A 54,140-nucleotide genomic window follows, 5' to 3' on the forward strand; every position below is an offset into this window, starting at 1 on the left:
CCGGTTCCTCCTGTCGTCCCGGTTCCTCCTGTTGCTCCTGTCGCTCCTGATGGACCGGTTACTCCCGAGGCTCCCGGCTCTCCTGTTGCACCGGTTGCTCCTGTTGCACCTATGGATACGTTTTGTCTGTTCACTTTAATACTTACTTTTTGTTCAACCTTTTGATCACATTGACAATCTATCTGTTTACATTTCCTGCATTTTTTTTGTTTATGTTTATTATCCTTGTCCTTACCCAATTTTTATTACACCCCTTTTTCATACATAAGACTAGTATACGAATTCAGGAATAAATGGGATTGGACGCATACAATGACTATTAAGATTTATTTAATCATCTTTTCTGTTGGTAGCTATATGAGGGCCACTGACTACCTCCCTATTATTGTATCGCTAACATTAGATGAATCTTCATGAATCAAGTTCAAAAGCTCGCCGTTCCAACTAAGTAAAAAACATGTATACCACATCAAGAACATGAAATTGGCACGAAAAATAAAAGCATATTATACAACTTAAAGGAATGTCAAAAGTGGTGTCTTCCTTTTAAATTGAATTTGAATAGATAAGAAAGCAATGAAGGAAATCATGGGATTCAAAAACAAAACATCCATCCAAGAAGTCGCGATAATTCCATAATAGCTTAGTGAAAAGATACTTATTATGACAATGTTAAGGAGAAATAAACTACTACTAAGGACAGTTTTTTTCTCACTGGTCTGCTTTCCTTTTAAAACCTACTGTAAAGAAGGAAATAGAAAAAGGTTCAGTGGCTAAACTTCAACAGATTCCAAATACATATTACCCAGGAAACTTTGCAATCCCCTACCACCCCTGCCAAATGGATTATTTTTCAAAAAATATTGTGTCTAACTTGTGAACAAGAATAAAATAGCTTAATATATATAATATAAAGAGGGAGGAATTTCCATGATTAAGCAACCGTCAAAAGTAAGCGTTTTCAATTATGGTTTTGCTTTAGGTGTCTCGGAAGTATTCTTTTTAACAAGCTTTTACCTCAGCATCCTTGATGTATCTTACTTCGCTGTCGCTTTACCGTTTTCCGCTGTATTTCTATTAGTCTCCTTGTACTTTTTTATCCGTACAGATAAAGTCGCAAAGACTTTATACAAACAACGGGTAGAAAGGGAAGCTGTCTATTCGTTTTATCACAAGTCTTTCGGAATCTTCTTAATCATTATTGCTGCATTGATTTGTATAGCACTTGCTTATTTACCTTTCATCCAACAAGGAGGACATTTCTACATCCTTTATTGCGTACCGATGGCCATCTTATGCCTGGTTCCTTGCATTACATCGTATAAAGGGATGAAATTGTCCAAACTTAACATCGACAAGGCTTCACCTCATATTGATATGAACTAATGATGATTTCAATTTCAGTTAGCATCACTTTAAAAAAGATAAGTGGATGGGTACTGTTCTTCTGCAAACCATTTTATGAGCAGGCCCATCTCCTAAATCTGGAAGCTCAATCTTCTTCATATCCCTCATTCGTACCGTTTCGCTGCTTTTCAAATCCCCTTGGCTTCTTACCATCCCTTTTAGAATTTATCCTGTGAATTTCTTATCTTTTTTTGTGTTCACTATATACGGGGCTTTCCTAAACGCATGTCCACTTTTTTTGTTTTTTCCGTTTCACTTACATATTCAAAGAAGCCCAACCAATTACCCCAGGGATCGCTAAACGTTCCCCACTTCACTGGAACCTCCTCTCTTGAATAAATCTCAAAAAATTCGACCCCAAGTTCTTGTATGACTCTTTCTCGCTCTTTTTCCATACCAACTACCCCTATGCGTAACGGCCCGCTCCCTTCTGATGGCCTTCCTTCCGCTACCTGCAGCCAACTCCCTGGAACGAGTTCCCACTCCACGAAACCTTCATGAGGAATAAAATCAGGTTTACGTTTCAAAAAAGACTCATACCAATGGCGTCCTTCTTCTATATTAGAAACCCGAATTTGTACCGTCATCTCATATATCATTGATTTGCCTCCTGGAATAATTATTATCTATTTGTTTTTCATGTCATTTACCTCCCTAGCTTATTAAGCCTTTCCCCCCCTTTATACTTAAGGTACAGATCCTCTCCATTCCAGTAATGATTGGTTTTGCACGCTTTATTAATGTCTGTGTTGCTTCAAGTGCTAGAGAGTCTTGATGGGCTTTTTCGTTGCTCCATACTTCATGCACATATACAGTGTGTGGTTCGCCTTCCGAAACACTTACGAGATATATTTCGCATTTCTCTAGATTCCTCATCGATTCCGCTGCTTCCAACAAAATATCCACCATGTTATCCCTTTCCCCTTCTTGCACGATAAACTTGCCAAACAATCCGAATTTGCTCATATGATCCTCTCCATTTCCCATGGTATTCTACTTTATTCTTCTACAGCCAAGTACCATTTCCCTTTACATTAAATGGATTTTTCACTTGTTACATTCCTTCTATTTTTAAACAAAAAAATAGCATGACCATAGCCTATCTCGAAAAGGAGATTGCTTTGATCATGCTTATTTTTATTATGATGATTGTTTTTCTTTTTGCACGAACTTATCTTCTGCAGGCCAAGCACGCTTAATGAATAATGTTAAGATTAGCGCGACTCCAGCGATGAAGGTCGATACAAGGAAGGAGAAGTTAATGCCATCTAACATGGCTTGCATTCCCACTTGTTCCGTCATTTTAGCCATCGCATCAGCTGTTGGCTGGCTTGTTAGTTTGCTCATTGCCTCAGTCATTAAATCTTTACCAACCGATTCGGCCCGGTTAGACATGACCGTAACAAGCAACGCTGTTCCGATTGCACCTGAAACTTGGTTCAGTGTGTTATTCATCGCTGTACCATGTGGATTCATACGTGCTGGCAACGAGTTTAGACCATTTGTCATGATTGGCATCATCGCCATGGACATCCCGAACATCCGTACAGAATATAAAACCATGATATTAGCATACGTTGTTTCCATCGTTAACTGGCTAAAGTAATAGGTAGTAACCACCGTGATTAACAAGCCTAGAGCTGCAAGAACACGCGCTCCGAACTTATCAAATAGCTTACCGGTAATAGGCGACATAAGGGCCATGATAATCGCCCCAGGAAGCATCAACAGGCCTGAATCGAACGGTGAAATGCCACGAAGCGTTTGAATATACATCGGCATTAAGATCATGGCTGAGAACAATGCCATGTTCAGGACAATGGAAATAGTAGCAGATAATGCAAACATCGGATGTGCAAAGATCCTGAATTCAAGCATCGGTGTTTCCATTTTTAGCTGGCGCACAATGAACAGAACCAGTGAAACGGCACCGACGGCCAAAGTTCCGTAAACCCAAGGACTATCCCAGCCTTTACTGCCTGCTGAGCTGAATCCGTAAAGCAAACCGCCGAAACCTAAACTAGAAAGAATGACAGAAAGAATATCTATTCTAATATTTAATTTTTCCTTCTTATCTTTCAGTTTAAAGAAACCGAGGATAAGAACGAGTAGAGCAAGTGGAGTGATAACATGGAAAAGCATTCTCCAGTCATAGTGTTCCACAATCCAACCTGATAGCGTTGGTCCGATAGCAGGGGCAAACATCATGACTAAACCGAATAACCCCATTGCCGATCCACGCTTTTCAACAGGGAATGACGTTAAAAGAACGTTCATTAATAAAGGCATCATGATGGCTGAACCAGCAGCCTGAACCATACGAGCCGCTAATAACAGTGGGAATACATGTGCTACACCTGCAACAATGGTTCCGATTGAAAATAGGAACATCGCTGTCAAGAACAGGTTCCGTACCGAGTATTTTCTTATTAAGAAGGCTGTTGTAGGAATCATGATTCCGTTCACCAGCATATATCCTGTTGCCAACCATTGGACGGTTGCTGTCTCGATTTCAAGGTCTTTTGATATAGATGGTAGCGCAATATTCAAAAGAGTTGAGTTAAGTATCGATATGAATGCCGCAATCATTAAGATGGCTAATATGCCATAAGGGGGCTTTTTTTCTATTGTCTGAGTAGTACTCACTTTATATCTATTCCTCCATTCAAACTATTGGTTCATTTTCTTATACGGTAAGTCTAACTTTCTGCATAAAATATATAATATACTCCTCGTTCATATTTTGCAATAAAAATTTATTACGGTATTATTGGGTTTGTGCCAGTATTGAAAATAGTATACGATTACATTTATACAGGCATTATAATGGAAATAAGGGTGATCATATGAATGAACGCAAGCAGAATGTCATCGATACAGCTCATAAGTTGTTTATCGAAAAAGGCTATCAAGCGACTTCCATCCAAGATATATTAGACGGCAGTGGCATTTCCAAAGGTACATTTTATAATTATTTCCCCTCTAAGGGTGAATTATTTATGGCCATTTTCAGCTCCTTCTATAAAAAGATCCGCTTCGAACGTGAAGAACTATTAATTGGACAAGATGTAGCGGATATTGAAATATTCATTAAACAGCTAGAGATACAAATGATGGTGAATAAACAAAGTAAATTACTCATATTAATTGAGGAAGTCCGTGTATCCAACGACGAGGAATTAAAGGAATTCATCAAACGCATCCAATTATTAAGTATCCGTTGGATGTTAGGTCGTTTTATCGATATCTTTGGGGAAAGTAAAAAACCTTATTTATTGGATAGCACCATTCTCTTTAACGGCATGATGGCTCATATGAGTTATTTTAGTTTTCATGCCAAAGATGTCGCAGTGTCGGAAATTAAAATCATCCGCTACTGCATGAATCGAATTGTCGATTTAGTTAACGGAGTCGCTGAAAGCAAAGAGCAAATCCTTGATCCAGAATTAATCGATATATGGCTGCCAACCTTTAAAAACAATATGCACCAATGTCATAATGACTTGATGAAATCCACCTTGGCCCTTAAAAAGGCTACACACCGGTCCCTCTCTTGCCGTGAAGATCAATCAAAAGCAAATGAGCTAATTGACTTCATTCAAGAAGAGCTGATGCAATCCAGTAAGCCACGGATATTCTTGATAGAAAGCTTATTACAGGTTATCAAGACCCAATATGCCTCCAATGTCGAACAAGACATGGAACTATTCGAAGAAAACGTCAACACCTGTCTAAAGCTGTTGGAAAAAGAAATATAGAGGCTAAGATAAATAAGTACCCCCCTTCACTTTTTTAAATGAATCGGAACTTTTTTCCTTTTAGAACGTAGAGTTATTTAATATGAATAAGGGGGTGGGCAATTGCTAAAGTTATTCATGATTATCGGTGTGGTAGGAATATGCCTCTCAGGAATATTAATAGGTGCCTGGACTACCGGACCTGAGCAAAGAGCTAATTTCCATTCAGAAACAAGTGAACATCGACAGTTCAGAACAAGAATTTCATTATATGCCGGTTTTATAGGAATACTTTCCTTAGGCATTGCCGGGTTGATATGGTACTTCTAACAGAAAACCAAATAATAAGAAGGTCGCCATAGGTGACCTTCTTTTTTGTTTCATTGCGCCCATTTCTCATCATCGGAGATCTGTTCTTTTTTCTTCAAATCAAAGGATTCGTACTCATCATGAAAACAAAAATAAGAAGGCAATTCAATCGCTTCACCATTCGCTTTTTCCCAACACTCTGCAAACCACTTTGTGATGGCTTGCTTCTCTAATGTATCCAGCCCTTCAGCGTTCTGATCGTAAAAATCCCAAAAGTCATCTATTTCGTTCCCTAAGACGATGGAAAATGGTACATCTTCTACAATTCCCACACTACCTGAAAACATGCTAGAATCCTTTCCCTCATAAAATACCTCATTAGCTACTCGATCCATGGAAAACATCGTGATGGATAAATAAAAATCATTCCGTTCAGCCACAAAATCCAAGAGCTCCACTTCCGAATAAAAGTTGTAGGTTTGTACCTCTTTAAGCTTTGCGATTAGCGCATCCGAATTCGCCTCAAGGTTACCTTCTACGGACTTTATATAGTCGGCAACTGTATAACTTGTCTGAACTTCATTCTCCGTTTCTTCTATAATATTGTCTGCAGTATCGTCTGCCCCTGGCTTAGTATCGTTGTCTAGGTTACAACCACCCAACAAAACAGCACCCAATAATACGATCATGAACTTTTTCAAAATTTCCCCTCTTCTCTTAGTTGGCCCATTATCCAATCAGGATTTCCAATATAACAATAAATTACTATTTTACCATAAAGAAAACGATATAAAGAGATAAACTCTTGTAACCCTAGCATTATCACGCAAGGCTCATGATAACTCAAAAAAACACAACCTAGTAAAATTTAACTATCCACCTCAATGTTTTTCAGTAATAAATACCCATTTATTAAGTTTTTTTCCACGTGTTACCATATAGATACCGTGACTATTATCACCATACCTATAAGCATAAGGGGCTGAAAATATTGTCCTATCTAACCGATTTACTATCCGAATTAACCTTGAAGAAGCAACAGGTCGAAAAGTTAAAAACCTGCAAGCATGAATTAGACAGTCTACAAGGAGAATTCCTTCAGAACGAAAGAGTGGTAACGAACCCAGCGCTCTCTTCCCAAACATGGTATGGAACCTTAGCCACTGATTTTACGGAAGTTCGTGAAGACCTAGAATCAGCCTATAAAGATTTATCTCAATCTCAGTTGAATGCAGCGATAACGGCCATCGAAAATAAAATAATGAGCCTTCAATCAGAAATCACTTCATTAGAAACCAGGATTACGGCTGAAATCGAACGACTGGCTAGAGAAGAAGAAAGACGAAGACAAGAAAAGCTACGAAAGGATTGAATGGATTGAGTCAAGAAATAAAAGTGAATGGTGAAGATATAAAAACAGCCCTCTCGAAAATGGACCGTACAATGGAATCCTTCAAATCGAAATTACTAGACAATTTCGCAACCGGAAATGAATTAGACGTTGTAAAAAAAATCAAGGAACTAAACCATCAATTAGAAAAGATTGGCCAAACCTATAAAGAAATCTTAAAAGCTAATAACCAATCCGTACGAACGGCCATACAAGAGCTAGAACAGGTTGACCAACAGCTTTCAACTTCTATAAACGCACATTAGAACATGGAGGATACAATGAGGACACTTCATTCTCAATCTTTACATAGTGGAATAGATGGATTACTAAGCAAAGTAAACGCCCAAAGGAAACAGGCGAATGAATTGGAGAAGGTTATTCTTGAATTTTCCAATCTCGATGATTCCTTAAAAGGAAAAGGTGGTTCAGCGATACGCGCCTTTTATCAAGATTGGCATATCCCTTTCCTTTCATTCTATGACTCTTCTCTTAAAAACTATGAAGCAGTCCTGACGGCTCTTAAAGAAGCTTCCACTGAATTGGAGTCTGATTCAAACGGTTTTATCCGCCAAAGCTTTCTTGAAGGCGAACTCACGACAGGCTTAAAAAATGCACAAAACGTAACCATTGATTTAGTGGATGAAACCAACACCACCCTGGATCAGATACGTGATATCGTTGCCATCGAAAAGCTCAATGACCAGACATTTCTCACCCACTATCAAAGGGCTAATTCTAGAATAAAGAAAACGGTTGATCATTTAGGTGCGTTTGATACAAGCCAAACAAAAGAACTAGCATCCGTAGAGGATGACATACAATTGATAAACAAATATCTTAATGAAATTCAAGGTATGTTCAGTAGCGGAAGCTTCAGCATTCAAAACTATGATGTGAATCAATTAAAGGATAAGCCGGCATTTTCAGAGATAGAGAATCAAGTAGCTTCAGAAGGTAAGATGACATTTGGACAAATGCTTACTTCTCCTTTTGCCTATATAAACGAGAAAATGAGTTTTGGTGATAATGTCTTAGTAGGATATCAAGCGGCTTCCTCTATATCTACCATGTATTTGTCAAAAAAATTAAGTATTCATTACTTTGGTAGTAAACCGACACTGTGGCAAAAACTAAAAGGAAACTATGAGTTTTCTGTAAAGGCAGATCCATCTTGGACATCAAAAGGAAAACATAGCTCGAAAGTTTCGAAATGGCTCTTGGACTTTTCCAGATCCACACCTACTAATCCAGTGATGCAGAAACTACAGAAATTTGCTGCTTCTTACACAAGTCCTTCCCATATGTTAAAACATCTGGCCGGTTTCCCGAAAAACTTCGAACGATCAACCGGTAAAGACTTAGTTAAGGGAACAACTGAAAGAATAAAAACAAACGGTACAACAGGTCTCTTGAGTAAAGCAGCAGGAGTTAAAGGGTTAACAGCTGTAGCAAATAAAATACCAGTTGCAGGAACTGTGATATCAGCAGTTTCTAATATGAGTGAGTTTACAAATCCAGCAAATTCAAATAAATCTACCTCTGAAAAGACAGGTAGAACCTTATTTGGAATAACGGCAGATATGGTTGCAATTGGAGCTGGAGCAGAAATTGGAGCCACGATAGGCAGTATTGGTGGTCCTGTAGGTATAGTTGTAGGCGGTGCAGTAGGAGGCTTAGTAGGCGGTGTAGTAAGCTCTACGTTCGGTGATCAAATCAAAGACGCTGGTGGAGAAGTTGGGAAAATAGCTGATAAATTAATTACTAAAACTAGAGAAAAAGTCGATGAAATTGGCAGTAATCTAAAAAAATCAGTTGCAAGTTGGTTTAATTAAGTCCTTATTAAATCTCTTTATTTAAATCTTTTATAATACAATATTTAAATATCGAAAAGATGACTTAAAAGCAATAAAGTTTCCTCCATAAAGCACGATTTAATAATGTTTCGAAAAGAGGAAGATAATGACACATGACATCATTGAAGGTATAAGACTTTTATTATTATGTATACTTATAACGCAATTTGCTTACAGTCTCTCCATTTTTTTATTAGAAAGAGCGATGATTAATTTTTACACGATAGGGACTTACGAAGAACCTTCTACCCTTTTTCAAAAATCCATTAATTTTATAATGTTCATTTTAACCGGAATAGGATACAACATTTACATTAAAATCAGCAAATACAATTGGTTTGTTCGGAAGTTTTTATTTTTAATCGCCCTAATTTCACAAGGAATTGCTTCTATTATTATTTTTCTCATCATTTATGGGACGTTGAAAGCTATTTTTCTATAAGTTTGTATGTCTTGAAGAATAATATACTTACAAAATGGTTTTAGGAGAGTTTGAAATGAGAAAGCATATTAAAAATTTCATAGCGAACATAGCAACAATCATACTTTTTCTCATAGCGTGTTATTTTCTTTACACTGGCTTTTTAAAATTGTGAAATTTGTATAGTAAAACCTTGCAATAATAGGTATGAGAATTTTAATAGGAAATTTCTATTCCTAATAGCTCTTGTTTTACAAGGAATTGCTCTGTAATTATTTATTACACCATGTATGGGACGTTAAAAACTATTTTTCTATAACTTAGAAAGAGGAATATCATGGTAGATGATATAATTCAAGGCATCAGGATTTTTATAACATGTATACTCTCAACACAATTTGCATTTGGCTGTTCTATTTTCTTATTCGAAAGTGCGATGATCAACTATTATGCTATGGGAACTTATGAAAAACCCAGTACTCCGTATCAAAAATTCGTGAATTTTTTCATGTTCACTTTAATTGGTACTGGATTTCACATTTATCTAAAACTCAAGAAATACAATTGGTTTGTTAGGAAACTTCTATTCCTACTAGCTCTTATTTTACAAGGCATTGCTTCCGTAATTATCTTTAAAATCATTTATGGGACGTTGAAAGCTATTTTTCTATAAGGGTTACATTCCATTTTTTGAAAGAGGACAATAATGACATACAGTACAATCGAATGGATAGGAATTTTATTACTATATCTCCTCTCAATCCAATGGGGATCTAGCTTTGTAATCTTCTTATTCGAAAACACCATAATCAACTACTATTATCATTTAGGAACGTATGAGAAACCTAGTAACCTTTATGAGAAAACCGTGAACTTTTGCATGTATGCCATGATGGGTGCAGGCTTTTATATTTATCTCAGACTACGTAAATACAATTGGTTTGTTCGAAAATTTTTCTTCCTTATTGCTCTATTTATCCAAGCTGTTGCTTCTGTGATTATATATAAAATCCTATATGGGATAGTGAAAGCTATCTTTATATAACTTATCAAAAAGCGGATACATACCCATAATTCTTAAAAGGACGTGACATAATGAATCATTTGTTAACCTGTACGACTGAAGAGTTAGCCTTGATGGTGAGTGTTGCAGGACATCATGAGATTGCAAAAGGGATTGCCGAAACGGCTATTGGGGATAAGTCCGAAAAAGAGTGGTTGGCCATTCTTGAAGTGACGAAAAACCAATTGATCATGAAAAACATATGGAGTGAGGAGCAAGAATCTCGGGAAGAAGTACCATTAACGCAGGAAACTCAGCGTTTCATCGAAAAGTATATTGGCTCAAAACGAATGATTCGCTGCTCCAATTTCCCTCAAAAGTCCGTATTAATGCTTCATCACTTTGAAGAGGATGAATGGCTTTTCCATTTGATCGATCGAGATATCATTCATGAATTCGCGATTATCCCCTCTTCTGAAATCCAATTGATTATTAGAGAATATTATGGAATCTCCTTTGACAAATATGAAGGTGAGGAAGCTTTCTCACTGACCGAGCAAGCATTTGATTGGTTAAGTAATCCTAAAAAAGTTGATAAAGTACGCAAGAAGTCCAAGTTTACCCAGCAAGAAGAAGACAGTTTCTACTTATTCTCGGATGACCTGCGCACTTACGAATGGACTTTGTTTAATATCTCTAATTTTAGTATAACGAGTTATGAAGAAGAAACATATTTAGAGAACATTCTATTCTTTTTACCTTCCAATCGCGGAATATGGCTTGCAGAATATACGGAAGATCCAAAAACCCCTGTACATATCCATTTAGCCAGCCATGATGAATGGGAAGCCACATTAACTGGCATAGGTGACTTGGCTGCCTATCAGGGACAAACAATATAATGGAAGTTAATAGATTTATAAAGCGAAGGGCCCTTTCATTGAGAATGGCCTTTCGTTTTGAAAAGAGGCAGATTTTGTGGACGACATCATTCAAGGTATAAGAATTTTATTATTATGTATTCTTTCAGGACAACTAATGTATGGATTCTTAATTGTCTTGTTCGAAGAAACCATGACCAACTTCTATGCTTTAGGTATTTATGAGCCGCCCAATAATCTTTTTCAAAAAATAACGAATCTCTTCATGTTGGTAACGATTGGCTCGGGCTATCATATTTATCTTAAACTTAGAAAATACAGTTGGCTTATTCGAAAATTTTTATTCCTGATTGCTCTGTTTATACAGGCAATCGCTTTCGTTATTATTTATAAAACCATTTACGGAGTTTTGAAAGTTATATTTCTATAAGTGATTACCTTCATTTTTTGAAAGAGGACAGTATGACAAACAGTATAATTGAAAGTATAAGAATTCTATTAACCGGTTTCCTTTTAACGCAACTTTCGTATGGTTTCACCATTTTTTTATTGGAAAGTACAATGACAAACTTTTATGCTCTGGCGATTTATGAGAACCCTCGTAACCGTTATCAAAAGTTCGTTAATTTTTTCATTTTCCTTCTCGTTGGTTCCGGTTACTATATTTATCTAAGACTCAGAAAATACAATTGGTTTGTTAGAAAATTTCTATTCCTAATAGCTCTTGTTTTACAAGGCATTGCTTCCCTTATCATATATTACGCCATTTACGGGAGCTTGAAAGCCATCTTTCATACATAGATTTTCGTGTAATTTAAAAGGTTGCCGGAAAATTCCGGCAACCTCTTGTATACTATTTTGTGAAAATCCCTATAAGTTCATTAAGCCCAAGATAGGCAAACATGATGAGGCAAGCTGTTAATACCACATTAGGGACGGATTTATTCCGATACTCTTTATCTACCTTTTTTGAGTTTAATAATAGCAACAAGGAGATCGCCAGAAATGGCATGAATAATGCACCTAATGCTCCATAAATGATGATTAACTCGACAGGTTTTCCGAAATAAAACAGCATCATCGGAGGAAAAGTCAGCCAGGCTAGGTAAGCACGATAAGCAGGTTCTGTTTCGGATACAGCCTGTTTGCCTGCTGTTTTTTTCTTTCGTACCGTTTTAATAAAATCAGCAAAAAGGTACGGGACCCCGTTCCAAACGCCAAGTAAAGAAGAGAAAGCCGCGGACCAAAAAGCAACTAAGAATAACCAGCGCATCGGCGTTCCAAACTCCGCGCCAAGCATTTCAGCGAGTTTGATGAGGCCTTCATCATCGCGGATACTTACCCCTGTACCCATGAGGAACTGGGCACCGATTACCAATGCGGCCAATGTGAAGATGGCCGTTAAAGTATAGGCGACCTTCGTATCCGTCCGCATCATGGAAATCCAACCCTTCCCACTCCACTCTTTTTCACTTAACCAATATCCATAGGAAGCCATCGTGATCGTGCCACCAACTCCACCAATCAAACCGAGCATTAACAAAAAGGAACCTTCGGGGACTCGGGGGACAAACCCAACTGCGAACTCCCCTAAATTAGGCAAGAAGAGAAGTGCTGTACCGATAATCGTTACAAACATCACCCCGATCAATACCGTCATGACACGTTCAAACAGAAGATAGCGGCCGGTCCATACGAGACCGAACCCTGCAACTGAATGGATAATGGCCCAAGCCCAAAGAGGCATGATGGGAAACATGGCGTGCATGGCCAATGCGGAAGTCGATGCTGCAGCCGCTCCATAAATAAAGCCCCAAATGACTGAATAGACTCCAAAATAACCCGTTGCCCATTTCCCCAATGAATGCCAACCGTCAATCATCGTTTGTCCGGTTGCCAAATACCAACGTCCCACTCCTTCATTCAAAAAGTATTTCAAAATCGCACCAACGATGATGGCCCATACAAACGTCATCCCAAACGATGTTCCGATGACGATGGATGTAATCAAATCGGCAGTTCCAACACCTGTCGCAGCAACAACTATCCCAGGACCAACCTGCCTAAGCTTTTCTCTCATGGTAGTCGGTGGGAGTTTGATTTGTGCATGGTTAAGCTCTGTCTTCATATAAAACCTCCTAGAATAAATTTTCTGAAACCAAGCCTTTAAATGTAACCCCTTACATTCTTAAAGATATATAATGAATAAAAGTAGTTCACGTTTCTCCAAACCGTTTCACTATCCGTACGAAGTGTACACATAGTGAAACATATAACAATCATAGTTTTCTTTAGAATAGTTGTCAACACAGTTATTTAATTTTTCTTAAAACATATACTATTTTGATTTTTTCAGGAGGTCGTTCATTATGGATCAAACCACGAGTCATTCGGACTATTTTGTACACTCGGTGGCCAAAGGATTTGAAGTGTTACAAGCATTCGATTCTAGCTCAATTAGCCTTTCACTTCGGGAGCTTTCTGAACGGACAGGCATTAATAAAGCGACAGTCAGGCGTTTTGCTTTAACCCTTGTCGATCTTGGATACTTGAAGATCATCCAGGAAAAAAGATTTCAGCTCAGTCCAAAGATTTTAGATTTTGCTCTTCACTTTTTACAATCATTGAATTTACCTGATCTCACCCAACCCATCTTGGAAACCATTTCTGCCACTGTTCAAGAATCTACCACCCTGGCCATTCTTGATGGAAATGAGATTGTCTATGTATCTAGAGTGAATGCAGCAAATCGGATTGTCGGAGCTAACTTGTCGGTCGGTTCAAGATTACCATATTATGCAACCTCATTAGGTAAAGCCCTTGTTGCTTGGCTACCAGAAAACGAGAGGAAGGAAATATGGAAAAGCACGAAAATCGAACCCTTTACTCAACAAACGATTACCACTTTCGATACATTCGAAGAAGACCTTGCCAAGAGTAGAATGCGCGGGTTTACAATAGCAGACGAAGAACTCGAACAAGGGCTATGCTCCATATCCATGCCCATTATCAACCATCAAGGTGCAACCATTGCCGCAATTAATATTTCCACCCAGGTAAGCCGGACAGATAAGAAGAAATTAATCGAAATCTACTTACCAGTCCTTCAAGAAGGAGTCAAAAAAATAAATCAACAAACCGGAATTAAAAAGTAAAAATCCACACCCTATTAAAGTGTGGATTTTCATCATCTATTTCATTTAACAAAGACTCTTCAATTCATTGGTTAATCTGATAAATTCTTTTTTATCACGGATTTCCAACGAATGATCGATTTCTTTTTCGATTTGATTTTTCCGGTAATCATTGAGAGCCTTGATAAGTACCATTTCTGCCAACGTCTCCATCATCTCGGGTTCTAGTGGTGTTATAGGCAATTGCTTCTCCATTCGAAACCAACTCCTTCACCTTTTTTCTATTATATTGGACAACTTGAAAATTAGTATTCATTCTTTAGGTTTTCTAAAAATGAACCGTTTCCCTCTCCCTTCTCTTACTCTCAGGATTAACTCGATTGGACTTTTCTATACATGAAAATACGAAAATAATCCTACCCTTCTATTAAATAATAGAGAGAGTAGGATTTTATATAATTTCTAAACATAAGAGTTAACCAAGTTGACTCACTTATCACGCCGCTCCTCCTTTAATCTCCCGTTTCAATTTCCTCCAACCGGAATAGATATCCAAACACGACATCAATAAAATCAACCATAGGAAAGGATTATCAAAACCGATGCCCGAAGAAGACTGTCCCCCCAGTATGGTCAGAAAAGCTAATAATGAGAGTAAATAAATGAGGGAATACACTTGCCACTGAAGGTCCGCCTTTAGATTCATATCATTTAATCCCTTAAAAGAAAAACTGATTAAATAGATGACTAAAAACAGCCAAAGTAAAATGCCTTCTGGAATCGCCCGTGCAAGCGATAGATCCGGGAAATGATCAAACACAATAATTGGCGTGAAAATGACAAGTATCATGAGTTGTAAAATCCTCATTATACACCTCACTTTTTGGCTTATTCATCCTGCCACTATCAACGATCCATTTTCTTATGAATCGAACGCAGTTCATCTTCAATCCGATTGAGTCTACTGTCTATATTAGATGGATGATTCCTCTTATCCGAATTCTTAAGTAACTTCCTGATAAACGCAGTAAAAGAGACAAAGAACAAAATGGTAAGTGCAAATAAGATAATCAACAAAATGATACCTGGTACCCCGATATTACTCATGAGAAACAACTCCCTTCACCACCCATTTTATACCAAGTTGATGATAAAATCATACCAAATTCACGCTTAATAGTAGGAATTCAACATTTAGCCTCATTAATTCAACATTCAGCTTTATTAATTCAACATTCGTAGCAATAATTCAACATTCACGCCAAATTCAAAGCCGATAGCAAGTTTGCTACCGGCCTTCTATCACTCTTTTAATAATCTCCGCAATACCTTGCCTGAGCTTGTAGCTGGCAAGCTGTCCCGGAATTCGACGTGGCGGGGAGATTTATAGGACGCCATCTTATTTCTTGACCAATTGACGATATCATCCTCGCTGATTTTCACTTTGTACTCTGGTTTCAATACGATGAAGGCTTTCACGCTTTCACCCCTATCACCATCCGGAACACCCACTGCGGCAACTTGTAAAATCGCTTCATGGTCTTTCATCAACACTTCCACATCTTCCGGAAAAATACTGTATCCGGAGGATTTGATCATCTCTTTCGTTCGCCCCATGAAGTACAGATACCCTTCTTCATCCATCATCCCGATATCACCGGTATAAACCCAGCCATTTTTTAATGTTTCGGCCGTCGCATCCGGCCTGTTCAAATATCCTTTGAATACGCCCGGGTTTTTCAATACGATTTCTCCTCGTTTACCCGGTTGCAGATCTTCGCCTGTTTCCAAATCGACAATGCACATCTTGGTATCAAATGTAGGAATGCCGCATGTGCCGTGTTTGATTTTATCGATTGGCATGAATGTATCGCATGTATGGGTTTCACTTAAACCATATGACGCTTCATATAACAAACATCCATTAGTCAAATTCCCCCATGCTTCTGCTAGTTTTTCATCGACAGGAATGCCAAAGCTTGTCGCGAAATTCAATTCGAGTGAAGTTAAATCTCTTTCCTCGATACCGGGAGTATTCAAGATGGCAACATTCATAGGAGCCACCGTATACAGTTTATTCACTTTGTACATTTCGATGGCGCTGATTGCGGCCTCTGGCTCAAACCTTGTCAAAGCCACACACATACATGCACTATATATAGGAATATTGACACCCATCACCATCCCTGCAATATGGCAAAATGGAGCGACCGCTAGCATTTTGTCGCTGTGTGTGATGAAAGAACTTTGAGCAGTCGCTGCCGCTTTGAACAATGCATTCCCATATGTAAGCATCGCCGCTTTCGGTCTCCCCGTCGTTCCCGAAGTGAAGACCATCAGGCCCACATCTTCCCATATATTCACTTCTTCCACTTCTTTTAGAACTTCATTTGTATAGAGAATTTCAAGAAGATCAAAAGTTTGCCCCATGGTCACTTTCTTCTCCAGCAGCTCAGTTGGTAGCGGTAAAGAAGGCTCTTCTGAAAGAAAGTCCGCGTAATGCGTGGTGATGATGAATTGTAAGGATAGGGCCTTACTTTTCACCTTTTCAATGGTAGGACATAACTCCTGCCCAGCAATGACCGCCTTTATCTCCGCTTCATTCATTAAATATTCAAGTTCCGTTTCTTTATACATCGGATTTAATGGAACGACCGTTGCGCCAAGCATTTGAATGGCATAATGACCGATCAGATATTGAGGACAGTTCTGCATGAACAAGGCGATTCGATCTCCCTTACACACACCTTGGTTCCTAAGAAACTGCGCAAGCCGACCGGTGTCATCATACAGCTGCTTCCAAGTCAGATTGTTCCCATAGTACACATATGCTGCTTCTTCAGGACGTTCCCTCGCATTATCCATCAAGTACTCATGAAGCGGCTTTTCACCTAATCGGTAATCCAAAGTTTCTAAAACACCTGTTGGCCAGCTTTTCTTTGTCATTGATTTCAAGATTCATTCCTCCTGTTAAAAGAATCATAAATACTTGGGAACGTTTTCATTACTAAGTGAGGGGAAAATGTTGAGATGCAGAGAAGATCCGTGATGTGGAAGTGCAGTATTTTTTAGAATATTCTTAAAACCATTATATTTCATCTTCCTTTTAAATTCTATTAAGACCATTACTATCTGTAAAAAAATAGCATCTGATAAACAAAATGCTTGTGACCTTAAAATATGATCATGCCCACCAAGCGACCAAATCCGTAACCAACCAATATAATTAAGAAACCACCTATAATATAATAAGACGCCCTCATAAACTGGTCTTGTTCATTTATTTTCGCAAGTAGATTTTCCATTAGCTTATTCATAGTAAATCCCCCTATGCCCTCAACACTTTTTTTGCTCAATTTTTTATTTCTCCGAGCAGTTTTTCAAGATTTCCATAATCTCTATTCTACTTCTTAAAAAAGAATGATTGGAAAAATTTTATAAAATAAGTTTATCATAACTTGTATTCGGATTTAGTGTGAAATGATAAATAATCACTAAAAAACACCGTGAATGCTTTCATCCACGGTGCTTCCCTTTATCCTTTGAACTGGCTTTGGAATCCCTCTCGCAAACGTTCCGGCAGCTCGATTATGGTTTCGTTCAGTGTATCCAGCTTTGTTTCGATACGATGAAGCAAATACAGGGTTACGATGATAGGAAATCCGATATCGCTGACAAACGGCAGGATTTGGTCCACTTTGTTCACCTCGCTTCTTATAGTTCCTTACGAAAGAGCAGGCTCACCGCTTCTGGACTTGTCCTCCATGGATGAACCTGCAAAACCTTAATGGAATTCGACCGCGCAGCCGGAGAATTCGACCACTGTGACGATTAATTCAACCACGCAGTCAGTTAATTCGACCATTAGGCCCAATAATTCGACCTCCGGCAATTTTTACAGTACTTTCACTTCCTCGACATTGCGCTCGACCACGCGTGCTCCCTTAATGCTAACGAAATCTCCTGACGAAGTCGTGAATACATTTTGCGCGATGATTTGTACCATTACTTGTTTCACTTGCTCTATATCAACCGGTTCTTTTGGGTTATCCACGGAGATTGTCGAGGACTTCCCTTCTCCTGTTACGAAAATCATTTCCAATGCTTTAGCCATTTTTTCTCACCTCCTTTTTCATCAAAAAAATGATTAACCGATGATAGCACTCGTATCCACGCGGGTGACTTCACCCATTGGATAATTCTGCACGCTCGCAATTGCCTTCGCCGTCGCTGAAAGTTGATCGGCCAGTGCATCCGACTTAATGTTAGAGAATGATTTTCGTTTAAAGATGATCTCCCCTTTTTCATTGAGGCCCGTTTTGAAATCCAGCCGTAACGTCGTCGATAACTTGATTTGGTTTGCCATGTCGCTCACCTCCTTTCACACTCTATATAAACTTTTTCGAGGAAAAAGTAGCATGGCAGGAAAAGTTTTTCATAATAGAGTAGAATTCAAGTAAAATAAAGGTAAGCACATCGAAGAAGCTCAATGAGGGTAAAGGAAAATGAAGAGCTTCTACGGTTAGGAGGAAAGTACATGAATCCAATCATATTATTTGATGGGGAATGTAACTTTTGTGATTCGAGTGTCCAGTTCATCATGAAGCGCGATCCGAAGGGACTGTTTCGTTTTGCCTCCCTTCAGAGCCCAACTGGTCAAGAGTTGCAAAAGAAATATGGGGTACCTGAGGATATCGATAGTATCGTTTTAATCGAAAAAGGTAAGTCCTATTATAAATCGGCTGCAGCATTGAGGATTTGCCGTCATTTGAAAGGGGCGTGGAAACTGTTTTATGGATTCACCATCGTTCCCCGCTTCATTCGGAATGCCGCCTATGATATCATTGCCAAAAACCGTTATAAGTGGTTCGGAAAAAAAGAAGAAAGTTGTATGTTACCTTCACCTAGTATTAGGAAACGTTTTTTATAAATAAAAAAAGACGGGAAGCAGTCAGCTTTTCCGTCTTTTTCGTTTAATTGTCAACTGAACTTAGTCAGCCTATATATGCCTCCTATGTATGAATATCCTAAGAAAATTTCCCCAATAAAGTTACTCGTGTATTATGGAATATAATTCCTACTGGCCGAAATATTTGATACACTTATGAAAACGTACTATTCAAGGGGGAAAACAGTTGAAACAAGCTCTACTGATCATTGATGCCCAACAGGAATTAATAGAAGGTAATAGTGAAGAACAAGAGGTTTTTGAGAAGGAAAGAATCATTGCTAATATCAATACTGTCATTGAAAAGGCGCTGACGGAAGGTGCCTCCATTATTTTCATTAGAGATGTGGATGTTGCGAATGGAGATGGACCCGGTTTTCAGGTTCATAAGGATATCATGGTGCCTCCCACTGCCGTCCTATTTGATAAAGCCGCTACCAATTCGTTCTATGGTACGCCATTAAACGGCTACTTGAAAGAAAACGACATCGAGCATCTTGTAATTATGGGATGTAAGACGGAACATTGCATCGACACGGCCGTAAGAACCGCAACGATTAATCATTATGATGTAACGTTAGTTGGAGATGGACATACTACCTCCGATTCGAAAATCTTATCTGCCGAACAAATCATCCTTCACCACAATGAAACACTTCATGGACATTATAATGTAGACCATTTTTCAATAGTTAGATATACAAATGAAGATTTGTTTAGGCCATCACACCATACATACCGATAATGTAGATTGATAGGAAAGGCAATGATAGCATGCAAGGATATCCGGAAGAAAAGGATTTACGTTCATTATTTGAATGTGAGCCCACCCTGCTTGATTCCACTGAGAAGGATGTTCCATTTTTCTATAACGAAGCTACCTTTCAGTTTTCTAATCAGGAAGAAGATTTCATCGTGATCATTTCTCCAGCTTATAGGAGAGTGAAAATCCAAGTAACACACCGTCCTTCTACTGAAGTGACAACACTCCTGGACTTAAAACGGGTTGATCATTTTGAGATCATTGCCGATACAAGAAATCACTCAAGTGTACTTCTAAGGAGTGTGGATGACGATTACACACAAACGATTGAGATCGATTTTAAGCCGATGTTTAAACTGATGATTAAAGACCATTCAACAAATTAACAGCTTTCTTATAAGGATGAAGGAAAGCGATTTTACTTTATCGTCTTTTTAATGAGCATTTTATTAATATAATAGTAGCCCTCTGGATATGTTTCACCTTTAAAAATGACATTAAACAGGACTATATAAGAATGACTTTACAAAGGAGGAACTTTGTTGGGTAAAGATGATAAGACACTAAACAAATCAAACTTTGTACTGCCTGTTTTCTGTAGCATGGGTATAGGTGCGGTACTTGGATTAGTTTCCTATGTTAAAGATTGGCTTTGACCTGTTAAAGTTTTTTAAGAATTTGGTAGGAAATCATTTTACAGTGGTTTCCTATTTATTTTGCCTCCATGACTCCATGAAAAAAGACGGAAAGCGTTTTACTTTTTCGTCTAACTAGTTCCAAAATTGTAGATACACTTTTACCCTTTTTGATCGTCATTGACACTATATAATGTGCGCTAACTAGCCCAGGCAACACCATAACGTCTCGTATCCCACAAAAAGACTCACCTTTAAAGGACAAGTGCTTCAAAGGTGAGCCTAATTCAACCACTGTGACGATTAATTCAACCACTCAGTCGGATAATTCAACCATTAGGGCGATTAATTCGACCACCGCCAAATTTTACAGTACTTTCACGTCCTCGACATTGCGCTCGACCACGCGTGCTCCCTTGATGCTAGCGAAATCTCCTGACGAAGTCGTGAATACATTTTGCGTGATGATTTGTTCCATTACTTGTTTCACTTGCTCCACGTCAACCGGTTCCTTTGGGTTATCCACGGAGATCGTCGAGGACTTCCCTTCTCCTGTTACGAAAATCATTTCCAATGCTTTAGCCATACCCTGTCACCTCCTTTTTATGAAGAAATCATATTTACCCGATAATGGCGTTCGTATCCACGCGGGTGACTTCACCCATTGGATAATTCTGCACGCTCGCAATGGCCTTCGCTGTTGCTGAAAGTTGATCGGCCAGTGCATCCGACTTGATGTTGGAAAACGATTTTCGTTTAAAGATGATTTCCCCTTTTTCATTGAGGCCCGTTTCAAAATTCAACCGTAACGTCGTCGATAACTTGATTTGATTTGCCATGTCGCTCACCTCCTTTCACACTCTATATAAACTTTTTCGAGGGAAAAGTAGCATCGCAGGAAAATTTTTTTCCACATAAAAAAAGACGGAAAGGCAATAGATGCTTCTCCGTCTGTCTATATGTATCCATCAAGCTAATGCTTTTATGTGAATAATAAGCTTCTCAAGCCATTCGCCGTTATGTTGGGCACGGCTGTAAGCATGCTCCTGAATAAATTTCACACTCCAATAAGCTTCGGATTGTTCATCAATTTCTAGGTCAAAGCTTAAGTACGTTTCCCATGCTTGCCGTTGCTTTTCGATTTTTTGCTCTAAAATGGCTAGTACCTTATCCACCTTTACATGCTTTATATAGGATAGCGCAATATACATTTCATTCATTTCATTGGCATTTTCGAACGTTTGATAAATTCGTTTTTTTAATTCTTCTCGCCCTTGATCCGTAATTTGATAGACGTTCTTATCTGGTCTATTCTCTTCCTTGATGGTTTCGACAACTTTGATATACCCCTTATCTGCTAACTTGTCAAAATGATAATATAATTTACTTTCGCTAATACCAGTAAATTTATCTATCGGAATCGGATCAGATAATAGCTTTTTCAATTTATATGGATAACTATTTTCTTCAGCCAACTTACCTAATATGTATATTTGAATCGACATGTTGAAACTCCACCCCTCTGCCGTCGCTTTTTTTATTTTAGCAGAGTTACGGCCATTTGTTCAGCTAGGATTTTTACAGAGACCTGTCTATTATCATCTATTCCTCGTCCCGCCATTTAAAAGTAGGATTGAATTCTTCTGGCTCTACCACTGTTTGTTTATACGTTACAGGGGATTCATTCGGCATGGTAATCGTTAGCTTCGTATGGTCTTCATTAAATTTTAATGTGAATGTTGTCGTTCTATTCCGCTGATTCGCATTATAGAGGATGCCTGTTAGGTTGTTATCGATAGGTTCGACGATTTCAAAATTCCGTTCCTCCTCATAATCACTTCTCGTAATCCTTTGCATCGTATACGTGCTGACTTGGTCCCTCGAAATCAACAAGTAAGATCCTCCTGTCACCCAATAACCGTATAGGTACCTTCCGTTGTACTTGGCCGCTTTATAGGATGGCACGTCCTCTCGCGATTTTACATCCTCTACTTGTTTCTTTGCTTGGACATTTTCCTTATCCATCGTGGTAGTTTGTTGTTCTTCACAAGCGGCCAGGGTACTTACCACAAGAAAACCCATCATTAGCCTTTTGAATGCTGGCAATGCCTCGACCTCCCCGCCTGAGCATATTATCTTTTATTATAAAATAATTACCATTTATTCACTACTGATAAATACCTTTTATTGGATACAAATGAAATGGAGTTAATATCTCATACTGGTAAATAATAAGGGGCGAAAGGATGTGGATGAAATGTCATTAGAATGGTTTGACAGAGTATGTGGGGAATTACAGGATCATCTTCAATCGATTTGTGACAAGTACGATCGGATTGGCAGCATGACCGTGGAGCGAGGAGCAAAACATCCACGCATCGAATTTTTTACAGAGTTGGATGAAGATGAGGAAGAGAATTTCTGTGCCCTGTTTTTCGATCCGAAAAGTGAAGAATTCTATATGGAATCCTTCGACATCGATTTTGGGCAGATAAGTAAAGTGCTTTTACCTGATATTGAAGATATCGTCGAAGCCGTCCACGAAACCTTCCATGATTACATAGAAGGGGAGGAATATGAATATGAAGTGGATGACGACAACCAACAGCTCGAAGTCGTTTCAGGTTCACTGTCTTATCCTTCAAACGGGAACGATGATTCAGAAGTGTTCGAAATCGATGTGGAGTGGGAAACGCCGGAAGTCACAGCTTATTTCAAGGAAAATGAAGTCGAGGTCACCTATCAGTTCGGAATCGTCGAGGAAACGGGAGATGGATTATTAAGGCGGATCAATCGGATCTGGACAGACGAAGACGACATGATCATCAGAGATGAAACAAACTTCATGTTCAGCAAAGAAGAAGCAGGTACCATCATCTCGATGATTGCGAGTCATATGGATTCCCTGACTAACATGGATGAATAAGCTGATAAACAAGAAAGAGAAAAAAGCCTTGTCCAGTACGGAACATGGACAAGGCTTTTCCTCATGTAATCAGTAGCTCATAAACCTCATTCAATTGCGTGTACCGCTCTGAATCCATCGCTTCTTTCGCATGAGCCATTTCCTTTGGAAGAATCCGGTTCAAAAGATTCGTTTCGTTTGCCGTAAGCTCACGAACAAGTTCTTCCTCCGAAGGATACTGACCATGTTTGATCTTATCGTAAATATGCTGTGCCTCAGGGTATTGATCTGTATAATTAGACAGAATCTCACGCAGGTAACCAATCGTGCGGTCCATCAAACCATCCCTCTCTTTCAATCTGTAATCTAAACTAGATTGTCCAGGGATGGCTGACACTATACAACGTCTAAGGGAATACGAGCCTGACTAACATTTTTTACGGTTTTGTTGGTTGTATATTCCATAGGGCTATTGTAACTTTATGATATACGTGTTGTTTCAGACACGATGTTAAGGAGGAAATTTGGATGAATAATGTAGTAGTGATCACAGGTGCAGCAACAGGTTTAGGACGGGCAACCGCTTTAAAATTAGCAGCATCGGGCTACCGTTTAGTACTAGTGGATTATAATGAAGCAGACGGGGCAAAAACGATGGCAGATGCGGAGGCTTTAGGTGCGGAAGCAATATTTGTGAAAGCAGACGTTTCAAACGAAACAGATGTCCAGAATTATGTGGCGAAAGCTGTAGAGACTTTTGGTTCCATTCATTATTTTTTGAACAATGCAGGCATCATGATTCCCTTCCGTTTATTGCATGAGTATGATGTGAACGAATATGATCGCATCATGAATATTAATGTTAAAGGGGTTTTCCTTGGCATCAAATATGTAATTCCAGTCATGCTTGAAAATGGAGGTGGAACCATTGTTAACACAGTATCCTCCAATTCCTTCAAACCAACCGCCTATAACGGGGTGTATTCAGCAACAAAGCATGCCGTCCTCGGCTTAACGAAATCCATTGGACAAGATTATCAGTCAAAAAACATATACGCAGTAGGTGTAGCACCAAACAATATGCAAACCAACATTTCCGCTAGTGCAGCTGTTACTTACACAGAAGAAGTTGGACAAGCGATCGGTGCAACGACACCACCTAATATATCAGCAACGGCTGAAGAAGTCGCTGAGGCAATGGTGTTTGCCATGACAAATGGTAAGCTCTTAACAGGTTCTGTAGTCAATTGCGCTGGTGGCCAAATTTTGATCTAAGCATGTCTAACGTTTTGAGAATTACTGCAAGAGGCCGCCGATTGGTGGTCTCTTTAAATCAAATTAATTTAGGGGATGATTTGAAAAGTTTACTTTTCACCTTTTTTGCTGCTTCCATTACCTTCTATACAGTTCTTCGCTGCTTATTATTTACGATTCCATTGATTCTTTCTTTTCTTCTAATAGATTGCCTTGTTCATCAAATTTTTGAAAGCTCACTGATCTTCCAAATGTTCTATATTCAACTAATTTTATACGACCATTTTCGTAAAACTCTTTTTGTATCCCATCGAATGCATTTTTGTCTAAATGTTTAATTTCTTTAACTCGGCCATTCGGGTAAAAGGTAACCATTTCTCCACTCTTAACCATATAATAGCTCGCTAAATTACCATTACCGTAACCATCATAGATGATTCCACTATAAAGGAATCATAATCCTCCCCTCCATAACCCAATTTTTCATCAAACTTGTTACCATATAATAACTATAATAAGCCAAATCTCCGTTCTCATATAACTCGTAGGCTAGCCCACTAGGTTTTCCTCCCTCGTCTTCAGGATTATCTAAAACTTCATCACTATATGAAGTGAACCAAAGTTTCTCATCAAAATCCGTTCCATGTTCAAGTACATATTTCTTATCTAAAATAGCTATCTTATTTCCTATTCTTTCTCACCTCAGGAGCCCAATGTTCATTTACAACTTTCAATTTATATTTTTTTTATTTCACAGAATCGTTATGGTAACCCTATTAAGCCAGGAGTAACCTTTTCTACATTTACCCACTCAAAATTCGTATTTATTCGCAACCCATTATTCCCTTTTATTTCTAAATAATTATTCTCCATGTTATCTGAAAGTTCAAATTGAGTAACTATATTATCATTGCCCCACCCTTTTATATCTAAGTTACGAATAGTTAAAAATGATAGTTGAATATAAACCACATCCCAGTGGTCCCAACGCTTTGGCTTAGTTTTAACTTCTTCTTTCGTCATTAAAGTCATAAATAAAATGGGGCCATCTCTTTTAAGCTGAATATCTACTAGCTCTGCACCTTCGAATACAGGTATATTTCCAAATATACTAGTCAATGCTTGAGGATTTAAATATTTCTTTTCCATATCATAAATACCTACCTATTTATCCCTTTTATATCTAAAAGTAATGAATGTTAACATGACACGATTGAATCATTATTCTTCTTAAATGATATTTTTAATAATGAAACTCAAAAGGCTTAATCAAATCGAGGCCACAGATTCAAATTTGATATTCATCAATCATTTCACATCTACTGGAGTAACATGTAACACTGTACCTAATGGACCTAACTTTTCAATTAATTTTGTAGCCTTACCAAATGGGAAATTTTCAACTATTACAAATGGAAGGTTTTTTGAACCTTTTAACAAATCAGAAGTAGAGATATCAAGATTTAATCCACTCTTTATTTTAACTAAATCTTTTAAACCACCCATAGGAGCAGTAGTCAGTATTATATGACATCGTTCTGGTTGTTCAAAGCTTGTTTCATTGTCTTGTTCTCTTAAAAGCCCACTATTAATCCATTTAATTAGATCAACCGAAACAATTGAAGCATGATCTGGATTCATATCTCCTGAATCAATAACTAAAACTTTTTTCTCTTCCCGATACTGAGACATCAAAAATACATTCCCACCTCCATCGTCACCAACAGCTATAAAACCCTTTGCATATTCAGCTACTTCCCACGTTTGATTCCTTTCTAAAATCTCGTCAGTACTGTATATTTGCAAACCACCACCGATGGAAAAGCCATTTGAAAAATGCAATAAATCTTTATATACATTAGGGAATACATTATTCATTTTATTTTCCACTTCCTGAATTTCAATATCACTTGCTGATGGTTTTTTTATGATATTGGGAATTTTAGATACATCAATCATTTCAAATAACCCCCTAAATTAACCATTCAAGGTTTATTACAGCTACTTGCCAAAACTTTAAACCAGTTGGCACTTTCGCTTTCGGATGACCCTGCTCATATTCATGATCGAGTGATGGGATATCTGGACTTGATTTCGCGCAAATTCCTTGCTGTAGGGGATAAATTTCGTTCCACTTGCTATTTTATCCGCTGCTTTACTTCCACAACAACTACGGTGATACCAAAGGCTATCATCAGGCTGTTATGACGCTGTTCTTCAGTGAGTTCGTTTCCGAACATGTCTTTTAAAGCACTTGTTGCCTAAAAGGCTATAAAGTGCTTTTCTTAGTTTTATCCAAGTAAGTCAGTAGAAAATATTTAGGTTTAAGTAATAAACTATTTTTTAAACTTACCTGTAAAGTAATACGTTTTAAGTGTTATGTCATCTAATAGCGGGCCACTTTACCCTATATTTTCGATATAACTAAAACAGTTACAAAAATCATAAGTATTTATGGTATATATAACCTTCCCTATTAATCCCCGCTATTCTGCGGATGAATTATAATCAACTTCTACATTTCTAAGACCATCTATTACTTTATTTATTCGGTTCGATAAATTACTAATTTCATCTTCGGTTAATTCACCGTGTGCGTTTAAAGGATTACCTAATCTTTTGATTATTCCCTCAATTCGCCCAACAAAGACCTTATCATGGTTAAGTGCAATTTCTCCAATAGCAGTATCAACAATTACATCTTCTACCTTACCCAAGTTATTAAATTCATCTGCCAGTTTTGCGATAGCATACCTGTATCCTCTATCTTCTTCTAGTAATTCTTCATACGTTTCTTGAATCGCCTCAAACAATTCATCATACTCCTAATCTTTCATTTTTTACTCTCCATTACTTTATAACCCCATTACCATTATTATGAAGTATTTCTAACTTAATATTTTTATATTTAAGAAAAATCTGCTATAACTCTACTACAACTGTCACAAGTATCTAATTCTATGAATAATTTTATATTTCCGATAGCTTGATTATTTTCTCCCAGCCTAAAAGCAATATCATTGAGTATCTTATATCGTTTTCTTATACTTAACGGCATCTTTCCTCAATAAATTAAAAACTGAACCTCCAGACTTAACTGGACAGCTTAGTTTGGACGATTCAATTTTTAATTTTTTTATAGGTTCAACTTAAATTTTTCACTATATTCTTTATTAATATTTAAAAGTTCATCTACTGGAACTACTTTTTTTTCTGCGGTTTCCAGCTGTACTTCATTTGACCATAAAAAGGGGTAAATGAGTATAGCTTCGTCAAATTGAACATTCTTCACATCTTTTTCCCATGCTTTCCATCTCATGTCACTATAAAATTCATGTATGTCTCCATTCACAGCCCACGCCAAAAATTCAGCATACTTGAATTCTAATGACTCCCATTCTAATGTATCAGGAGCAAAATACCAAACATCTCCTACTCCCTCGGAGAATCTGCCTGCATTCAAAGCAAAAACTCCACCAACAACATCATCCGCAATAATTAACATTTTCTCAATTTTATTAGCAATACCTAACTCATTCATTTCATTGTATGAAAGTAGCCCCCTATTTTTCTCACTATCCGCTCCTAGTATTCTCACCCAATTATCAACTATAATTCCAGTTGTATTGTATGCTATTGAACCTAATACCGAGTTTGATGTTACTTGTAGCCTATCTAAAGTGTTCTTGCCTTTCCCTTTATCACTCATATTTACTACAATTTTTTTATTTGATTTTTCTAACATCTCGTAAATTTCTTCCCAAAGTTCATTATTTAATGTACTCATTTTTTTCTCCTCTCATAATCAGAATTGTAGTATTAGTCATCTGTTATTTTATATTTAACCTTTGTTCCATCAGGATAAGGCCTTAGTTTATGTCCAAACGTTGAACCTGAGCCCCTATAATCTGATCTATCAATAGGTTGAAAATAAATTTGGATGTCTTTTTAACATCTGTTTTTCTATAGCAAGATGAACTACCACAATACCCTTACATTAAAGAATATCTTTTTATAGTCCTTAATATTTTTTCCTTTTTCTATCCCCTTACTACCCTCACGCTTCGTCGTAATCTTCTGCGCAAGATCCTTTATCGAAGTCTTATCCACACCAATAGATTTATAAGTATTTCCACTCGTATCCGCTACTGCCCTAACCTTAACTCTAGTTGGCACTTCCACTTTCCCGATGGCCTTGCCCATATCCTTGATCGAGTCTTTGGCTTTCTGGACTTGATTTTGTACAAATTCCTTGCTGTTGGGGATGAACTTTGTCCCGTTTGCCATTTTGTCTGCGACCTTCGCTGCGCCGGCTATACCGGTAATACCAAGGGCAGTCATCAGGCTGGTTTGGCTCTGTTCTTCCGTGAGTTCGTTGCCAAACATGTCTTTGCCGGTAACGGCTTCGCCGAGTCCGTTGGCAGATAGTCCATAGAGGCCGGTTTCGGTTTGCTTGAGGATGTCCATGGCTTTTGTAGATTTATAGGCATCCAGCGCGTTGAGTCCCTTCACGGTTTTGCAAACGGCATTTCCGCCTTTGACAGCCCGACCTGCCCAACCGACGACCGGAATGAATCCGGCGGCGGCCATCGCAGCTGCAGCGATTCGTTCGGCCAGATAGGTTATAGATATTGAATAGAAATAGATAAAAAAACCTTGAATAACGACTAGTCATCAAGGTTTAAATCTCTCTTAAGATATTTTTTAGATGTTGTTATTTTGTGTTAAGGGTTAGATGGTTAACGAAGTAATATCTGATTCCTTCCCTATTTCAGCGGATCTTTTAGGACGTTTTTTAAGTATTAAACTTCTTTTATTTTGTAACAAATAAGTTATCCATAAACTCTTTGAAACTATCTGATATTGGTTTAATAAATTCCTCTTTCAACTCATTATCTTCTTCATAATAATCCATATCACAAAAATATACTTTACCTTTTTGTTCTCCATCTATAGATAAACAGATTAAACTGTTGGCAGGGTCTAAACCTATAGGAAGAAAATTCGCAGGTACTATTTTTTTCTCGTTATATTTAATAAAGTTATTTTCTAGATTTTCATCTATTTCATCTGATAAGGGGAAAAACAACATAATTGAAGAAGTAATCTTTAAATCTTTTGTTTGAAATCTTCTATTTTTTGCTTTGCCACCGTTATTAGATAATAGAAATCTACTGAATTCCTTCGGTAATACTATATTGAATTTCTTTTCGAAGTTTTCAATTTCATTTATGGTTATTTTCCTATAAGTGAATTCAAAATTATATTCCATATACTCCCTCTTTTCTATTTTATATCTTCTAAAGAATACAATTCATTTATCAAATCACTAAATGTATCACAGATAATAGATAATGCGACTTCGCCTTCTTCCTCATGATTGAGAAAGACTATTTTAGGGGAAGAATAATTTTCCTGAAAATCAAAGCATAAGTAGTTTCCAAATGGATCTCTAGCAAAAGGTACAATTCCTTTTAACACTGGATTAGAGAATTGTTCATAAAACATTTCTATTTTTAAATCCTTATCCGTAAAACTAATCAAATCATTAAATACTCCCTGTCTCCCATCCTTAAAATTGAAGATATTAGGATGTGGAAACCCTCCATTATATTTCATAATACACTTTTTGTAATCTTCAGGATACTCTATCCCAAAAGCTTTTTCAACCAAAGCAATCACACTCTCAACAGGCTTTTCATCCTCTACAAACAACCACTTTTTCACTCCCATGTAACACTCTCCAAAATCTCTTTTTTTATAATTCCCTTTCTACCTGACTCACCACCGCCCCATATAGCTCTTCCACCAGTATGTCCAGACGCTTGGTGTTCAAAATAATCGACGACTTGCATTCTGCCTGATTCCTGATGATGATGCCAAGTCAGTGTTTTTGGAACTCTACCTTCTTTTATAAACTCTAATTCTTCCATCGTGAATTTTTTTGCTAATTCAGGATTCTTAGTAACTTCTTCAGATAAGGTTTTAGACAAATAATCAAACTGAACTGCATCTGTATCTAAAAAATATTTTTCTGGTAAGAAAACATCATATTTGGAATTAAAGATTGGAAAGCCAACTTTGTCATAAATAACTTCATATTCTTTCCCATTTTTGGTTGAAATAAAAGTATATAATGTAGTACCGTCTTCATTACGTTCCTTATTTTTATAATTTCTAGGTTGGTTAGGCTTTCTGGTATAGGATGGTAGTTTTTTAATTGCTTCAACCATAGCTTCATCAGCCCTTTTTTGGTTTACAGAAGAACGATTCTTCGCCGTTATCTTCTGCGCAAGATCCTTTATCGTCGTCTTATCCAACCCAATAGATTTATAAGTATTTCCAGTCGTATCCGCTACTGCCCTAACCTTAACTCCTGTTGGCACTTCCACTTTCCCGATGGCCTTGCCCATATCCTTGATTGGCCTTTTAGCTTTCTGGACTTGATTTTGTACATATTCTTTGCTGTAGGGGATGAACTTTGTGCCGTTTGCCATTTTGTCTGCGACCTTCGCTGCTCCTGCTATTCGTTCGGCATTAAAAGTTTAGAAAGATCGAATGGATATGATAATGAGATTTTTTTTATTTGCGCCCACTTTTCGTATATAAATTAATTTATAAAGAGTTCTCTTTCGATATAGAAAATCCCGAACAACTAGGCACTTTTTTATTAGTGTCCGTTATCCGGGATATAGTTGTTATTTTTCTTTAACAGCTTCTTTTATTTGTTCAATTACTTGATAGAGCCACTGAAGTGGTTGTAAATCAAGAGCAGGAAAGTATACACCATCTGCACAACTTTGAATATATTCATTCTTTTGAATATCTGAATACTTACTACTTCTAATAAAATCTGTTAAAAAGACAACAGCAGATTCTAGATATTCTATACTTTCTTCTGTTAATAATTCTTGTAATGCCACTTCTGGAGAATCAATATCTTGATGAAAAGTTCCGGCCAAGAACTGAAAAACTGGTTCTTTTAGTTTGTTAGAAGACAACATAACATCTCACCTCTTGAGTATTCAAGCCAAACATGTCCTTGCCGGTGACGGCTTCGTTGAGTCCGTTGGCGGTGGTTAATCCATATAGACCGTATTCAGTTTGTTTGAGGACATCCAGGCCTTTGCTTGATTTATAGGCATCCAATGCATGGTCTGCAGCGTTGAATCCTTTGGCTGTTTTATAAATCGCACTTCCGCCTTTGACAGCACGCCCTGCCCAGCCGACGATGGGGATGAATCCGGCAGCGGCCATCGCACCCGCGGCGATTCGTTCGGCTTCAGAAAGTTAACTGCAAGTGTTATAACGGAATGCCTTGAAGGTACAATCATCATGAGTTATGAATTTCATAAGCATTTTATATTGTCTAACTCATTAAAAAACACTTGATGCCTGAAATGGCAATCAAGTGTTTTCAAGCTAGCTATATGATTATTGTGAGTAATGATGCTATATAAAATTAAATTTCTTCTCCTTTTAATCAGTAGTTGTCCTTAAAAATTCTATACTTATTCTGTCAACTTTTATTTCAATATATTTATCTATCAATTCAGGATACTCTGAGAAATACTCATCGTCGTCAGTAAAATCTAATACCGCATCAACTTTATCCTCATGTAACAAACCTCTTATATAATACTCATAACCCAAACCAATACGTTCTATTTCTTTCTTCTCTCCCTGGATTTCACGAATTATTAACTCATTTAAGATTGTAAACCCTATTGATACAGGATAACTTTTTCCTACTTCAATTTTATAAGGACAAATAAAAGCGAATCCTGTAAATTCAATACCCTCAATCTCAATTGTCACTTCTTCCTCAATTTGTGGGTCTAGCCTTTTAACAAGAGCCGTATATTCCATATAAATTCTCACTTCCCACTATGCTGGATTAATCACTGGAATATTTTCACCAATGGTCTTACGAATCTTTTTTGCTATCCTCAATCTAGGTCTCTAAGCTACACAAACTTTATTCTATCCTATTAGTAAGTGTTTTCACCCTGTAAATTATCTATGTAACCACTTACCGTTTGAATGATACCAATATCCGCCACCAATTCCATATTCACTGCGCCAGTGATATGAACTTTGAATTTATCTTGTTCATTTTTTTCAAGAGTAATATTCCCCATCAAGTTTTCCTTACTATAACTCACTTTCAACTCTTGTATATCAAAAAAATCAAGTTCTACAAACACAGCATTATAGCCTGATTTTCTCCATTTTGCAGGAGGATTATCTGCAAATTTTGGCATATTGAAATGTAGTGATACTCTTCTACCTTCATCGGTTATCTTAATACCAACGATACGTACATCGATAAGCTTAGGAACTTCATGATATAAACTAGAAATAAATTGATTTCTTTCTAAAACTTTATGCCACATAAATTACACCACCTAATTTAATTAAAGGGATAATGTTCCTTTGTACCTTCTACTTTTCCAGTACGAGGTTTATCCGCAGGTCTAACATTATAATGCGGTCCTTGCCCACCTTTTACATGACCTGCTCTATGGTCTTGAATTATTATCTTCTCCCCAGAGTTATTTGTATAATGGTATTCTCTAGTCATTACAACCTTTCCTTTGCTATCTTTGATGACATGCCCGCCTTCATGTTCTGCAGAACGCATAGGCACTCTTTCAATTTTTTCAGGTTGTTGAGACCTTGGAATATTAGCATCTCTTTTCGCTTCATTAAATGCACCATTTCTACCTGGAGGATTACTTGTACTCCCAATACTGGCATTAATTCCTTTACCATTCTTCATGACACTGCCCAGGCCAATTATACCTGCGAGGGTGAAACCTTCTTCTCCTCCGGAATATTCATTGCCTAAGAGGTCCTTTCCGGTTAAATAGCCATTTGCTTCGTTCGCACTGGTTAGACCATAGAGTCCTTTTTCGGCTTGAGCCATCCATTTCATTGAATCAGCTGTTTTATAGGCACTCATTGCATGCTCTGCAGCATTCATTGTTTTGGCTGTTTTATAAATCGCACTTCCGCCTTTGATAGCACGCCCAGCCCAACCAACGATGGGGATAAATCCGGCAGCGGCCATCGCACCCGCGGCGATTCGTTCGGCTTCGGAGAGTTTACGGCCTGTGACGGGATCGACTCCCGTTGTCGCTCTTACTGAATCATAATACCCCGTGATTTCCCCTGTAAAGGTTTTTGTCGCATCCCAAGCTTTTTCATACCATGGGCGTTTCTCGAGTTCTTCCATTTCCTTTTCGAGTTTCCGCGCTTCTTCTTCTTGCTTCTTGAAGTCCCGGTATCCTTGCATGTTCTCGGCCACTTCATCCTTCACTTGATAAGCTTCACTCGCTTGAAAGGCGCTTTGGTTGAAGTTCATCGGGGAAACGGTGCCATCCTGACTCGTGGCTTCAAGTAAGGCTTGGAAAAGGCTAACAGCAACGCTTTCCTGTGCTTCGCTCACTTGGTATTCTTCTACTAATTTATGATCTACTTCCTGCACTTTCTTGATGGTATCGTTCTTTTCTTTTTCCGCCTTTTCTATTTTCTCATGAAAATCCTCTTGATCGAACACCTTTAGTGGAAGGATATCATCAATGGTCTGAAAAATCTTTTGGAGATCGGTGGACTGCTGGTTCACCATGGATTTGGCATTGGTGAGGCCATGGGTCACTTCTCCTTCTAAAAAGGGCACCTCGACCACAGTCTCGCCGGATAAGTCTGCATCTTCCAAAATCGCCGGAATGCCTTTTAAAAAGCTGATCTGTGTAGTGAATAATTCGATCCAGGCATTGGCCACCTCTACTTGTGCCCGGTAAAAGTTCTTGATGGCTGTAGCCCCGGATCCGGCCAGTTCTTCATCCAAGTCGACGATTCCCTGGAATTCCTTTTTCAGTGTCTCTACTTGCCCCAATAGCTCTTCATATTGCTTGGCCCGTGACTTGACCGCCGACTTCAATGGCTTCGCTTCAAAGATCGTCATAACGGCTCATCCCTCTGTAGGAAAAGGGGGACGGTGCTTTGTAAAAAATAAATCTGAGCTTTCTCCTGTTCTATCTCCAAAAGAAACACCTCATTAATATTGGTATATTTTTCATATTATATAATTATAAGGAAGATAGTCAGGGAGATAAATAGGGATAAATATGCTAATTACCCGATTGACCAGGATATAATACTCACTCATCCACGAATATCACTAAGACTTTATACCCTCTCCGCATATAATTTCAGATAGGGATAGAGGGCAATAATAGGCCAAACACAAAAAATCCACCATACAAATCGTAGGTGGATTTCTTGATTGATTAATATTTTTCTTGATACCACTGTTTCGCGGCATTCACTTCATTCATCGTTAATTGATGTCCATGGTTCTCCCATTGTACATCGACCGAGGCATGTGCCGCTTCTAGTAATTCTTTAAGGTCGATGGATTCTTGCTGTGGACAAATCGGGTCATTGACTCCGGCTGCGATGAAGACGTTCGTACCTGTTAAATCAGGTAAAGCGATTCCACGTCTTGGCACCATCGGATGATGTAAAATTGCTCCCTTCAAGGCGTCTTTAAAGTGAAATAATAAGCTCGCTGCGATATTCGCTCCATTAGAATAGCCGATTGCAATGATATTTTGACGATCAAAGTCATAGGTAGTGGACGCTTCATCGAGGAAGCGATTCAGTTCATTCGTACGGAAAATCAAATCCTCTTCGTCAAAAATCCCCTCCGCCAAACGTCTAAAGAATCGGGGCATCCCGTTTTCCGATACATTCCCTCTTACACTTAGTATAGAAGCTTCTGGATCGACGATGTCAGCTAGCGGAAGCAAGTCATTTTCATTCCCGCCCGTTCCATGTAAAAGCAGTAAGACTGGTTTATTCGGATTCGTTCCTGGTTTAAAGATATGCTTCATTCTATATTCTCCCTTTCCTTATCATTTCATTTTATTGGGTGGTACTTGAATGGGAATCAATGATTGTACGAGATCCTCACGTTGTTGCTCGAATTGTGGCGGCAACATAAGTTTCGTCCCCATCGTTTCAGGACTTTCGTCAATCGCGAAACCTGGCGGGTCGGTCGCGATTTCGAATAGAATCTTTCCTGATTCACGGAAATAAATTGCATCGAAATAGTTGCGGTCCTTCACTTCGGTCACGTGCTGTCCATGATTCATTGCATATTCTTGCCATTCCAAGTGGTCGGCTTTGTCGTTCGCACGCCATGCGATATGGTGCACGGTACCGGCACCTATTGTACCTCGGTTTCCTGTGACCATTTTCAAATCGATGATATTGCCGATATCAGCTGAAGCTTTGAACCGTGTATAATCGCCTTCAACACCCATCATTTCCAGACCTAACACATCCGTTAATGTAGCGGCCGTTTCATCCGGTGCACTTGAATAAAGGGTCGCGCCTCCGAATCCCTTTATCGCCACTTCCCTCGTCACATCATCGACTGCCCATGCATTCCCTTCGCCCGCTTCACGAGCGACGAGTTCAAGGTGAAGCCCATGTGGATCGTCAAATTGTAAAAACGTTTCGCCAAAGCGCGTCACTTTCTCAAACTCCACATCATATTTCCGTAACCGTTTTTCCCAAAAATCAAGGGCCCCTGTTGGCACGACGTATGACGTCACACCCACTTGTCCATCGCCAATCCGCCCCTTACGAGCATTGGGCCAAGGGAAAAAGGTAATGATGGTCCCCGGATTTCCCCCTCCGTCAGCGAAGTATAAATGATACGTGCTCGGGTCATCGAAGTTTACCGTTTGCTTCACCAAGCGTAAGCCCAGTACACCTGAATAAAAATCTATATTTTCCTGCGGATGGCCGACAATGGCGCTTATATGGTGAATCCCTGCCGTCTGTTTTTTCATCTTCATTTCCTCCCTATTTTAGATGAATACTGAGCACATAGTTCAAACAAACTGATTTAACCCATTTGCTCAACATTCTTCTTTTTTAAAACACACCATGTACACGTACTCCATGCACATGGTGTGAACAGAACTGCTTACAAGTACTCTTTCTCCATCTTCATCGTACTGCGAACCGTATCGATTGGGCGGACCATCTTCTCGATTTGTTCACGCTTCGGCTCCAAGAACGGAGGCAAGGAAAGGATTTCACCCACTGTTTCATATGGCTCATCGCCCATGAACCCTGGACCGTCCGTAGCCCATTCAAACAATATGCCAGGTGCGACCCGTGCATAAAGCGATTCAAAGAAGAAACGGTCCACATAGCCGGAAGTACCGAATCCGAAACTTTCCATACGATCGATCCATTCCTTCAACACGCTCGTATCTTCCACCCGGAAGGCTGCATGGTGCACCGTACCGAAGCCTTGGCGTCCACGTGGCAAGAACGTATTATGCTCGACGATGACTTGTGCCCCATTCCCGCCTTCACCGACTTCAAATAAATGATAGGTTCCTTCTTTGGCGATTTCACGGAATGCCATGACTTTCTCCAGCACTTCTTTAAAATAGTCAAATTGGTCAACCCGGACATGAATCGGTCCCAATCCTGTAATCGCAAACTCGAGTGGAATCGGCCCCTTTTGCCATGGTGTTCCAGAAGCCACTCCCTCATTCAACTCGTCTGAGACTAATTGATACTGTTGGTCGTCGAAATCCACGAATGATAAAGACTTTTTCCCGAAAAGATCCTGAATGCCTGTATGTTTCACCTGTAGCTTGTCAAAGCGCTTGACCCAATAATCAAGGGCAGCATCTGTCGGAACGCGGAATCCCGTTTTGAAAATCTCATTGGTACCATGCGTCCCTTTTGGAATGCCCGGAAAATCGAAGAATGTCATGTCCGTCCCGGCACTTCCTTTATCATCGGCGAAGAATAAGTGGTACGTTTGAATATCATCTTGGTTCACCGTCTTCTTGACCAAACGCATGCCAAGTACGAATGTGAAAAACTCATAGTTTTTTTCTGCACTGCTTGTAATGGCTGTTACATGGTGAATTCCTTTAATGTGATTCATCAGCTTTCTCCCCTTTTCATCGTAAAAATTTTATCTTTAATTCGAGATATTATATAAAAAATAATGGTTGTTCTTATTTAAAATATTTTTAATTCGAGATAATAATATCATAGATCTATCTTCCGTGCAAATGTTTCGTACAAGCTGTTTTCGTATAGATTGCGGTTTTTTTGACCTTAGTGATAAAAAGGGATGGCAATCATTCATTGCGGTCCTCTTTTTCAATAGGGTGTCGATTTCCATTCCAGGTCTTTCGATTTCCGCGGGCGGGCGGTGAGCCCCCAACGCTCACGCTCTTGTGGTGTCTCACCTGACCCTCACCTCCCGCAGGAGCCTTCAACCCTTCCACTGCAATCTTTGCATCAAGACTGGGTGGGGCGGGAGTTAAAACCTGCTTGACAATCAAAAAGGGGGTCGATTTCCGTTCCCGGTGTTTCGCTTTCCGCGGGCGGGCGGTGAGCCCCCACAGCGCTCGCGCTCTTGTGGTGTCTCACCTGACCCTCACCTCCCGCAGGAGTCTTCACACCTTCCACTCCAATCTTTGCATCAAGACTGGGTGGGGCGGTCAGAAGATCCTTCCTACAACGCAAAATCCTAATCTTCCCTTTATCGTGCAAAGAGAAAATTAGGATGGAGCTACAACACCAACCTTTTAGTTTCTAGCCAAACATTCCGGCGAGACAGTAAAATGGGCTTCCGTCTTCTCTTGCACGTCTTCTATGGAAACATCTCCTTGCATCTCGATCAGCACCATTCCCTCAGGGGTAAAATCAAACACGGCAAGATCGGTAATTAATCGGTGTACCACCTTTTGTCCAGTCAAGGGCAGGGTGCATGCTCTTTTAATCTTCGACTCTCCGTGTTTGTTCACATGCTCCATGATCACGACTACCCGATTGGCCCCGTTAACGAGGTCCATCGCTCCGCCCATTCCTTTGACCATTTTCCCGGGAATCATCCAGTTGGCCAAGTCCCCCGTCTCAGACACTTCCATTCCCCCAAGAATAGCAAGGTCGATATGGCCGCCGCGAATCATGGCAAACGACTCTGCACTATCAAAAAAGGTCGATCCCGGAACGGCCGTGACCGTTTCTTTCCCCGCATTGATCAGATCCGGGTCCACTTCCCCTTCGACTGGATACGGACCAATGCCAAGCAAGCCGTTCTCCGATTGAAGCAAAACATTGAAATCATCCGGAATCTCATTGGCAATGAGTGTCGGCATACCAATGCCCAGATTGACATTCATGCCATCTTCTATTTCCATAACCGCCCTTTTTACGATAACCATACGTGTATCCTTCATTATCAACACCCCATTCCCTATAATTTATCCTTGTGCAACCGTCCGCCGTTCGATTCGTTTTTCATAATTCGTCCCAAGCAAGATCCGCTGCACATAAATGCCTGGTGTATGAATTTCATCCGGGTCCAACTCACCTGGCTCGACGATTTCTTCCACTTCCGCAATCGTGATCTTTCCGGCCGCTGCCGCAAGTGGATTAAAGTTTCGTGCTGTCTTGCGGTACACAAGATTCCCGAGCGTATCGGCTTTCCATGCCTTCACTAGGGCGAAGTCCCCGACAATTCCTCTTTCTAATAGATATTTCTTGCCATCAAACACCTTCGTTTCCTTGCCTTCTTCAATGGGTGTGCCGACGCCCGTAGCTGTATAAAAACCGGGAATGCCCGCTCCTCCAGCCCGAATCCGCTCAGCCAATGTGCCTTGGGGCGTCAATTCCACTTCCAACTCCCCGCTCAAATACTGCTGTTCAAATATTTTATTTTCCCCCACATAAGAGGACACCATCTTCTTGATCTGCTTATTCTGAAGCAACAGCCCAAGACCCCAGTCATCGACGCCACAATTGTTACTGACAACCGTCAAATCTTTCGTTCCCTGCTCCTTCAGAGCCTGGATGGCATACTCCGGAATGCCCGAAAGTCCGAAGCCACCCACGATTATAACCGAACCATCCTCGATATCTGAAACCGCTTCCAAAAATGAGTTCATCACTTTTCCTTTTTTCATATGGTCGCCCCCCTTGGTTATCACGAATATAATAATTATTTCACTTGTTTAAATTTTACAATGATATCCCCTATAAGTAAAATACTTAATGAAAATGGCTAGAATCATAGAAAGAATGGGAGAAAATTCACAGACAAGTATAGTAAACAATAATTTTTTATCGATAAACAATAAATAATTATTGTTTTTAACTTCCTATCATGGTAAATTATGACTAGAAATCATTAGGAGGTTACTTTATGAAGAAAACAAATATGTATCTTATTCTTTCTTTTGTGATGAACATGTTATTTTGGATTACCGTCGTCATTCTATTTCTAGTAATAGCGGCTATATCAGTTGTCAGCATTGATTCTAGCATTTTACAGGAAAAAGGTAATCTTCAAATGCATATAGGCGTTTTTGATTTTCATTTAACGGAGGTTAGCCCATATCTTGCTTTGATGAAGGGTATTTTATTCGGGATTGGCGGAGTATTTTCTGCGGTTATGTTTTGGAATTTCAAGGTTTTATTTAGAAATACGGGGAATGGACAGTTATTTGTCAGAAGTAATGCAAAAGCCATTTTCACGATTGGAACGATTATGTTAATCAGCTCTTTAGTTAGTAATATCCCTAAAGTCTATGTAGCTAATAAAGTGGCGCCACGGATTCATCTGACACATGGAAATCTTGATATTGTTTATTCAGTAAATACCCCTTTATTATATTCATCCATCTTCATTCTTTTGCTTGGCGTTTTCTTTAATAAAGCCATCAAAATCGCAAAGGAAAACGAACTTACCATATAGGAGGTCACGATGATCCGAATACATTTAGACGTCATGATGGCCAAAAGAAAAATGTCATTAAATGAACTAGCCGATAAAGTCGGCGTAACCAAAAGCAATCTATCCATCCTCAAAACCGAAAAAGCAAAAGCGATTAGATTTTCAACACTGGATGCGATTTGTGCAGCCTTGGAATGCCAGCCTGGAGATATACTGGAGTATACTTCAGAAGATTAATCTGTAACGGTGACTTCTCAATAGTGAGGAATTGCCCATTCATACAAAGAGAGGGATTGTTGGCCGTCCCCCCCTTGTATGGAATTAATAGCTACATATAAAGAATCGGGTAGGGCGGCGATGCCTTTCCTTTTTTCACTAAAATGATGTGCCAGTTGGTTCGCTTTCTGTTCTTTCTTTTCGGATTCTTTTGGGATGAGGGGTTTTCTGCAGGTATTGCAGCATATCAAATATATAGTGCAAGTAACTCAGCTAAAGCAGATATGAAAGAAGCTTATAATCTATTAAAATAAAGGACAGATTATTTATATGATATTATTACAAGGTTTTCTAATTAGTGCAGTGATTGTGTTATGTTTATATCAAATTATTGAAAAAAAACAAAAAAGCAAAAAAACTAGACAATCTTATTACTTTGTACTTTTCTTATTTTTCTTATTGTTGTACTTTTTTAATGGAGTAAATTAATGAACGAACTTTACTAACCTTGACAAACTCGATTAAGTTTTTTGTCAGGGTTTTTATAATGTTAAGGGAACAGTACTTTATAGTAACCCAATAAATCTATGCAGTTTGCAATTTTCATCATTAAAGAATGCTATTCGTTTAGCCAGAAGATTAATAAAACTAAAATTGATCAAGGTGACGAACCATTTAGTGCTTCATCGTTTGTCTTCATTTATTCACTCCTCTTTTTAGGAAAAATTCTATGCCCATAATGTCAGATATATTGGTAATCAAAGGTTTCATATTATTGATCTTGTTGTATATATGTAATCTTATAATAGTCTTCTCGAAGCATGGCCATAATCACTTCATCGGAGTATGTATCGTTATAATAGAGGGATTGCCTCAGTATCCCTTCTGTTTTAAATCCTGCTTTTTCGTATGCTTTTATCCCACGTATGTTATGGGAGAATACCTCTATTTGCAAACGATTTAATGTAAGTTCCTCAAAAGCAAATGTTTGTGCAAGTTGGGTTGCTTCAGTTCCATATCCTTTGTTCACGTTATTTCTACTATGTAGTGATATTCGAAAACCTGCCTTTTTATTGTCTTGATCAATCTCCAAGAGAGCTAGGTCACCTATGATTTCATCATTCTCCAATAGGCAAATGGCAAAATCATACCGTGTGGGGTCGCTGCTAAACTGTTGATAACTTTTGATAATGTCATCAAGAGTAAATGACTTACTCGTACCGGTCATATATAAAAACTCTTCATCCTGACAAGATCTATAAATACTGGCCATATCATCATCTTTAATGGATCTTATATACACATTTCTTCCCTCCATCACCATATGGATTCCTCCTTCTATTATTGTTATTCCTTAGTCCATGTATAGTTTATAAAGTTTACTTTTTGTCCATTGAACGCAAATGGCTCACCAGTAGTAACGACCTTCTCAAATCCATTCTTCTCCAACACTTTTTGAGAAGCTATATTATTTGTTGTTGTTTTTGCTTGGATGATCTCGATTTTTGGATCGAGATGGGATTCTACTAATAAAGCTAAGGCCTTACTGGCCATGCCTTTTCCAGTATGCTCTTCACCAATACGGTAACCAAGATGACAAGATTTTAGATTCTCATCATAATCAACTACGTTTATTCTTCCTACAATTCTATGTTCTTTATCTTTAATTAAATAGAATCGCGATATTCCTTGAAGTTGTTCATCAAGTAAAGCATCAAGCCTCTTGTTGAAAATCTCTGGAATGTAATACTCATCTCCACGAGTGGGTACCGTTTCTTCAAAGAAAACTCTATTTCTAAGCTCAAATTCAAGCAAATTTTCCGCATCACTTTTTTGCAACTCTTCAATAAATATAGACATCAGTCAGCCCCCATTCTATCTGTAAGTTATTCTACTAATCAAAGAGTAATCCTCCTTCCACATACTCCAAGTAATATTTCTTACTTTAAATGGAATAATAAAAATGAATAATATAAGGGAGTGATGGGATTGGATCAAGAAATTACGATCAAGACACTGAACAAATTCCTACAGGGCTCATACATGGGCATTCACGCCTATGAACGCTTTATTAAAAAACTGCAAAATTCCACATTGAAGGATTCGTTTATTGCCATTCAAAAAGACCAGAAAAATCATGCTACCCTTATTTCAGAGAGAATTCAGAAACTAGGTGGTACACCCGTAACGAGTGAAGGCATAATCGGTAAGATGGAAGCTGGCATTGTAAATGTAGTGGAAAATTACAATTCAGAGGAAGAAATCATAAAACATGCGATCAAGGGGGAAAATCTATACGGGATAAAAATGTCTGAGAAGCTGGTAAGAGATAAGTTAGATGAAGAAAGTCTGAATCTAGTCCATAAAATCCTCGATAAAGACCGGGAGCATGTGGATTACCTTAAATCTCTTTTGCATTCATGAAAATAAAGTCTAAAAGGGCATAATCCATACTACTGGATTATGCCCTTTTCTGGTTAGATCATGTATGGAACGTTACATTGGTTTCAATAGGGTCGCGTCCCACACGAATCTTATTAACTTTTGCTTCTTGATCAGGATAACCAAAGGAAATGCCAAACAATAACTTCATGTCATCGGATACGCCTAATACTTGGCGAACCGTTTCAGCGTGAAATCCCAAGATGGTCTGTGGAACACTTCCTATCCCACGTGCTGTCAAGGATAATAGGAACGACTGGGCATACATGCCAATATCAGAAGCGACACGTACATTGTCTCCAAATGAAGGCATGAATAGGAACGCAACATGCGGGGCATCGAAGAATGTCAGGTTGCGCAACACTTCATTTTGACGAGCTTCATGATCTTCTCTAGCTATCTGCAATTCCCCATAATATGTTTGGGCCTGTTCTATTTGTCGTTCAGCATAGCGGCCATAATAATCTTTTAAATCAAAGGTAAAATCAGGCGTGATTTGCCCTTGTTCTCTCGTATGTAAGAGGGCTTTCTTCAATTCTTCTTTCTTTGCACCTGAAACGATATGAACATCCCAAGGCTGAGTATTGCAATTCGATGGGGTAGCTTGAGCATCCTCTAGAATTTCACGAAGAACTTCTTCTTCAACGGGTGTAGAAAGAAATTGACGTATGGAACTACGATTGCGTATCACTTCTTGAAAAGATTGATTCAACAAATACCTCTCCTTTATTATGAACTTCCAAAGCTCGTTAATTCTTACAAAAGAACCCTGTATCGTTCATACTAAATTAGAATTCACTTATTCTCAAATATCCTGTTTGAGGCTTTATCGCTTACAGTCCATTTTGTCTATTGGAAGCAGCTTATTAATATAGCGGACATATACTCTATCAACAAAAAAAGCACCCTAAGTGGTTGCCTAGACTGTAGACAAACTCGGGTGAAAAATGTGTTTGTCATTGTGAACGTTGATTTCCACTTCAGGCACTCGCTTTCCGCGGGCGGTCGGGAAGCCTCCTCGGCTTCGCCTGCGGTGTCTCCCCTAGACACGCATTTCCCGCAGGAGTCTCGTACCTTCCGTTCCAATCCATTTTGCGTTTTCATTAAGTGAAATCTATTATATATTCGAAGTATTTCGCGGGCAAAAGAGTATAGGTTGGATGACTAATCTAAGGGAATTTTTTCAAAAAGGTCGATGCCCTTTTGTCGACAAACTGAGCGCCCTAAGAGGGTGCCTTCCATTCAGTATGTAATACTTTAAAATTCACCTTCAAAATACTCCCTAACATCCATCGTCATCAGATCCAGTTTAGACTTTGTCTGCTTCTTCGGGATACCATAATGCTTTTCAAACTTGCACATCTTACAAGAACAATTCAGTTTTCGTTGAATCGATTTGTTCCGTTGACGCCTTCGGATCAGGTACTGTTGACAGACACGATAGACTCTTTCTCTCCTTTTCCTGATTCAAAACCCTTTACATAAAAAAAAATATTAGGATAAAAATATATGAAAAGGAGTGATTATCGGTTGTTATATAAAATAGGTGTTGTTATTTTATTGTTTTCCTTAACTATCTCAACTACAAATAATGCACAAGCTCAATCATTATCTAATCAAAATCAAAAGATTGTTTTTGAATATACACCTAATTACGATCGTTTATATAGCTTTTTGAACATAACTGATCAAGAATATACAAGTTCATTCAAGGCAGGAAAGTCTATGGCAGAAATTGCTGAAAATCAAGGCGTTTCAAAACAATCTTTAATTAATTTTTTATCAAACGAGATGATTGCTCAACTAGATAAACAGCTCAATGAAGGCAAAATCAACAAGGAAACCCATGAACATATTAAAAGTAATTTAAACGGTACTATTCAACATGATATTAATTACAGATTTCAAAAACCTAATTCAAAACCTTAATGATTGAAAAATAAAGTTCAACAAAATAATGAAATGGAAAAGAGCTGCGAGATAGTCAATAAAAGTGACTATTACTCGCAGCTCTTTTTGAGATTAGGTATTTCGAGGATGATAGTTTCTGAAGAAATCACAAATAATGTAAAAACATTTTGACATTCTTGAAGACCGTGCTACAATAAAAGTGTCAAATTCTTTTTACATTTTGATAAGGAGGAAACTAAAATGGATTGGGTTAAACTTGTGTATTCAATCATATTGTTAGTTTGCGGAATTGTGATTTTGGTTGCATCATCTTCTAAAAAGGGTGATGAAAGAAGGAAGTTTATCAACACGAAAGCTCAATCCTATGTATTTATTGTAGTCACAGCTGTGCTCATTATTGACGTTGCAGAGTCCATTTATCGAACGATCCTGGGGAATACTCAAGATGGGATATCGCCATTGGTGTTTCTGACCTTGATCCTAATTATCTATTTGTTGACATTACTAACTTACAGGAAAAAGTATGGTGATTAAATGCAAAACCACATTAAGGCATTAAGAAAATCAGCTAAATTATCTCAAGACGAACTGGCTAAACTCTGTAAGGTGTCTAGACAAACCATTAACGCCATAGAAAATGACAAATACGATCCCACTTTACAATTAGCTTTCGACATAGCCACTGTATTGAATACCACAGTAGATGAGCTTTTCATCAATTCCTAATAGAACTTTTTGAATGGACCTCACAACGAGGTTTTTTTTATTCTTAAACCTCTGTAGAGTCCTTTGAAATAAGCATTTATAAATTTGACCTACGAAAACAGCCAATGAAGAAGATCCTAACTGACATTCAGGAAAATCATTACTGATAATAAAACAAGTATGCATATACTTTTCATTTTACTTTCCACCCACGTATAGAAAATGGAAAGAATCCCACCCAAAATCAATAAAATAATACCGATGACTTTCATCGTGCTTATGGAAAATAAATTCCCTACATGCATCAAGAAGGAGGCCATTACCATAAAGCCAATTGTGGTGATAAAACGCCTTGAACTGAAATCGTAGATGACTGATTTCTTATCGTCCATATCCATCTTCCAGTATGCTCTGGCTACCATAAAAATAGGCACTGTCCACATGATGATAAAAGTTACAAGAGAATCTTTATCTACATTCAATAGCTCTCTCTCCCATTTAAACTGGCATAAAGAAAAGCAATCTTATAGACTGCAAGACTCATCCGTCTGACTCACTCATTACTTTAAAACCATATTCACGGATCTCGCTAATACTTTTCCCGCTTAGAAATGCGTGTCCCATCGTTAATTTAGCCACTGTTTGAAATCCATACTTCGCATACACTTTTTCTATGGATTCATTGATTGGGAAAACCCAAATTTTTTTGAGCCCTCTCTTTTGCACTTCTTTTTGTAAAAATTGTATCAACTCACCTATCAGGCCCTTCCCTCTAAATCCCTCCAATGTAGCCACACTTTCCATTCGAGCTTGTTCTCCATCTTCAAAAATGCAAGCCGTTGAGCAGGCTATCCCATCGTACCGAAGAAGATAATGTGTAAAAGAAGGATGATTGAATTGTTCTTTAAAGACCTTCTCAATGGATTCTTTTCCTCCAAACTCTGTAATACTACTTTCCACTTCTACAGCTTCCTGATAATTTTCAGCTGTAACGATTTCAATCATAATTCTATTATTATTCTGTATGTTAATCACTTGGTTATTCCACAATTGAATAGGACTAACCAATTCCTCATATCCAAAATTTCTTGTTTTTAATTCATTGATGAGATTTTGTTGGCCTTCAATATTATAGATATAGAACCTAGGTATAATCTTTTTAGATTGATAATAACTGATGACTTCATCTACTACTGACTGTGGATGTAAACACTTATCGATAATGTGAGCGTGATTGGAGTCATAATAATTTGGTTGGTTTTCATTATAAAATAACGTTCCCCACGAAGTATCCATTCGATGTGAGACCGTTTCTAAGTATGTACGCTCAAGCAATAAAAGTTCTTTTAAATCCTGCATGAAATCCCCTCTATTCCAAAAATAAATTCCGATAAAATGAATTACATTATAAATATTTCAATTAATTATAACTACATCAAACGGTATCGTTTCTTCATTAACTAACACAAGAAGTTCTTTCGGTTTACCATTGAACGTTAATTTATAGACATGTTGAATGACTACATCATCATCTTCTTTCGGTACATTTAACTTTATTTTTAATGTATCCCCTTGTTCCTCAAGCCCTGTAATGACTTTACCTTTTGACTGAAAAACGACATAAGCCGTCTTTTCTCCTTCATTAATTAACTGAAGTCTACTTTCAGAGTCAATTGCATCTTGTACCTTATCTGGTACAACTTCTAATTCGCTAATACTTAATTCCGATTTATTAGAGTTACAAGCTGTTAAAAGAATGGATACGAATAAGATTAATACTATTTTTCTCAATGTTTATCTTCCTTCTTTTTCATAGAATCGTTCTACTACGTGTATTATCGGATTGATTACTTTTGAATTTTTCTTTCTCATCCAACAGAATCAAACTAATAAGCCCTGTATTTACTACTCCTATTAATCCATAAAACCATAAAGGTACTATGATAGTCTCATACCATGTTCCATTAATGACGTATACGCCTATGGCTATTACTAGTGCATTGATAATTAATATCAAAATGGTCCTCTTTCCAATAAAAAAAGGATATAACCTCCAGATAGCTATAATTAAAGTAGCTATACTCAACATAGTTAAAGACATAATTGCCATGGAACGGATATTTTCTTGCATCTGGAACACTTCTGCTGTCAAAAAGGATTTTGTAAACAGATTGGTAATAAAATAAAAACCTGTTAGATAAATGGAGCTAGCTAAAAATGTGATAGGAATCCATTTTAAATAGATCAGTAATGTGCTTTTACCTTTACTTGAATGTTTTCTTTTTTCTTGGATAGATTCGGCAATGGGTGTCACAATCAAAATGAATAGGAGTAAATACAAATCCTGTGCAGGAAGTTCACCTTTAAAAATATCCAATAAAAAAAAGAATGCATCCTTTAATTCCATTAACATTTAATTAGCCCAACCCCTTTTCATTTTATGTTTACTTACTTTACGAAAAGTTTAGGCATAGGTTTCACCTTTATGGATTCATTTCCAATATAAACCTTTTTAAAATAAAACAGATTATAGTTATAATAAGAGTATTTTTTTCTTCTAGTTTGACATATCGGGAAATCTAGATATAGAATGACACACATGGAACCTATTGATGTATTCAAGGCGTTATCAAACGAAACAAGACTTCACATTCTAGCGTGGCTAAAGGAACCCGAGAAGCATTTCCCGAAACAAGGTGCCCATCTACCAAAGGAGGTAAGTTATAAAGGTGGAGTATGTGTTGGGGATATTCAGGAAAAAGCCAAGGTTTCTCAATCAACGGTTTCTAGCTACTTAAACATGATGCAAAAAGCTGGTCTTCTTGAATCGATTCGTCATGGTCAATGGACATACTATAGGCGGAATGAAGAATTCATTCAACAAATGGGGAATTATTTTAGAACGGAGATCTAATTATTTTGATTTCTGTTTTTTTTCGCTTTATTATATCTATTTTTCTAGATAAACAAATATATAAAAGAGGAGAAACTTTCTATGCGCTTTATATCTTATATACTAGCTCTGTTAGCTGGAGCAGCACTTAGCTTTGAAGGAGCGATCTATGCTGAATTAGGAAAGACGGTTGGACAATTAGAAACAAGTTTTTATAACTTCTTTATGGGCTCTTTAATCATGGGGTTATTGTGGCTATTTTTTGGTAAAGGGCGGATTTCCTATACATTTGAAGCACCTAAATGGTCGTTACTTGGTGGTGTCTTGGGAGTTGTTTATTTAACCTCCATTGTTATAAGTGTGCCACACGTAGGTGTTGGTATCACAATGGTTGCGGTAATTATCGGACAATTAATCATGAGTATGGTCATTGAACATTTTGGGTGGCTAGGTAGTAAAAAAACTAAAATTAATAAAGAAAAGATTTTTGCCGTTATTTCCATGATCATTGCACTTATATTAATCAACTAGGAGGTATACAACGATGGGATTATTTATGATTTTATTTACATTTTTAGGCGGAATTACATTAAGCGCTCAATCATCTGTAAATGGCTCGTTGAGTCGAAAAGCTGGAACACTCGAAACAACTCTTTTGACCTTTCTCACTGGAACCATGTTTCTCACGATTTTCATTTTATTTTTTGGTAAGGGAAATGTGCTTGCCCTACTAGATGCACCGAAATGGCAATTGAGTGCCGCATTTTTAGGCACGATGTATCTACTTCTGACTGTCATGGCCGTACCGAGAATCGGGGTCATTGGGACTACCATTTCTGGTATAGCTGGCCAACTAGTAATTGGTTTAATTATTGATCATTTTGGTTGGTTCAATAGCTTAGTCATAGAATTAGATAGTAAACGTATCTTTGCATTACTATTTATGCTTATTGCCCTTTATTTCATCTATAAGGGAAATAAACGCTCAAACCAAGAGACTGAAGCACTGTAAAACCATTCACAATACTGAATCATAGCATATGAAGTGACCGAAGTGGAGCCTGATAGAAGTATCTCAGGCTTTTATTTCGGCTTATCTGCTTATCAAGTACATTTTACGATATGGTTACAGAGAGTCCTAGGTTATATTCAAGGCTCCTTAATGAAATACTGCCCGAAAAAGCTGCCTGAAAGACATCTCTGTTTATCAACCAATGCCCATGTTAGTACTAGAAAAATATCTTATAGTTGACACAAACAGTGCAGTAAAAGAGAAGAAAATAAATTCCCAAAAGATATGTGTAATTGCTGTCTGGTCTCCCAGGCGACAAAGTAGATTTTATTATTGATCCCATATGTATAACAGAATAAGATTTATCACCACTATAATTGCGTAAATAATTGCTAGAGTTGGTTTTCCGGAAGAATATAAAGCTAATGTTGCTAAACCAAAAATTAATAATTCCAGTAATATTCGAAGAAATACTTGGGCTGGTATTGGGGCAGCTGGGGAACCAAACACGCCCCATATAATTGCTATAAGCATAGGTGAGCCTATACCTAATACCAACTTCTTTAGAATACCTTGACTACTTTGAAAGCCCCAATAAGTAAAAAAAACTAAGGCACATACTTCTAAAATAAAACGAAGTGCTATGTTAATTACCATAAAAACCATCCTTAATATTTTCATAAGTATTTCTCATTTAGAATATACCATATTTTTGAAAATGATTTTCGTTTTTTAAATGGTTTCAAGAGAAAATTCATGAACAGTACGAATAAATAGTTAAATATGTTCCATTGTTAAATGCAATTTGTAATCAAGACTTAGATTTTAAAACCGAGTATTTTCCATAGAATTTACTTTATCAACATCAATAGGAAAACCATCTTTCATGTTTACGATGACAGAGGTTGCGATTTGTTGGCAACTTCACCTGCTACAATAATAGATATCTATAATAGATACAATGACTGGATTTTAGACTAAGACAGACCTGAAATTGATAAGGTATTTAACTGAATTTTGTTTAAAGAAAACGCCCTAAGGAAGCGTTTCCCATTTTTATATTGAAAAATCAACATTAAAATTTAACAGAGGCTAAAAATTAAGAAAGTTGCTACTGAATTACAGGATAAGTACTGTACATTCGACACATACTGCGAAGGAACGATTAAAGACCCCTGAATAAAATATCTTCAGAAGCCTCCAATGGGATTACGTAATAATAGTTGTATCGCTTGTTGGGGCAAAATTTGTAATAGCTAAAACAATAGGAGTATTTTGTTCAATTGTTGATCCGGCAGGAACAGTTATTACTAATTGTCCTACTCCTGTACCTCCAGGAGTATAGGCTAATAAATCTTCCATCTGTAGTGCACCGTTAACATAAACATTAAAGTAACTATTATCTGCTGCTAAAGCTGGAAGAGTAGTAGCATTTGCTCCCGTATCAGTCCAGAAGTCCCCAACAGCAATTGTTAAAGACCCTGCACCTGTTACAGTAGCAGCAACTTCGTTAAAGAACCTTTCAACAGTTGGGGACGTGTTAACAGTTGAATTTGCAGTAATCGCAAGTTTCATTATTTTAAGAGGCAATCTAACCCCCCCTTTCTACGTTTTAATTATTTTATGTAGTTTGTTTTTGTTTGTATAGACATTCATGATAGAAAATCATAGATCAAGCACATTTTGAAGAACTTATTTATAAAATGTTGAATGGTGATATGTAGAAAGGGTTAGGGGCGAATAAAAAATGAAGAATGAAAAGAATACTTGTAAAAATAATTTAACTAAGCCACTTCTAACAATCCCAATGATACCTTCAAAAGAGGTTCGTTATCGCCTTCCTAAAAAAGTGGAAGTGTTTGAGTATTATACAATTTCAAATGGACATTGCAGAATTTATAAAGAAGAAGATGGAATCAAAGAATTAGGAAAGCAAGTTATATTAGATCCTTGCAAGGTATCCTACATGAATCTTTTTATAAACGGAGTATTGCAACCTAAGGAAAACTACGAGGTACAGAGTGGAGTAATTATGTTGAAAACAGAAGACGTGCCAACTAAAGGAACACCAGTGATCCTTCAAATGTTCAAAGTATGAATTGAAACGTTTCATCGTAGATTAACTTTATTCTGCTGAAAAAAAGGACAAGTCTTTTGAGAAAAATATTAATTTATTTTATTGGTTAGCCGCACAAAGCAAAAGTACCGTCTTCTAGTTCCACAACATACCTTACAACATACTTCATACCCTAATCAATAATCCTTGTACTATTTTTTCCATTCACTTGTCCATACAGCCTTGATCAATAACTAGTGTTCCATTAAGAATTCACTTCCCATTCCTCTCTCAAAATTCCCATTCGGATCGAGTCGTAAAATTCCCCATTATATAACCTACATTTTCTAAGTCTTGCTTCCATGGTCATCCCTAGCTTCTCACCGAGTTTAATCATACGTTCATTTCCAGACCAAGTTGTATATCCTACCCGGACCAATGGTAAAGTTTGAAACAAGTGGTCAATCCATAGACGAAGAGCTATAGTGCCATAACCACCACTCCATAAATCTGGAGTGTAAATGACTATCCCCATCTCAAGCCAATAAGATGGTTCATGCTCCCAATAGTAACTAACTGTTCCAACCACCTCTCCATTCACTTCGATTGCCCACCGATTATCTTGATCCACATAGTTTTCTTTTTGGGATACAAATTCATCAAATGGTATAGGTTTATGTTCAAAGTAAGGAGCATCCCATTTTTTCCACTCAGGAGATTCATCCTTATAGATTAACTCCCATAGTCGATGTATATCTTCCTCATTAATGGGCCGAATCATTAATCCGTTTTCCTCGTAAGACATCGTTTTTCCCCCTATTCCTTTCACTATTTCTATATTCATATATTTCTGTATCTAACCTGTTATCTCCTCCTTCTTCCTCACCACATCCATAATAATTGTATTGACGGTAATGGATTGGAAGAAGGGTTTTGAATTTTACATCCCGAATATATTCCTTAGTCAAACTAATATTCTATTAAAAAACTTTCTGGGAGAGATTTATATTTCTTTAAAAGTAGGAAAAAGGGAAACTGTCCACAGATTCGGAGAAGTACAATCTATCTATTGTATTACGTACAAGTAACTGATGAACAAAATGGCAAGATGGTCAACAAATTCGAGTTTTCTTGGTAAAACGACCATAAAGACTGGAGGACATTCTTTGAAAAAGGGCTTCTTCGTTTCCTGCATACTACTCTTGATCGTACTTTCTGGCTGCAATCATAAAGACAGTCTAGCCACGATTTCAAGAGCTTCCGATTCTGAACATGCAAATACGTTTAAAGAATTGAATATAGGGGAACTGTTTGAATTTGATTTAACATTAAATCATGCAGATAAGACTTGGGTGACTATTTGGATAGAGAAGTACGAAAATGGCAAAAAAGACACTCAACCGCTTTTGGAACTCTCTTATGGTAGAGGCCCTGGTAAAGTACAGGAAGGAGATATTGGATTTGGAATCATACATACGGATGATGCGCCTTTAGGTTTTCTTTATGCACCAAATGTTAATATAACTCCACAAGAAATAGAAAATATACGTTCTGTGGGTGTGTTTACTGGATGGGACTATGCCATTGAGGAGGAAAAGATCGCATTAAAAGAAGGAAAAACGCAATTATTGGGTGCGTACCGGGTATCTAAAGGAAACTCCATACGGACATACGATTTACATGAAGAACATGAAGTGAAGAAGATGATTCATGATGATAAAAAGGTGTTTTTACTTAAAATCAAAGTAGATGAGCTCTGAAATCAGGTTAGATTGCATGCAAAAAACGCCGCGATGCACATTGCGGCGTTTTTTGCATGATAGGGTACGGATTAACGAGCAGTCATACCGCCATCGATAACGAATTCAGAACCTGTTGAGTAAGAAGAATCGTCTGAAGCAAGGAATAATACCATGTTTGATACTTCTTCCGGTTGCGCTACACGGCCAAGTGGAATGTGTTTAGCGAAAGCTTCAACAGCCGCTTTTGTATCTTCTTGGACAACCATTGGAGTTGCGATAACACCTGGGTGTACAGAGTTAACACGGATATTTAACTCAGCTAATTCCATAGCAGCCGCTTTCGTCATACCACGTACAGCGAATTTCGTATCTGTGTAACCAATCGCACCTGCAACTAGACCATTCATTGAAGAAACGTTTACGATTGAACCGCCACCAGCTTTTTGCATCGAAGGTAAGACAGCTTTCATACCTAAGAATACAGAAACTTGGTTGATCTCAACGATACGGCGATAGTCTTCAACCGTAGCGTCCATCATTTTCTTAGCCATTGTAATACCAGCGTTGTTCACTAATACGTTAACTGGACCGAATTTCTCTTCGGCAGTAGCCACGACATTTGCCCAATCTGCTTCGTTTGTTACGTTTTGTTTTACGAATAATGCATTTTCGCCTAGTTCAGCGGCAGTTGCATTCCCTTTTTCTTCGTTTAAGTCAGTTAATACGACTT

General features: G+C 38.0%; 73 protein-coding genes and 4 pseudogenes (1 of these 77 cut by a window edge). 27 read left to right on the plus strand and 50 right to left on the minus strand.

Features of this window, described 5'->3' with window-relative positions; genetic code table 11:
- Positions 1-239: pseudogene (locus ACIQXN_RS02040) on the minus strand (hypothetical protein); the annotation flags it as partial.
- Positions 240-930: 691 nt separating this feature from the next.
- Here ACIQXN_RS02040 and ACIQXN_RS02045 point away from each other — a divergent pair.
- A complete protein-coding gene (locus ACIQXN_RS02045; protein ID WP_402961235.1) occupies positions 931-1,386 on the plus strand; it encodes a hypothetical protein in 456 nt (151 codons plus the stop codon).
- A 221-nt stretch (positions 1,387-1,607) separates the two neighbouring features.
- Here ACIQXN_RS02045 and ACIQXN_RS02050 read toward each other — a convergent pair whose 3' ends face one another.
- The 3 genes from ACIQXN_RS02050 to ACIQXN_RS02060 form a co-directional block, all read right to left on the minus strand.
- Positions 1,608-2,006, minus strand: a complete 399-nt coding sequence (locus tag ACIQXN_RS02050) for a VOC family protein (RefSeq protein WP_402961237.1) — start codon at positions 2,004-2,006, stop codon at positions 1,608-1,610.
- Positions 2,007-2,061: 55 nt separating this feature from the next.
- Positions 2,062-2,373: a putative quinol monooxygenase gene (locus tag ACIQXN_RS02055; RefSeq protein ID WP_402961239.1), complete on the minus strand. Its 312-nt coding sequence runs from the start codon at positions 2,371-2,373 to the stop codon at positions 2,062-2,064.
- Between the two features lie 174 nt (positions 2,374-2,547).
- A complete protein-coding gene (locus ACIQXN_RS02060) occupies positions 2,548-3,996 on the minus strand; it encodes a DHA2 family efflux MFS transporter permease subunit (protein ID WP_402961728.1) in 1,449 nt (482 codons plus the stop codon).
- A 257-nt stretch (positions 3,997-4,253) separates the two neighbouring features.
- On the opposite strand from ACIQXN_RS02060, the gene ACIQXN_RS02065 reads away from it, so the two are divergent.
- The gene (locus ACIQXN_RS02065) at positions 4,254-5,165 is read left to right on the plus strand and encodes a TetR/AcrR family transcriptional regulator (RefSeq protein WP_402961241.1); all 912 of its coding nucleotides are present in this window, start codon (positions 4,254-4,256) and stop codon (positions 5,163-5,165) included.
- A gap of 102 nt (positions 5,166-5,267) precedes the next feature.
- The gene (locus tag ACIQXN_RS02070) at positions 5,268-5,474 is read left to right on the plus strand and encodes a DUF5316 family protein (protein WP_402961243.1); all 207 of its coding nucleotides are present in this window, start codon (positions 5,268-5,270) and stop codon (positions 5,472-5,474) included.
- A 50-nt stretch (positions 5,475-5,524) separates the two neighbouring features.
- On the opposite strand, the gene ACIQXN_RS02075 is transcribed toward ACIQXN_RS02070, so the two are convergent.
- Positions 5,525-6,154, minus strand: a complete 630-nt coding sequence (locus ACIQXN_RS02075; protein WP_402961245.1) for a hypothetical protein — start codon at positions 6,152-6,154, stop codon at positions 5,525-5,527.
- A gap of 290 nt (positions 6,155-6,444) precedes the next feature.
- Between ACIQXN_RS02075 and ACIQXN_RS02080 the strand changes: the two genes are divergently transcribed.
- From ACIQXN_RS02080 to ACIQXN_RS02105, 6 genes are all read left to right on the plus strand, one after another.
- On the plus strand, positions 6,445-6,825 hold the full coding sequence (locus tag ACIQXN_RS02080; protein WP_402961247.1) for a YwqH-like family protein: 381 nt from the start codon (positions 6,445-6,447) through the stop codon (positions 6,823-6,825).
- A gap of 5 nt (positions 6,826-6,830) precedes the next feature.
- Positions 6,831-7,109, plus strand: coding sequence for a DUF5344 family protein (locus ACIQXN_RS02085; RefSeq protein WP_402961249.1), 279 nt, complete (start codon positions 6,831-6,833; stop codon positions 7,107-7,109).
- 15 nt (positions 7,110-7,124) lie between these two features.
- Positions 7,125-8,678 carry a ribonuclease YeeF family protein gene (locus ACIQXN_RS02090; protein ID WP_402961251.1) on the plus strand — a complete coding sequence of 518 codons (1,554 nt, stop codon included), beginning with the start codon at positions 7,125-7,127 and terminating at the stop codon, positions 8,676-8,678.
- A gap of 779 nt (positions 8,679-9,457) precedes the next feature.
- On the plus strand, positions 9,458-9,793 hold the full coding sequence (locus ACIQXN_RS02095) for a hypothetical protein (RefSeq protein ID WP_402961253.1): 336 nt from the start codon (positions 9,458-9,460) through the stop codon (positions 9,791-9,793).
- 422 nt (positions 9,794-10,215) lie between these two features.
- Positions 10,216-11,025 carry a hypothetical protein gene (locus ACIQXN_RS02100; protein WP_402961255.1) on the plus strand — a complete coding sequence of 270 codons (810 nt, stop codon included), beginning with the start codon at positions 10,216-10,218 and terminating at the stop codon, positions 11,023-11,025.
- Positions 11,026-11,101: 76 nt separating this feature from the next.
- The gene (locus tag ACIQXN_RS02105) at positions 11,102-11,434 is read left to right on the plus strand and encodes a hypothetical protein (RefSeq protein WP_402961257.1); all 333 of its coding nucleotides are present in this window, start codon (positions 11,102-11,104) and stop codon (positions 11,432-11,434) included.
- 423 nt (positions 11,435-11,857) lie between these two features.
- On the opposite strand, the gene ACIQXN_RS02110 is transcribed toward ACIQXN_RS02105, so the two are convergent.
- Positions 11,858-13,132 (minus strand): Nramp family divalent metal transporter, encoded by a 1,275-nt coding sequence (locus ACIQXN_RS02110; protein ID WP_402961259.1) that lies wholly within the window; start codon positions 13,130-13,132, stop codon positions 11,858-11,860.
- 241 nt (positions 13,133-13,373) lie between these two features.
- On the opposite strand from ACIQXN_RS02110, the gene ACIQXN_RS02115 reads away from it, so the two are divergent.
- Positions 13,374-14,159 (plus strand): IclR family transcriptional regulator domain-containing protein, encoded by a 786-nt coding sequence (locus ACIQXN_RS02115; RefSeq protein ID WP_402961261.1) that lies wholly within the window; start codon positions 13,374-13,376, stop codon positions 14,157-14,159.
- Positions 14,160-14,204: 45 nt separating this feature from the next.
- Here ACIQXN_RS02115 and ACIQXN_RS02120 read toward each other — a convergent pair whose 3' ends face one another.
- From ACIQXN_RS02120 to ACIQXN_RS02155, 8 genes are all read right to left on the minus strand, one after another.
- The gene (locus tag ACIQXN_RS02120; protein ID WP_402961263.1) at positions 14,205-14,393 is read right to left on the minus strand and encodes an IDEAL domain-containing protein; all 189 of its coding nucleotides are present in this window, start codon (positions 14,391-14,393) and stop codon (positions 14,205-14,207) included.
- A 241-nt stretch (positions 14,394-14,634) separates the two neighbouring features.
- Positions 14,635-15,006: a hypothetical protein gene (locus ACIQXN_RS02125; protein WP_402961265.1), complete on the minus strand. Its 372-nt coding sequence runs from the start codon at positions 15,004-15,006 to the stop codon at positions 14,635-14,637.
- A 38-nt stretch (positions 15,007-15,044) separates the two neighbouring features.
- Complete coding sequence (locus tag ACIQXN_RS02130) at positions 15,045-15,245, minus strand: DUF4083 family protein (protein ID WP_402961267.1); 201 nt, start codon at positions 15,243-15,245, stop codon at positions 15,045-15,047.
- 195 nt (positions 15,246-15,440) lie between these two features.
- The gene (locus tag ACIQXN_RS02135; protein ID WP_402961730.1) at positions 15,441-17,084 is read right to left on the minus strand and encodes an AMP-binding protein; all 1,644 of its coding nucleotides are present in this window, start codon (positions 17,082-17,084) and stop codon (positions 15,441-15,443) included.
- A gap of 227 nt (positions 17,085-17,311) precedes the next feature.
- On the minus strand, positions 17,312-17,455 hold the full coding sequence (locus tag ACIQXN_RS02140) for a hypothetical protein (protein ID WP_402961269.1): 144 nt from the start codon (positions 17,453-17,455) through the stop codon (positions 17,312-17,314).
- 218 nt (positions 17,456-17,673) lie between these two features.
- Positions 17,674-17,835: a YvrJ family protein gene (locus tag ACIQXN_RS02145; protein ID WP_402961732.1), complete on the minus strand. Its 162-nt coding sequence runs from the start codon at positions 17,833-17,835 to the stop codon at positions 17,674-17,676.
- A 198-nt stretch (positions 17,836-18,033) separates the two neighbouring features.
- Positions 18,034-18,252, minus strand: a complete 219-nt coding sequence (locus ACIQXN_RS02150; RefSeq protein ID WP_402961271.1) for a DUF2922 domain-containing protein — start codon at positions 18,250-18,252, stop codon at positions 18,034-18,036.
- 33 nt (positions 18,253-18,285) lie between these two features.
- Positions 18,286-18,504 carry a DUF1659 domain-containing protein gene (locus tag ACIQXN_RS02155; RefSeq protein ID WP_402961273.1) on the minus strand — a complete coding sequence of 73 codons (219 nt, stop codon included), beginning with the start codon at positions 18,502-18,504 and terminating at the stop codon, positions 18,286-18,288.
- Positions 18,505-18,675: 171 nt separating this feature from the next.
- Here ACIQXN_RS02155 and ACIQXN_RS02160 point away from each other — a divergent pair, with 171 nt between their 5' ends.
- From ACIQXN_RS02160 to ACIQXN_RS02170, 3 genes are all read left to right on the plus strand, one after another.
- The gene (locus tag ACIQXN_RS02160) at positions 18,676-19,068 is read left to right on the plus strand and encodes a thiol-disulfide oxidoreductase DCC family protein (protein WP_402961275.1); all 393 of its coding nucleotides are present in this window, start codon (positions 18,676-18,678) and stop codon (positions 19,066-19,068) included.
- Between the two features lie 205 nt (positions 19,069-19,273).
- A complete protein-coding gene (locus tag ACIQXN_RS02165) occupies positions 19,274-19,831 on the plus strand; it encodes an isochorismatase family protein (RefSeq protein ID WP_402961277.1) in 558 nt (185 codons plus the stop codon).
- Positions 19,832-19,860: 29 nt separating this feature from the next.
- Positions 19,861-20,235 (plus strand): hypothetical protein, encoded by a 375-nt coding sequence (locus ACIQXN_RS02170; RefSeq protein ID WP_402961280.1) that lies wholly within the window; start codon positions 19,861-19,863, stop codon positions 20,233-20,235.
- Positions 20,236-20,851: 616 nt separating this feature from the next.
- Here ACIQXN_RS02170 and ACIQXN_RS02175 read toward each other — a convergent pair.
- The 4 genes from ACIQXN_RS02175 to ACIQXN_RS02190 form a co-directional block, all read right to left on the minus strand.
- The gene (locus tag ACIQXN_RS02175; RefSeq protein WP_402961283.1) at positions 20,852-21,070 is read right to left on the minus strand and encodes a DUF2922 domain-containing protein; all 219 of its coding nucleotides are present in this window, start codon (positions 21,068-21,070) and stop codon (positions 20,852-20,854) included.
- Between the two features lie 34 nt (positions 21,071-21,104).
- On the minus strand, positions 21,105-21,323 hold the full coding sequence (locus ACIQXN_RS02180; protein WP_402961285.1) for a DUF1659 domain-containing protein: 219 nt from the start codon (positions 21,321-21,323) through the stop codon (positions 21,105-21,107).
- A gap of 129 nt (positions 21,324-21,452) precedes the next feature.
- Positions 21,453-21,989, minus strand: a complete 537-nt coding sequence (locus tag ACIQXN_RS02185) for a PadR family transcriptional regulator (protein ID WP_402961287.1) — start codon at positions 21,987-21,989, stop codon at positions 21,453-21,455.
- 97 nt (positions 21,990-22,086) lie between these two features.
- The gene (locus ACIQXN_RS02190) at positions 22,087-22,590 is read right to left on the minus strand and encodes a hypothetical protein (RefSeq protein WP_402961289.1); all 504 of its coding nucleotides are present in this window, start codon (positions 22,588-22,590) and stop codon (positions 22,087-22,089) included.
- A 151-nt stretch (positions 22,591-22,741) separates the two neighbouring features.
- On the opposite strand from ACIQXN_RS02190, the gene ACIQXN_RS02195 reads away from it, so the two are divergent.
- Positions 22,742-23,410, plus strand: a complete 669-nt coding sequence (locus ACIQXN_RS02195) for a hypothetical protein (RefSeq protein ID WP_402961291.1) — start codon at positions 22,742-22,744, stop codon at positions 23,408-23,410.
- Positions 23,411-23,471: 61 nt separating this feature from the next.
- Here ACIQXN_RS02195 and ACIQXN_RS02200 read toward each other — a convergent pair whose 3' ends face one another.
- A complete protein-coding gene (locus tag ACIQXN_RS02200; protein WP_402961293.1) occupies positions 23,472-23,726 on the minus strand; it encodes a sporulation protein in 255 nt (84 codons plus the stop codon).
- A 191-nt stretch (positions 23,727-23,917) separates the two neighbouring features.
- Between ACIQXN_RS02200 and ACIQXN_RS02205 the strand changes: the two genes are divergently transcribed.
- Positions 23,918-24,664, plus strand: coding sequence for an SDR family NAD(P)-dependent oxidoreductase (locus ACIQXN_RS02205; RefSeq protein ID WP_402961295.1), 747 nt, complete (start codon positions 23,918-23,920; stop codon positions 24,662-24,664).
- A 150-nt stretch (positions 24,665-24,814) separates the two neighbouring features.
- On the opposite strand, the pseudogene ACIQXN_RS21525 reads toward ACIQXN_RS02205, so the two are convergent.
- The 20 genes and pseudogenes from ACIQXN_RS21525 to ACIQXN_RS02305 all read right to left on the minus strand — a co-directional run bounded on the left by ACIQXN_RS21525 (position 24,815) and on the right by ACIQXN_RS02305 (position 39,663).
- Positions 24,815-25,334 (minus strand): annotated as a pseudogene (locus ACIQXN_RS21525) (toxin-antitoxin system YwqK family antitoxin).
- A 71-nt stretch (positions 25,335-25,405) separates the two neighbouring features.
- Positions 25,406-25,792, minus strand: coding sequence for an immunity 50 family protein (locus ACIQXN_RS02215; RefSeq protein ID WP_402961299.1), 387 nt, complete (start codon positions 25,790-25,792; stop codon positions 25,406-25,408).
- 159 nt (positions 25,793-25,951) lie between these two features.
- A complete protein-coding gene (locus tag ACIQXN_RS02220; protein ID WP_402961301.1) occupies positions 25,952-26,602 on the minus strand; it encodes an SMI1/KNR4 family protein in 651 nt (216 codons plus the stop codon).
- Between the two features lie 527 nt (positions 26,603-27,129).
- Entirely contained in the window at positions 27,130-27,456 is a 327-nt protein-coding gene (locus tag ACIQXN_RS02225; RefSeq protein ID WP_402961303.1) for an Imm3 family immunity protein, read from the minus strand.
- Between the two features lie 95 nt (positions 27,457-27,551).
- Positions 27,552-27,701, minus strand: coding sequence for a deaminase domain-containing protein (locus ACIQXN_RS02230; RefSeq protein WP_402961305.1), 150 nt, complete (start codon positions 27,699-27,701; stop codon positions 27,552-27,554).
- 78 nt (positions 27,702-27,779) lie between these two features.
- Positions 27,780-28,430 (minus strand): DUF2625 family protein, encoded by a 651-nt coding sequence (locus tag ACIQXN_RS02235; protein ID WP_402961307.1) that lies wholly within the window; start codon positions 28,428-28,430, stop codon positions 27,780-27,782.
- Positions 28,431-28,621: 191 nt separating this feature from the next.
- Positions 28,622-29,233 carry a hypothetical protein gene (locus tag ACIQXN_RS02240; RefSeq protein ID WP_402961309.1) on the minus strand — a complete coding sequence of 204 codons (612 nt, stop codon included), beginning with the start codon at positions 29,231-29,233 and terminating at the stop codon, positions 28,622-28,624.
- A gap of 223 nt (positions 29,234-29,456) precedes the next feature.
- A complete protein-coding gene (locus ACIQXN_RS02245; protein ID WP_402961311.1) occupies positions 29,457-29,915 on the minus strand; it encodes an SMI1/KNR4 family protein in 459 nt (152 codons plus the stop codon).
- 14 nt (positions 29,916-29,929) lie between these two features.
- Positions 29,930-30,376, minus strand: a complete 447-nt coding sequence (locus ACIQXN_RS02250; protein WP_402961313.1) for an SMI1/KNR4 family protein — start codon at positions 30,374-30,376, stop codon at positions 29,930-29,932.
- Complete coding sequence (locus ACIQXN_RS02255) at positions 30,367-31,140, minus strand: HNH endonuclease (protein WP_402961315.1); 774 nt, start codon at positions 31,138-31,140, stop codon at positions 30,367-30,369. Before ACIQXN_RS02255 ends, ACIQXN_RS02250 begins: the two co-directional genes overlap by 10 nt.
- Before the next feature lie 201 nt (positions 31,141-31,341).
- The gene (locus ACIQXN_RS02260; RefSeq protein WP_402961317.1) at positions 31,342-31,647 is read right to left on the minus strand and encodes a contact-dependent growth inhibition system immunity protein; all 306 of its coding nucleotides are present in this window, start codon (positions 31,645-31,647) and stop codon (positions 31,342-31,344) included.
- A 10-nt stretch (positions 31,648-31,657) separates the two neighbouring features.
- A pseudogene (locus tag ACIQXN_RS02265) lies at positions 31,658-31,933 on the minus strand (T7SS effector LXG polymorphic toxin); the annotation flags it as partial.
- 189 nt (positions 31,934-32,122) lie between these two features.
- Entirely contained in the window at positions 32,123-32,512 is a 390-nt protein-coding gene (locus ACIQXN_RS02270) for a hypothetical protein (protein WP_402961319.1), read from the minus strand.
- A gap of 122 nt (positions 32,513-32,634) precedes the next feature.
- A complete protein-coding gene (locus ACIQXN_RS02275; protein ID WP_402961321.1) occupies positions 32,635-33,039 on the minus strand; it encodes an Imm50 family immunity protein in 405 nt (134 codons plus the stop codon).
- Between the two features lie 17 nt (positions 33,040-33,056).
- Positions 33,057-34,613 carry a T7SS effector LXG polymorphic toxin gene (locus tag ACIQXN_RS02280; protein WP_402961323.1) on the minus strand — a complete coding sequence of 519 codons (1,557 nt, stop codon included), beginning with the start codon at positions 34,611-34,613 and terminating at the stop codon, positions 33,057-33,059.
- 325 nt (positions 34,614-34,938) lie between these two features.
- A complete protein-coding gene (locus ACIQXN_RS02285; RefSeq protein ID WP_402961325.1) occupies positions 34,939-35,544 on the minus strand; it encodes an alpha/beta hydrolase in 606 nt (201 codons plus the stop codon).
- 21 nt (positions 35,545-35,565) lie between these two features.
- Complete coding sequence (locus ACIQXN_RS02290; protein WP_402961327.1) at positions 35,566-36,510, minus strand: ring-cleaving dioxygenase; 945 nt, start codon at positions 36,508-36,510, stop codon at positions 35,566-35,568.
- A 137-nt stretch (positions 36,511-36,647) separates the two neighbouring features.
- The gene (locus ACIQXN_RS02295; RefSeq protein WP_402961329.1) at positions 36,648-37,631 is read right to left on the minus strand and encodes a ring-cleaving dioxygenase; all 984 of its coding nucleotides are present in this window, start codon (positions 37,629-37,631) and stop codon (positions 36,648-36,650) included.
- A 652-nt stretch (positions 37,632-38,283) separates the two neighbouring features.
- A complete protein-coding gene (locus ACIQXN_RS02300; protein WP_402961331.1) occupies positions 38,284-38,937 on the minus strand; it encodes a 3-oxoacid CoA-transferase subunit B in 654 nt (217 codons plus the stop codon).
- A 24-nt stretch (positions 38,938-38,961) separates the two neighbouring features.
- On the minus strand, positions 38,962-39,663 hold the full coding sequence (locus tag ACIQXN_RS02305; protein WP_402961334.1) for a CoA transferase subunit A: 702 nt from the start codon (positions 39,661-39,663) through the stop codon (positions 38,962-38,964).
- 239 nt (positions 39,664-39,902) lie between these two features.
- On the opposite strand from ACIQXN_RS02305, the gene ACIQXN_RS02310 reads away from it, so the two are divergent.
- Together ACIQXN_RS02310 and ACIQXN_RS02315 are read left to right on the plus strand one after the other, a co-directional pair.
- Positions 39,903-40,454, plus strand: coding sequence for a DUF2975 domain-containing protein (locus tag ACIQXN_RS02310; RefSeq protein ID WP_402961336.1), 552 nt, complete (start codon positions 39,903-39,905; stop codon positions 40,452-40,454).
- 9 nt (positions 40,455-40,463) lie between these two features.
- A complete protein-coding gene (locus ACIQXN_RS02315) occupies positions 40,464-40,670 on the plus strand; it encodes a helix-turn-helix domain-containing protein (protein ID WP_402961338.1) in 207 nt (68 codons plus the stop codon).
- Between the two features lie 751 nt (positions 40,671-41,421).
- Here ACIQXN_RS02315 and ACIQXN_RS02320 read toward each other — a convergent pair.
- Positions 41,422-41,973 (minus strand): GNAT family N-acetyltransferase, encoded by a 552-nt coding sequence (locus tag ACIQXN_RS02320; RefSeq protein WP_402961340.1) that lies wholly within the window; start codon positions 41,971-41,973, stop codon positions 41,422-41,424.
- 23 nt (positions 41,974-41,996) lie between these two features.
- Positions 41,997-42,509: a GNAT family N-acetyltransferase gene (locus ACIQXN_RS02325; RefSeq protein WP_402961342.1), complete on the minus strand. Its 513-nt coding sequence runs from the start codon at positions 42,507-42,509 to the stop codon at positions 41,997-41,999.
- Between the two features lie 129 nt (positions 42,510-42,638).
- Between ACIQXN_RS02325 and ACIQXN_RS02330 the strand changes: the two genes are divergently transcribed.
- Positions 42,639-43,073 (plus strand): DUF2383 domain-containing protein, encoded by a 435-nt coding sequence (locus ACIQXN_RS02330; protein WP_402961344.1) that lies wholly within the window; start codon positions 42,639-42,641, stop codon positions 43,071-43,073.
- A 58-nt stretch (positions 43,074-43,131) separates the two neighbouring features.
- On the opposite strand, the gene ACIQXN_RS02335 is transcribed toward ACIQXN_RS02330, so the two are convergent.
- Complete coding sequence (locus ACIQXN_RS02335) at positions 43,132-43,803, minus strand: nitroreductase (protein ID WP_402961346.1); 672 nt, start codon at positions 43,801-43,803, stop codon at positions 43,132-43,134.
- A gap of 797 nt (positions 43,804-44,600) precedes the next feature.
- On the opposite strand from ACIQXN_RS02335, the gene ACIQXN_RS02340 reads away from it, so the two are divergent.
- The 3 genes from ACIQXN_RS02340 (at position 44,601) to ACIQXN_RS02350 (ending at position 45,728) form a co-directional block, all read left to right on the plus strand.
- Entirely contained in the window at positions 44,601-45,020 is a 420-nt protein-coding gene (locus ACIQXN_RS02340; protein WP_402961349.1) for a hypothetical protein, read from the plus strand.
- Between the two features lie 222 nt (positions 45,021-45,242).
- Positions 45,243-45,536, plus strand: a complete 294-nt coding sequence (locus ACIQXN_RS02345; protein ID WP_402961351.1) for a hypothetical protein — start codon at positions 45,243-45,245, stop codon at positions 45,534-45,536.
- Positions 45,537-45,728, plus strand: a complete 192-nt coding sequence (locus ACIQXN_RS02350) for a helix-turn-helix transcriptional regulator (protein WP_402961353.1) — start codon at positions 45,537-45,539, stop codon at positions 45,726-45,728.
- Between the two features lie 116 nt (positions 45,729-45,844).
- Here the strand turns inward: ACIQXN_RS02350 and ACIQXN_RS02355 are convergent, their stop codons facing one another.
- The 4 genes from ACIQXN_RS02355 to ACIQXN_RS02370 are packed head-to-tail and all read right to left on the minus strand — an operon-like array spanning position 45,845 to position 48,120.
- Entirely contained in the window at positions 45,845-46,189 is a 345-nt protein-coding gene (locus ACIQXN_RS02355; RefSeq protein ID WP_402961355.1) for a hypothetical protein, read from the minus strand.
- A gap of 58 nt (positions 46,190-46,247) precedes the next feature.
- Positions 46,248-47,066 carry a GNAT family N-acetyltransferase gene (locus ACIQXN_RS02360; RefSeq protein WP_402961357.1) on the minus strand — a complete coding sequence of 273 codons (819 nt, stop codon included), beginning with the start codon at positions 47,064-47,066 and terminating at the stop codon, positions 46,248-46,250.
- A gap of 57 nt (positions 47,067-47,123) precedes the next feature.
- Complete coding sequence (locus tag ACIQXN_RS02365) at positions 47,124-47,498, minus strand: peptidylprolyl isomerase (RefSeq protein WP_402961359.1); 375 nt, start codon at positions 47,496-47,498, stop codon at positions 47,124-47,126.
- A gap of 19 nt (positions 47,499-47,517) precedes the next feature.
- On the minus strand, positions 47,518-48,120 hold the full coding sequence (locus tag ACIQXN_RS02370) for a hypothetical protein (RefSeq protein ID WP_402961361.1): 603 nt from the start codon (positions 48,118-48,120) through the stop codon (positions 47,518-47,520).
- Between the two features lie 186 nt (positions 48,121-48,306).
- Here ACIQXN_RS02370 and ACIQXN_RS02375 point away from each other — a divergent pair, with 186 nt between their 5' ends.
- The 3 genes from ACIQXN_RS02375 (at position 48,307) to ACIQXN_RS02385 (ending at position 49,612) form a co-directional block, all read left to right on the plus strand.
- Positions 48,307-48,621 (plus strand): ArsR/SmtB family transcription factor, encoded by a 315-nt coding sequence (locus ACIQXN_RS02375; protein ID WP_402961363.1) that lies wholly within the window; start codon positions 48,307-48,309, stop codon positions 48,619-48,621.
- An 81-nt stretch (positions 48,622-48,702) separates the two neighbouring features.
- Positions 48,703-49,131 (plus strand): DMT family transporter, encoded by a 429-nt coding sequence (locus ACIQXN_RS02380; RefSeq protein WP_402961364.1) that lies wholly within the window; start codon positions 48,703-48,705, stop codon positions 49,129-49,131.
- A gap of 13 nt (positions 49,132-49,144) precedes the next feature.
- Complete coding sequence (locus tag ACIQXN_RS02385; protein ID WP_402961366.1) at positions 49,145-49,612, plus strand: DMT family transporter; 468 nt, start codon at positions 49,145-49,147, stop codon at positions 49,610-49,612.
- Between the two features lie 330 nt (positions 49,613-49,942).
- Here the strand turns inward: ACIQXN_RS02385 and ACIQXN_RS02390 are convergent, their stop codons facing one another.
- Complete coding sequence (locus ACIQXN_RS02390) at positions 49,943-50,269, minus strand: YrdB family protein (protein WP_402961368.1); 327 nt, start codon at positions 50,267-50,269, stop codon at positions 49,943-49,945.
- A gap of 125 nt (positions 50,270-50,394) precedes the next feature.
- On the opposite strand from ACIQXN_RS02390, the pseudogene ACIQXN_RS02395 reads away from it, so the two are divergent.
- Positions 50,395-50,593, plus strand: a pseudogene (locus tag ACIQXN_RS02395) (DUF3885 domain-containing protein); the annotation flags it as partial.
- Positions 50,594-50,821: 228 nt separating this feature from the next.
- On the opposite strand, the gene ACIQXN_RS02400 reads toward ACIQXN_RS02395, so the two are convergent.
- Positions 50,822-51,202 (minus strand): DUF4183 domain-containing protein, encoded by a 381-nt coding sequence (locus ACIQXN_RS02400; RefSeq protein ID WP_402961370.1) that lies wholly within the window; start codon positions 51,200-51,202, stop codon positions 50,822-50,824.
- A 157-nt stretch (positions 51,203-51,359) separates the two neighbouring features.
- Here ACIQXN_RS02400 and ACIQXN_RS02405 point away from each other — a divergent pair, with 157 nt between their 5' ends.
- Positions 51,360-51,710 (plus strand): DUF4183 domain-containing protein, encoded by a 351-nt coding sequence (locus ACIQXN_RS02405; protein ID WP_402961372.1) that lies wholly within the window; start codon positions 51,360-51,362, stop codon positions 51,708-51,710.
- 223 nt (positions 51,711-51,933) lie between these two features.
- On the opposite strand, the gene ACIQXN_RS02410 is transcribed toward ACIQXN_RS02405, so the two are convergent.
- Positions 51,934-52,473 (minus strand): GNAT family N-acetyltransferase, encoded by a 540-nt coding sequence (locus ACIQXN_RS02410; protein WP_402961374.1) that lies wholly within the window; start codon positions 52,471-52,473, stop codon positions 51,934-51,936.
- A gap of 361 nt (positions 52,474-52,834) precedes the next feature.
- On the opposite strand from ACIQXN_RS02410, the gene ACIQXN_RS02415 reads away from it, so the two are divergent.
- Positions 52,835-53,428 (plus strand): hypothetical protein, encoded by a 594-nt coding sequence (locus ACIQXN_RS02415; RefSeq protein ID WP_402961376.1) that lies wholly within the window; start codon positions 52,835-52,837, stop codon positions 53,426-53,428.
- A 71-nt stretch (positions 53,429-53,499) separates the two neighbouring features.
- On the opposite strand, the gene ACIQXN_RS02420 is transcribed toward ACIQXN_RS02415, so the two are convergent.
- Positions 53,500-54,140 carry the 3' portion of a glucose 1-dehydrogenase gene (locus ACIQXN_RS02420; protein WP_402961378.1) on the minus strand. It continues 94 nt past the right edge of the window, so the window shows 641 of its 735 coding nt (coding positions 95-735); its start codon lies beyond the right edge, outside the window; it ends in the stop codon at positions 53,500-53,502.

This window comes from Peribacillus sp. NPDC097295 (genome assembly GCF_044761665.1).
Taxonomy (GTDB): domain Bacteria; phylum Bacillota; class Bacilli; order Bacillales; family DSM-1321; genus Peribacillus.

What these genes read in the sequence shown, in the direction of transcription:
- ACIQXN_RS02170 (WP_402961280.1), top strand. Translation starts at nt 19,861, where the DNA reads ATGCAAGGATATCCGGAAGAAAAGGATTTACGTTCATTATTTGAATGT.
- ACIQXN_RS02140 (WP_402961269.1), bottom strand. Translation starts at nt 17,455, where the DNA reads ATGAATAAGCTAATGGAAAATCTACTTGCGAAAATAAATGAACAAGAC.
- ACIQXN_RS02370 (WP_402961361.1), bottom strand. Translation starts at nt 48,120, where the DNA reads ATGTTAATGGAATTAAAGGATGCATTCTTTTTTTTATTGGATATTTTT.
- ACIQXN_RS02115 (WP_402961261.1), top strand. Translation starts at nt 13,374, where the DNA reads ATGGATCAAACCACGAGTCATTCGGACTATTTTGTACACTCGGTGGCC.
- ACIQXN_RS02375 (WP_402961363.1), top strand. Translation starts at nt 48,307, where the DNA reads ATGGAACCTATTGATGTATTCAAGGCGTTATCAAACGAAACAAGACTT.
- ACIQXN_RS02135 (WP_402961730.1), bottom strand. Translation starts at nt 17,084, where the DNA reads ATGACAAAGAAAAGCTGGCCAACAGGTGTTTTAGAAACTTTGGATTAC.
- ACIQXN_RS02390 (WP_402961368.1), bottom strand. Translation starts at nt 50,269, where the DNA reads ATGGTAATTAACATAGCACTTCGTTTTATTTTAGAAGTATGTGCCTTA.
- ACIQXN_RS02175 (WP_402961283.1), bottom strand. Translation starts at nt 21,070, where the DNA reads ATGGCTAAAGCATTGGAAATGATTTTCGTAACAGGAGAAGGGAAGTCC.
- ACIQXN_RS02300 (WP_402961331.1), bottom strand. Translation starts at nt 38,937, where the DNA reads ATGAAGGATACACGTATGGTTATCGTAAAAAGGGCGGTTATGGAAATA.
- ACIQXN_RS02320 (WP_402961340.1), bottom strand. Translation starts at nt 41,973, where the DNA reads ATGGTGATGGAGGGAAGAAATGTGTATATAAGATCCATTAAAGATGAT.
- ACIQXN_RS02255 (WP_402961315.1), bottom strand. Translation starts at nt 31,140, where the DNA reads ATGGCAAACGGCACAAAGTTCATCCCCTACAGCAAAGAATATGTACAA.
- ACIQXN_RS02060 (WP_402961728.1), bottom strand. Translation starts at nt 3,996, where the DNA reads ATGATTGCGGCATTCATATCGATACTTAACTCAACTCTTTTGAATATT.
- ACIQXN_RS02180 (WP_402961285.1), bottom strand. Translation starts at nt 21,323, where the DNA reads ATGGCAAATCAAATCAAGTTATCGACGACGTTACGGTTGAATTTTGAA.
- ACIQXN_RS02385 (WP_402961366.1), top strand. Translation starts at nt 49,145, where the DNA reads ATGGGATTATTTATGATTTTATTTACATTTTTAGGCGGAATTACATTA.
- ACIQXN_RS02230 (WP_402961305.1), bottom strand. Translation starts at nt 27,701, where the DNA reads ATGCCGTTAAGTATAAGAAAACGATATAAGATACTCAATGATATTGCT.
- ACIQXN_RS02195 (WP_402961291.1), top strand. Translation starts at nt 22,742, where the DNA reads ATGTCATTAGAATGGTTTGACAGAGTATGTGGGGAATTACAGGATCAT.
- ACIQXN_RS02360 (WP_402961357.1), bottom strand. Translation starts at nt 47,066, where the DNA reads ATGCAGGATTTAAAAGAACTTTTATTGCTTGAGCGTACATACTTAGAA.
- ACIQXN_RS02215 (WP_402961299.1), bottom strand. Translation starts at nt 25,792, where the DNA reads ATGGAAAAGAAATATTTAAATCCTCAAGCATTGACTAGTATATTTGGA.
- ACIQXN_RS02405 (WP_402961372.1), top strand. Translation starts at nt 51,360, where the DNA reads ATGAAGAATGAAAAGAATACTTGTAAAAATAATTTAACTAAGCCACTT.
- ACIQXN_RS02275 (WP_402961321.1), bottom strand. Translation starts at nt 33,039, where the DNA reads ATGTGGCATAAAGTTTTAGAAAGAAATCAATTTATTTCTAGTTTATAT.
- ACIQXN_RS02340 (WP_402961349.1), top strand. Translation starts at nt 44,601, where the DNA reads ATGAAAAGGAGTGATTATCGGTTGTTATATAAAATAGGTGTTGTTATT.
- ACIQXN_RS02095 (WP_402961253.1), top strand. Translation starts at nt 9,458, where the DNA reads ATGGTAGATGATATAATTCAAGGCATCAGGATTTTTATAACATGTATA.
- ACIQXN_RS02310 (WP_402961336.1), top strand. Translation starts at nt 39,903, where the DNA reads ATGAAGAAAACAAATATGTATCTTATTCTTTCTTTTGTGATGAACATG.
- ACIQXN_RS02150 (WP_402961271.1), bottom strand. Translation starts at nt 18,252, where the DNA reads ATGGCTAAAGCATTGGAAATGATTTTCGTAACAGGAGAAGGGAAGTCC.
- ACIQXN_RS02305 (WP_402961334.1), bottom strand. Translation starts at nt 39,663, where the DNA reads ATGAAAAAAGGAAAAGTGATGAACTCATTTTTGGAAGCGGTTTCAGAT.
- ACIQXN_RS02380 (WP_402961364.1), top strand. Translation starts at nt 48,703, where the DNA reads ATGCGCTTTATATCTTATATACTAGCTCTGTTAGCTGGAGCAGCACTT.
- ACIQXN_RS02325 (WP_402961342.1), bottom strand. Translation starts at nt 42,509, where the DNA reads ATGTCTATATTTATTGAAGAGTTGCAAAAAAGTGATGCGGAAAATTTG.
- ACIQXN_RS02200 (WP_402961293.1), bottom strand. Translation starts at nt 23,726, where the DNA reads ATGGACCGCACGATTGGTTACCTGCGTGAGATTCTGTCTAATTATACA.
- ACIQXN_RS02130 (WP_402961267.1), bottom strand. Translation starts at nt 15,245, where the DNA reads ATGAGTAATATCGGGGTACCAGGTATCATTTTGTTGATTATCTTATTT.
- ACIQXN_RS02345 (WP_402961351.1), top strand. Translation starts at nt 45,243, where the DNA reads ATGGATTGGGTTAAACTTGTGTATTCAATCATATTGTTAGTTTGCGGA.
- ACIQXN_RS02350 (WP_402961353.1), top strand. Translation starts at nt 45,537, where the DNA reads ATGCAAAACCACATTAAGGCATTAAGAAAATCAGCTAAATTATCTCAA.
- ACIQXN_RS02065 (WP_402961241.1), top strand. Translation starts at nt 4,254, where the DNA reads ATGAATGAACGCAAGCAGAATGTCATCGATACAGCTCATAAGTTGTTT.
- ACIQXN_RS02160 (WP_402961275.1), top strand. Translation starts at nt 18,676, where the DNA reads ATGAATCCAATCATATTATTTGATGGGGAATGTAACTTTTGTGATTCG.
- ACIQXN_RS02050 (WP_402961237.1), bottom strand. Translation starts at nt 2,006, where the DNA reads ATGATATATGAGATGACGGTACAAATTCGGGTTTCTAATATAGAAGAA.
- ACIQXN_RS02240 (WP_402961309.1), bottom strand. Translation starts at nt 29,233, where the DNA reads ATGGCCGCCGCCGGATTCATTCCGGTCGTCGGTTGGGCAGGTCGGGCT.
- ACIQXN_RS02125 (WP_402961265.1), bottom strand. Translation starts at nt 15,006, where the DNA reads ATGAGGATTTTACAACTCATGATACTTGTCATTTTCACGCCAATTATT.
- ACIQXN_RS02410 (WP_402961374.1), bottom strand. Translation starts at nt 52,473, where the DNA reads ATGTCTTACGAGGAAAACGGATTAATGATTCGGCCCATTAATGAGGAA.
- ACIQXN_RS02285 (WP_402961325.1), bottom strand. Translation starts at nt 35,544, where the DNA reads ATGAAGCATATCTTTAAACCAGGAACGAATCCGAATAAACCAGTCTTA.
- ACIQXN_RS02220 (WP_402961301.1), bottom strand. Translation starts at nt 26,602, where the DNA reads ATGATTGATGTATCTAAAATTCCCAATATCATAAAAAAACCATCAGCA.
- ACIQXN_RS02120 (WP_402961263.1), bottom strand. Translation starts at nt 14,393, where the DNA reads ATGGAGAAGCAATTGCCTATAACACCACTAGAACCCGAGATGATGGAG.
- ACIQXN_RS02270 (WP_402961319.1), bottom strand. Translation starts at nt 32,512, where the DNA reads ATGGAATATACGGCTCTTGTTAAAAGGCTAGACCCACAAATTGAGGAA.
- ACIQXN_RS02315 (WP_402961338.1), top strand. Translation starts at nt 40,464, where the DNA reads ATGATCCGAATACATTTAGACGTCATGATGGCCAAAAGAAAAATGTCA.
- ACIQXN_RS02245 (WP_402961311.1), bottom strand. Translation starts at nt 29,915, where the DNA reads ATGGAATATAATTTTGAATTCACTTATAGGAAAATAACCATAAATGAA.
- ACIQXN_RS02110 (WP_402961259.1), bottom strand. Translation starts at nt 13,132, where the DNA reads ATGAAGACAGAGCTTAACCATGCACAAATCAAACTCCCACCGACTACC.
- ACIQXN_RS02055 (WP_402961239.1), bottom strand. Translation starts at nt 2,373, where the DNA reads ATGAGCAAATTCGGATTGTTTGGCAAGTTTATCGTGCAAGAAGGGGAA.
- ACIQXN_RS02235 (WP_402961307.1), bottom strand. Translation starts at nt 28,430, where the DNA reads ATGAGTACATTAAATAATGAACTTTGGGAAGAAATTTACGAGATGTTA.
- ACIQXN_RS02250 (WP_402961313.1), bottom strand. Translation starts at nt 30,376, where the DNA reads ATGGGAGTGAAAAAGTGGTTGTTTGTAGAGGATGAAAAGCCTGTTGAG.
- ACIQXN_RS02185 (WP_402961287.1), bottom strand. Translation starts at nt 21,989, where the DNA reads ATGTCGATTCAAATATACATATTAGGTAAGTTGGCTGAAGAAAATAGT.
- ACIQXN_RS02155 (WP_402961273.1), bottom strand. Translation starts at nt 18,504, where the DNA reads ATGGCAAACCAAATCAAGTTATCGACGACGTTACGGCTGGATTTCAAA.
- ACIQXN_RS02295 (WP_402961329.1), bottom strand. Translation starts at nt 37,631, where the DNA reads ATGAATCACATTAAAGGAATTCACCATGTAACAGCCATTACAAGCAGT.
- ACIQXN_RS02100 (WP_402961255.1), top strand. Translation starts at nt 10,216, where the DNA reads ATGAATCATTTGTTAACCTGTACGACTGAAGAGTTAGCCTTGATGGTG.
- ACIQXN_RS02205 (WP_402961295.1), top strand. Translation starts at nt 23,918, where the DNA reads ATGAATAATGTAGTAGTGATCACAGGTGCAGCAACAGGTTTAGGACGG.
- ACIQXN_RS02290 (WP_402961327.1), bottom strand. Translation starts at nt 36,510, where the DNA reads ATGAAAAAACAGACGGCAGGGATTCACCATATAAGCGCCATTGTCGGC.
- ACIQXN_RS02260 (WP_402961317.1), bottom strand. Translation starts at nt 31,647, where the DNA reads ATGTTGTCTTCTAACAAACTAAAAGAACCAGTTTTTCAGTTCTTGGCC.
- ACIQXN_RS02045 (WP_402961235.1), top strand. Translation starts at nt 931, where the DNA reads ATGATTAAGCAACCGTCAAAAGTAAGCGTTTTCAATTATGGTTTTGCT.
- ACIQXN_RS02280 (WP_402961323.1), bottom strand. Translation starts at nt 34,613, where the DNA reads ATGACGATCTTTGAAGCGAAGCCATTGAAGTCGGCGGTCAAGTCACGG.
- ACIQXN_RS02090 (WP_402961251.1), top strand. Translation starts at nt 7,125, where the DNA reads ATGAGGACACTTCATTCTCAATCTTTACATAGTGGAATAGATGGATTA.